Source organism: Vibrio maerlii (assembly GCF_003415655.1).
Classification (GTDB): domain Bacteria; phylum Pseudomonadota; class Gammaproteobacteria; order Enterobacterales; family Vibrionaceae; genus Vibrio; species Vibrio maerlii.
Genome location: NZ_QRHC01000003.1, coordinates 519,043 through 576,713 on the forward strand (window position 1 = coordinate 519,043; position 57,671 = coordinate 576,713).

Below are 57,671 nucleotides of genomic sequence, written 5' to 3' on the forward strand. Positions count from 1 at the left end.
AACAACGGATCAACCACCACTTCAAGGATATCTTCACGGTCGCCGGCGATATCAACCTCAAGTATTTGGCGGAAGCTTTCCAACTTATCGCGTAACTGACGTGCCACATAAACAATAGTACGCTCAGGCACTGTACCGTAGAGCACGACTGACAAAACTGGCTGTTCAGAAGCAAGCGTGACTTCATTCACTGTGGGTTCATCGCTATCAGCTGGCAGTTTAGGCTTTGCCAAATCAACCGCCTCACGCACATCCGCCATCGCTTTTTTAAGGTCCACACCGACACTGAATTCAAGCATCACCGATGCATGCCCTTCAGAAGCGGTAGAATTCATTTCCTTTACACCCTCAATTGAGCGTAGCTCTTGCTCAATAGGACGAACTAACAAGCGTTCAGCATCGTTGGGTGAGATGCCTTGGTGGCCAACAGAAACATAGATAATTGGAATGGTAATATCTGGGCTTGATTCCTTGGGGATGATTAAATAGGTACCAATACCGGCAATTAAGATCAAAACCAACAGAGTGAGCATGGTGCGCGAGCGTGAAAGCGCCGCATCAATCACTGAATACATTGTGTGCCCTTCTTATTGATTCTGTTCTGAAGATTGTGCGGCGAGTTTCTTCTCTCGCTGAGCGTCAATATCAAGTTGGCTTATCGCTTCGACACTGTCTCCATCTCGAACAAACCCTTGTCCAATGGTGACGATATCTACCGAATCTCCTAGACCCGATAACCAAACCCCATCTTGCTGGGCCTTAACTAACTGAATCGGGACGAACTTGATTGACTGCTTATTCTCAAGTACTTTCACCCCTAAATTGCCACGTTCATCTAACGCTAACATCGCTGGAGTGACCTTAACTGCTTGCGTCTCTTCAAGTGCAAGCTCAACTTCCGCACTTATTCCTGCTGGAATTGAAAGATCTTTGTTGGGTAGAAGGATCTCAATTGGGAAAGTATTGGTGGCTACAGAAGACATGCGCGAAATAAAGCGTACCTTACCCTGCTCCACTTGGCCGTTGATGAATCTCACTGACGCTGATTGGTTGAGCTGAAGCTGCTGAATATGGCGCTCGCTCACATCAGCCTCGATGACTAGCAGAGATAAGTCGATCAAATCTGCAATCGGGTCACCCACAGCAGCATAATCACCCAACTCAATGTGTAGATGTTCAATCACCCCATCGAACGGCGCTCTGACTACGGTATTTTTTAGCGCCAGTTGAGCATTTTCTACCATAGCTTTGGCTTCAGTCAGTGCTGCCTGAGCGGTTGCATAGGCCACTTCACCTTGTAACCCACGACTCTTGAGAGACTGTGCAGCTTTAAACTCTTTCTGCTTCACACGATATTGAGCCTGAAATCGCTCCAACTGCATGTTGAGGTCGCCCTCATCAATTTTGACTAAGGGTTGACCACGTTTGACCATTTGACCTTTTTTGATCTGCAAGGCAGCAATTCGGCCACCTACTTCCGCGCCCAAACGGGCTTTGCGATCTGGTGCGGTTCGGCCATAGAGCTCAATGTTTCTAATGGTAGGTTCGGCAATAAAGGATTGATACACCACTTTGGCAAGTGGGATGTCGGTTTGTTTATTCGATGAGTTCTCGCTACTTGAAGAAGAGCGACCGTTTTCCTCAGCCTGGAGAACACCCAGCCCAAGCCAAAGCGATAGAAGAATAAGAAGAAATAGAGAAATAAGCCATGGCCTCTCGGAAAAGAAGCCACTGAGCCTTTTGAAAGCCATAGCCAGTCCTTAGTTATTGTTATCGATAGAGTAAGCCGCATTGATTACAGCCCAACCTTACCGTTCTCACGTAACATCCTCATACGTAAGTCAAGACTAAAAGTTTAGTCTCTTCAACAACTTGACCAACTATGGTGGCTCAGGAAACCTGAGCGAGCGTTTGATTAAACGCTAAATGACGCACCACAACCACAAGTTGTTGTTGCATTTGGGTTGTTTACGAAGAAACGAGCGCCCTCAAGTCCCTCGGTGTAATCAACCACGCCACCTACTAAGTATTGTAGGCTCATTGGGTCAACCACTAAGGTTACACCACTGTTAACAATCGTGGTATCACCGTCGTTCACATTTTCATCAAATGTAAAACCGTACTGGAAGCCACTACAACCGCCACCTGTGATGTACACACGCAGTTTTAGTTCTGGGTTTTCTTCTTCTGCAATCAGAGTCTGTACTCGGGTTGCTGCCGCATCTGAAAATGATAGCGGGATACTTGCTTCGCTCACGACGACCTCTCTCATTCGTGTTATTCGATTGAGTCGATAATTCTCTCAATCGGCTTTATCTCATTTTGGTTCTTTGACCATTTCGTATGGACGGATTATCTAATACCCGACTGATTCGTTCAAGTATTCTCCAACTTATCTGTCGATATCTGGTTCAATTCAACTAAATTCAACCCACAGTTTTACTATTTTCCCACGTTAGATATTTGTCATCCTCCCTCTCAGGAGTACAATGCGGGTCAATTGGTCCGAATTATCAAATAGAGGAACTATCATGACCAAATCAGCTGAGCTATACCAGCAAGCTCAAGAGAAAATCCCAGGTGGCGTTAACTCACCAGTACGTGCTTTTAATGGCGTAGGCGGTTCGCCACTTTTCATTGAGCGTGCAGACGGCGCACTTATTTTTGATGCCGACGGTAAAGCTTACATTGATTACGTGGGTTCATGGGGTCCAATGATTCTTGGTCACAACCATGCAGTTATCCGTGATGCAGTGGTCGAAGCGGCGCAACGCGGCCTCAGCTTTGGTGCTCCAACAGAAACTGAAATCAAGATGGCTGAGCTTGTATCTGAGCTAGTACCATCAATGGAACAGGTTCGCATGGTAAGCTCTGGTACAGAAGCAACTATGAGCGCTATCCGCCTTGCTCGTGGTTTTACTAACCGTGATAAAATCATCAAGTTTGAAGGTTGTTACCACGGCCACGCTGACAGCCTATTAGTAAAAGCTGGCTCTGGCGCACTAACGCTGGGCCAACCTAGCTCTCCAGGTGTACCAGCAGATTTTGCTAAACACACTCTTACGGCAACTTTCAACGACCTAGACTCGGTACGCGAGCTGTTTGCAGCAAACAAAGGTGAAGTCGCATGTATCATCGTTGAGCCAGTAGCTGGCAACATGAACTGCATCCCACCGGTTGAAGGCTTCCACGAAGGTCTACGCGAAATCTGTGACCAAGAGGGCGCACTACTGATCTTTGATGAAGTAATGACAGGCTTCCGTGTTGCTCTTGGTTGTGCACAAGCACACTACAACATCAAACCAGACCTAACATGTCTAGGTAAAGTCATCGGTGGCGGTATGCCTGTAGGTGCTTTCGGTGGTCGTAAAGACGTGATGCAATACATCGCACCAACGGGCCCTGTTTACCAAGCGGGTACGCTTTCTGGTAACCCAGTCGCAATGGCTGCGGGTATGGCTTGTCTTACTCTTCTAAAAGAAGAAGGCAATGAGAAGCGCCTAGCAGCAAAAACTAAACAACTTGCTGATGGCTTTAAGTCTCTTGCAGACAAGCACGGTGTACCAATGCTAGTAAGCCAAGTTGGCGGCATGTTCGGTTTCTTCTTCACAGAGCAAGAACAAGTGACTAACTACCAAGAAGTAGCACAGTGCGACGTTGAGCGATTCAAACGTTTCTTCCACCTAATGCTAGACCACGGTGTGTACCTTGCCCCTTCAGCATTTGAAGCAAGCTTTACTTCCCTAGCTCACGGCTCAAAAGAGATCGAAGCGACACTTGAAGCAGCCGATCGCTGTCTAGAGATTATTGCGAAAGAAGCACAAGCTTAATTCTCACTGGGATTCAGTATGAAAAGGAGGGCGAGAAATTAATTTCTCGCCCTCCTTATTTTCATTTGAACCTTTACAAGCAAGCCCTGCGATTAGCCTTGCCAATTGATGGCGACTAATACACCGAGTACTAACAAGCAGATCGAAAACCAAGGAATCTTTCGTTTTTGAGCTTGAGAACTAGAGCAACCTTTCTCTCCATTACAGCATCCCATTCGCACATTTCCTCATTGATAAGTCGCTGATATACAGCCATTATAAAAACAATTCCATTTTCTAGAGTCTACTCCTGTGCCAGATAAAATTAAAATGTCCTCCAGCCACTGGGTCATTGTTGTGGCGTTACTCGTCGCAGCGTACGCCTGTTACCTATTGGTAGAGCCCTACGTTAACTCCATTGTCATGGCATTCATTATTTCACTCTTAATGTTCCCGATACACGAGTGGATTGAGTCTAAACTGCCAAAACATAAGAACATTACTTCTTTACTCTCTTGTATTGTTCTCACCTTTATTATCGTGATCCCACTACTTACAGTATTTGCCGCCATTGTTCAGCAAGGATCTAAGTTCTCGCAAAATGCCTACGATTGGGTGACAAGTGGCGGCTTACAGTCTCTGTTTGAGCATCCATTTGTAGTGAAAGGCTTGGCATTAGCCAATGAATACCTGCCTTTTGATGAGGTCAGTCCTGAAGACATTGCACAGAAAGCAGCTCAATTTGTGACTGGCTTTGGCTCAAACCTTGTTGCAATCAGTGCTCGCATCCTTGGTGATGCAACCAACTTCCTGATGGATTTCCTATTGATGTTGTTTGTGCTGTTCTTCTTATTGCGAGACCACGACAAGATCATCTCAGCGATCCGCCATATTCTACCGCTGTCTCGTAGCCAAGAAGACCGATTGCTTGAAGAGATTGAGCAAGTTTCAAAATCAGCAGTCATGGGGTCATTTCTCACTGCAATCGCCCAAGGTTTTGCTGGCGGTATCGGTATGTGGCTAGCAGGCTTCCCCGGCTTGTTCTGGGGCACAATGATGGGATTTGCATCATTTATCCCTGTAGTTGGCACTGCTTTAATTTGGATTCCAGCAACTATTTACCTACTGCTCACAGGAGATACCACCTGGGCGATTTTCTTGGCTATTTGGAGCATAGCGGTAGTGGGGTCAATCGATAACATCTTGCGTCCACTGTTAATGCAAGGCAGTGCTGGTATGAACACCCTAATGATCTTCTTCTCACTGCTGGGTGGTATCCACTTGTTCGGCTTAATTGGCCTTATCTACGGCCCTTTAATTTTCGCTATCACCATCGTGTTGTTTAACATCTACGAAGAAGAATTTAATGACTTTTTGAGTCGTCAAGACAACACCTAAACCCCGTAGGTTTAACTACTACTTCAAGCATGGGGCAGATTATGAGAAAATCTGCCCCTTATTTTTACTGATGAGAAAACCATGTCTGCATATATTGCCCCTAGCCAAATTGCTCAACGCCAACTTGCTTACTTTGAAGGAAAGCACGTCTTAGTTGCTGGTGAATCAGAAGACCTGTTCCCGGTAGAACTGGTAAAGCATTGTGAATCTGTATCTGTGTTCACAACGAACTATGGCTACTACCGCACGATGCAGCAACATTCATCAGTAAAAAGCTACTTTAGTGAAGAGTTCACAGCAGAAACCAAGGCTGATTTGGTTCTCCTTTACTGGCCAAAAGCGAAACCAGAAGCTGAATACCTTCTGGCTATGCTGTTTGCCAAACTCGGTCAAGGCACAGAGATTATTGTGGTCGGAGAGAATCGCTCTGGAGTGAAGAGTATTGAAAAGATGTTTGCACCCTATGGTCGTGTCAATAAATACGACTCTGCACGCCGCTGTTCTTTCTACTGGGGCGAATGTACAGAACAACCAGCAAACTTCGACATCCTAGAGTGGTATAAAACTTATGAACTCACAACAGGTGAGCAATCTATTAAGGTAAAAAGCCTACCAGGAGTGTTCAGTCACGGACAATTTGATGTAGGTAGCCAGCTACTGGTTAACACCCTACCAAAGCTTTCTGGCAAGGTTCTCGATTTTGGTTGTGGTGCAGGTGTTTTGGGCGCCTTTATGAAGCAACAAAACCCAGAGATTGAAATTAACCAATGTGATATCAGTGCACTTGCGATTGCATCGACCAAAGCTACACTTGAGGCCAACGGTTTTGCCGGAAATGTCTTCGCAAGTGATGTTTACTCCGATATAGAGCCTGGTTATCAGTTCATTATTTCAAACCCACCATTCCATGCGGGTTTAGATACTAGCTATAGTGCGACAGAAACATTGCTAGCTAATGCGCCTAAGTATCTAAACAACCAGGGAGAATTACTAATTGTCGCGAATAGCTTCCTTAAGTACATCCCTATTATCGAGAACGCATTTGGAAAATGCGCGACGCTAAATAAGACCACAAAGTTCGCTATTTACCACGCAACTAAAGCCTAAATCCTCACCGATATGATTCAAAGGCGCAAAATTTTGCGCCTCTGAACACGCTTTACCAGCAACTTACTTGTCAAAGTAAAAAAACCATATAACTTCGCATTGGGAGCCTTACATATAGGCTTTATTGGAAAATAACAATGGGAAGTTATCACTCCGAATGTTTAGGTTTTATCGCAAGCATAAGTTTCAACGTCTTCAAAATACTCTGATGATTGCCTTCTTGGCGCTAAGTATTACACCACTCACCATCGTTGCCCTTTTCTTTCTTCACGCCCACAGTACCGATCTTGAAGAACAAAGTACTTCACACCTGATTTCGGTCCGTGATGGTAAGAAGCAGCAAATTGTCGACTACCTTGAAGCCCAACAGTCCGAAGTCATGGGGTTTGTACGCTCAGAGCTAGCCTATGCTAGTGGTGGACGTTTCTACGGCTTAGTTAATGCGTTCAAACGTCTCGGTGTTGATATCGAAGAAGCTCGAGAAAATGCACAACATCGCTATGTACTGGGCACTGACGATCAGCGTAAAACCATCATCCTCCCAGAATCCGAAAGTTTTGTCGGTAGTGAACGCTATCGGTTACTGCACAAACGCTACCATCGAGCCTATTTAGAACACCTAAAACGTTCTGATTTCAGCGATATCTTACTCGTCGATATTGATGGTAATGTGACTTACTCCATCTATAAAAATGCTTATTACGGTACTAACCTAGAAACGGGGAGTTACAAAGATTCCAACCTTGGAAAAACGTACAGCAAGTTAACCGAAGAGCTTACTGACAAACGCAAATCTAACGAAGATTACACGCCCGTTGTGATGTCAGACTTTGAAATGGAAGATGGTGAACAGGTTGCATGGCTTGCTGCCCCGATCATTCAGCAAGGGTACTTACACAGTTACGCTTTGATGCGCTTACCAAATAATGGCATTACCAAACTCATCGAAGAAAACGGTCGTGAATCGATGAAGGCATTGCTCGTTGGCCCAGATCATCTGCCACGTTCGGCTTCGTTAAGCCAAGATGAGATAGATGCTAATCTAGAGATCATAGAAAAAGCTCTTGATGGAGAGACCTCTGTGGGTATCTTCGAGCACACTTCGGGTGACAGACTTATTGCTGCCTACTCCCCGGTGACACTGAAGGACACTTCCTGGGCTCTAATCGTTGAGATCCCAGAAAGCATTGCCTTTGCGCGCGTTCATCAGTTAGAAAAAGTATTCGTCATCGCGATGATCTTAGGCACCTTATTAGTCGTGATAGCTTCCCACTACCTGTCCAACTTCATCACTTCACCATTGCTGAAGCTCACCTGGGCGGCAGAGAAAGTCTCTGCTGGTGATTTAGATGAAACCATGATCAACACCGATCGCAAGGACGAAATTGGCCGCCTTGCGGTAAGCTTCGAGCGAATGCAGCGCTCTATTCGTGAGAAGATCTTGCTGATCAAGAGCCAAAATCATGAGCTAGAGGCCAACCTAAAGACCATTCGTTCGCAAAACGAAGAGTTACATCTCGCCGATAAACTCAAAGACGAGTTTTTAGCAACAACCTCACATGAACTTCGCACACCACTGCACGGTATGGTCGGCATTGCAGAAGCAATGATCAACGGTGCAAACGGTCCAGTTCCTACTCACCAAAAATATCAGCTAGAGATCATCATCAACAGTGGTCAACGTCTAACAACCTTGGTGGATGACCTCCTTGATTATCACAAGATGAGGTACGGCAATCTGGATATTCAAACCTCTGCCGTTGATGTTGCCTCTGCGACACGCCTAGTGCTTGAGCTTTCAAATCATCTACTAGGCAATAAACCTATCCGTATTATTAATCAAGTAGCCATCGACTCACCAATGGTTGCAGCAGATGTACAGCGTTTAGAACAGGTCATGTATAACCTTATTGGGAATGCGATTAAGTACACCTCTGAGGGTAAAATCGTAATATCTGCGGCTCAGGTTGATGACAACATGAGAGTTCAAGTCGTAGATACTGGCCAAGGCATTCCAGCGGAACATCTCGACCAGATATTTGAACCACTCACACAAGCAGGTTACGACTCCCAGCGCTATCGCCAAGGCTCTGGTCTGGGACTATCGATCAGCCGCCAATTGATTGAGCTTATGGGTGGCTCTCTTTATGTCAGCAGCCAGCCGATGGTCGGGACTACATTTAGCTTTACTCTCCCTCTAGCAACAGAAGAAACCAGACTTGCTGAGATTTCGCAACAACCAGCCGAACAGCATTACCAAGCACCAGAAAGTAAGATCACTCATTTTTCACATGACAACATTGAGCTGCCAGAGAATCCTGACGGCCCACTGATTGCTATCGCTGATGATGAGCCGGTTAACCTGCAGGTATTAGAGAGCTTCTTGCGAATTGAGGGATATCGGGTGCAGCTTGCTCATGATGGTAGCGAGATTTTGACAACGATTGAGCAAGAAAAACCAGACTTGCTACTACTCGATATCATGATGCCAGGTAAGAATGGTTATGAGGTTTGTAGTGCACTTAGAGAGCAGTATGACCACTCTGAGCTACCAATCATTATGCTTACTGCGCTGAGCCAGAATGAGGACCGCATTAAGGGCTTCCAAGCAGGGGCGAATGACTATCTAACGAAACCATTCAACAAACAAGAGTTGGCTGCTCGCATTCAGGCTCACCTGACCGCGAGCAAAGCCGAGCAACGTCGCCTTGAAAACCAACAGCTACAGCTGGAGATTAAGCAACGCGAGATCACTCAAGCAAATCTCCTAGAGACTCAAGGCCGCCTGCTTGAGCAACTGGAATCCGCACCAGAGGCTATTATCTGCCTGCGTGAAGACAAACGTATACGCTTTGCTAACCAAGCCGCAACTCGCCTATTTAAACGCAGCAACGAGCAGCTCAGACGCTCGAATGCAGAAGAGATCATCTCACCGAAATTTCTCCACGTTCCACAAGAACACTACTGTGGGCAGGTCGATATTTACGTTGATGATATAAGGCAACACGTCTCTGCCGATATACTTCGTCTACCAGAAGGTAGCGACATTGAGTCTCTATACATCTTTGATATGGGTGGTGGTGCCGACGTATCACGCGTCCGTAACCTTGAGACAGCAGTAGAAGCGCTATCTACTTATGCCTTTGAGGGTGACAAGAACAAGCTACAACAACTTAAAGAGCTAGGGGGTGAGTTTACTCGGATTGCGGATAGAGTCTCGGGAGAGAATGGCGACAAGCAAGATGTCATGCGCGAACTGTTAGTTGAATCTATGATCAGCGCTCTCAATTACTGGGAGACAGCGACAAGCCAAACTAAGTTCACCTTTGCAGAGCAAAGCGGGCTGTGGCGTGTCTATTTAGACCGAAGTACTCTGCAGACGCGAACCTTGGATAAATACCTACGTGTTGAAACTTTGCCGAAGACACCTCGCTGGAGAACAGTACTTAACTCGATAGATTACATTCTTGAGCACTGCAAAAATGATACTCCTCAACGAGCACATCTTATTGTTCTGCGCGATAAATTACAGAAGCTACTTACTAGCTAACTTCAACCAAATACAACTTAGCCCGCAAACTCTGCGGGCTTTTTTAGTCCATTAACAAAGCAATCCACCAATGAAAGTCAGTATATTTCATTGCTACCAATCAGCAAATTGAGCTGTTTTAGTCTCTCAAAACCAATCACAATTACCCCTAGAAGTCCTGTTAATTATCGAAGTAAAATAACCCATCTGAATGGGGTAACCCACTTGGTTTTTGATGAGGACTTTCTATAAAATCCGCATCACTCTGACGTTATTTACATCGTTTGAGAAGCGAGTCACAACAATTCGTTAAAAATAATTTTCCCGACAAAAACAACTCCAAGTTCATTCAGTGAACCGGATCACCAAATCTAAACTAGCAAGAATAAGCATTTAAAAATAAGGTTACATAACAATAGTAAGTACTAACATACCAAATCAATAACATGAGTTTATGCGATACACTTCACAGCGAAAACTCTGTACAAAAAACAAACACAAAGAGCATTTTTGACGTAAATAACGGAGTTTGGTTGGCTATTAACGTTTTTGACGGACTACACATTTGTAAAATCACTCAAAGAGATGAATTCTTACTCCTGCCTAAGGCCTACAGGCCACTCTCTATGGTTAGTCCCCGCAGTAAAAAATCGTAGAGAGGTAGGTCTTAACATTTGAATACCGGCCCTCTTTCGATACCTAGAATGAGGCACTGGTAATTTTCAATAAGTGAAACAAAGCAAATAGTAAGGAACAGCTATGCTTGCCAATCTAAAAAAAACAGCACTAGCAACAGCAATTATTGCAACCGCAGCAACAGGGTTATCTTCTGTAGCCGCAGCAGCTGAGCGCAGTGAACTGACTATCCACCCAAAAGAATTTACGACGTTTGTACGTAACTTTAACCCGTTCTTGGGTGCTACAAACCTACACACAACGACGGACTTCATTTACGAGCCATTAGTTGTATTCAATGAAATGCACAGTAACAAACCAGTATTTCGTCTAGCTGAAAACTTCCAAATGTCAGACGATCTGCTTAGCGTGACTTTCGATATTCGCGAAGGTGTAAAATGGTCTGATGGTGAGACCTTTAATGCGGATGATGTTGTTTTCTCGTTCAACCTTGTTAAGAGCAAGCCAGAACTTGACCAGAGTGGTATCAACTCTTGGGTAACCAATGTTGAGAAGCTCAACGATTACCAAGTGAAGTTTAGCCTAACTGAAGCAAACTCCAACGTACCATACGAAATTGCTAAAGTACCAGTGGTACCAGAACACGTATGGAAGGATGTAAATGACCCAGCAGTATTCACTAACGAAAACCCTGTTGGCTCGGGTCCATTTACTGAAATCGCTACCTTCACTCCTCAGCTTTACGTTCAGTGTGAAAATCCGAACTACTGGGATGCCGGTAATCTAGATGTTGATTGTCTGCGTGTACCTCAAATCGCAAACAACGACCAGTTCCTGGGTAAAGTGGTGAATGGTGAAATGGACTGGACATCATCATTCATTCCAGACATCGACCGTACTTACGCAGCAGCAAGTGAAAAACACCATTACTGGTACCCGCCAGCAGGTACACAGGCGTTCGTAGTGAACTTCAAACACCCTGATGCAGCGAAGAACGAAGCGTTAACGAACGTTGATTTCCGTCGCGCATTCTCAATGGCTCTGGATCGTCAAACGATCATCGATATCGCTTTCTACGGCGGTGGTACAGTTAATGACTTCGCATCTGGTCTAGGCTACGCATTTGAAGCTTGGTCTGACGAAAAGACTCATGACAAGTACAAGGGCTTCAACACTTATGATGTTGAAGGTGCGAAGAAACTACTGGCTCAAGCAGGCTTTAAAGATGTGAACAAAGATGGCTTTGTTGATACTCCATCAGGCAAGTCATTCGAGCTATTGATTCAGTCACCAAACGGTTGGACAGACTTCAACAATACCGTTCAATTGGCTGTTGAGCAGCTTCAAGAAGTAGGAATCAAAGCAAAAGCGCGTACTCCTGACTTCTCTGTTTACAACCAAGCAATGCTACAAGCAACCTACGATGTCGCTTACACAAACTACTTCCACGGTGCAGATCCTTACACATACTGGAACAGTGCATACAACTCAGCACTACAATCTGGTGATGGTATGCCTCGTTTCGCGATGCACTACTACAAAAACAATGATCTAGATAAGCTACTGAACAGCTTCTACAAAACAGCGGATAAAGCTGAGCAGCTAGAAATTGCTCACGGCATTCAACAGATCATCGCATCTGACCAAGTAACGATTCCTGTGATGTCTGGTGCTTACATGTACCAATACAACACGACTCGTTTTACGGGTTGGTGGAACGAAGAAAATCCTAAAGGCCGTCCAAACATTTGGGCTGGTATCCCTGAACGCCTACTTCACGTCCTGGACCTAAAACCAGTTCAGTAAGTTAGCGTTTATCTCTTGCGGCACAGCTTCTGTGCCGCTTAAAAATCCCCGAAATACTCATTACATAGTGTGGCGCTCGTCGTCAGGGGATTTTTCGTTCCAAATTTGGCTTGGAACAACCTGAATCCAGAATCAGGGAAATAATCTGGGTGAGTAAGGTATAAGTTATGGGTTATTTTTTAAGACGTTTGTCCTTTTATTTTATTGCGCTCCTTGTCGCTGCAACACTGAACTTTATTATTCCGCGAGCAATGCCTGGTGACCCAGTGACCATGATGTTTGCTAACGCTTCTGTCCAAGTGACACCAGAACGCATTGCCGCTATGAAAGAGCTGCTCGGTTTTGTTGACGGTGGTCTTTTCGTTCAATACCTCGCATACATGAAGAATATCCTAAGCTGGGAGCTTGGTACTTCAATTCAGTTCTACCCGCTTCCAGTAAATTCTCTTCTAGGTGGAGCCTTTGGTTGGTCTCTGTTTCTAGCGGGAACAGCGGTCATTCTTTCATTCTCTCTAGGTTCGATTCTTGGCATTTTTGCTGCTTGGAAACGTGGTAGTAAATACGACACTTTTGTCACACCAGGCATGCTGATCATCCAGGCTGTTCCTCAAGTTGTTATCGCTATGATTGCCATGTTTACCTTTGCAATCGGCTTGAAATGGTTCCCAACGGGTTATGCCTACACCGCAGGTACTATCCCAGATTGGACGAGCTGGGCGTTCATTAAAGACGTGGCTTACCACGCTGTTCTTCCTTTGTTCTGTGCGTCTATCGTTCAGGTAGGCGGCTTCCTAGTCAACATGCGTAACAACATGATCAACCTACTTGCAGAAGACTACATCACGATGGCCAAAGGTAAGGGCCTGAGTGAAAACCGCGTCGTATTCAATTACGCAGCTCGTAACGCAATGTTGCCAAGCGTGACCGCACTATCGATGTCACTTGGTATGGCAATCGGTGGTCAGTTGATTATCGAGATCATCTTTAACTACCCAGGTCTTGGTAGCGTTCTATTCAACGCAATCACTGCACGCGACTACCAAGTTCTCCAAGGCCAACTTCTTATCATGACGCTATTCATGCTGTTCTTTAACCTATTGGCTGACATGCTTTACGTCGTTCTTGACCCTCGCCTACGTAAGGGAGGCAAATAATCATGAAAGGTATTTTCAAACTTATCACGGGTAATCCTGTGGCACTAATTGGCGTTTCAATCCTTAGCATATTCTTATTTATCGCTCTTGCAGCACCGTTAATTACTAAACATGCTCCAGACAAACGTACTGGTAATCCTCATGAGTACCCTGGCTTTATTGTAAAAGCTGCGCAAAGCAACCCTGATGGTTGGGTAGCAAAGAATCTAGCCGATGATCGCCGCACGCTGATCATGTCGAAGAAAGCGGATCACTCATTGGGCACATCACGTATGGGTCGTGATATCTGGTCCCAAGTGGTTTACGGCGCACGTGTTTCACTAGCGGTTGGTTTCGGTGCTGGTCTAACAGTGTGTTTCCTAGCGACCGTTATCGGTGTCTCAGCGGGTTACTTTGGGGGGCGAATTGATGACTTCCTGACAGCAGCAATGAACATCATGCTGGTTATCCCACAATACCCATTGTTGTTTGTAGTGGCCGCCTTCATCGGTGAAGCTGGACCTCTCACCATCGCCTTGATTATCGGTTGTACCTCCTGGGCTTGGGGGGCTCGTGTCGTACGCTCACAAACCCTAGCCTTACGTGAAAAAGAGTTCGTTAAGGCAGCTGAAGTGTTGGGCGAATCATCATTCCGCATCATCTTTGTTGAGATTCTACCTAACCTCATTTCTATCGTCGGTGCGAGCTTCATCGGCTCGGTGATGTACGCAATCATGATGGAAGCAACGATTTCATTCTTGGGTCTTGGTGACCCGAACACTATCAGCTGGGGCATCATGCTTTACAACGTTCAAACATCATCTTCGATGCTAATCGGAGCCTGGTGGGAGCTATTAGCACCATGTATGGCACTTACACTACTAGTAACTGGACTAGCTCTACTGAACTTTGCTGTCGATGAGATTGCTAACCCTCAGCTACGTTCACACAAAGGCATGAAGCGCTGGAAAAAACTGGCAAAGCAAGACAAGAAAGAGCGTGAGCCTGAGCTGCCACCTCAAAATGCACTATGGAGCGGAGACAAATAACTATGACTCAACCACTTATTTCTATCCGCAACCTGTGTGTTGACTACATCACTGATGCAGGCGATGTGCGCGCATGTAACAACGTGAGCTTTGACATTGCTCCTGGTGAAGTGTTCGGTCTGGCTGGTGAATCTGGCTGCGGTAAATCAACGGTAGCTTTCTCACTGATGCGTCTGCACAAGCCACCAGCGTTTATCACCGGCGGTCAGGTCATCTTCAACGGTGAAGATATCCTTCAATACAGTGACGAAAAGATGCAGGCATTCCGCTGGAGCGAGATGTCGATGGTATTCCAGAGTGCAATGAACGCACTCAACCCGGTTCTTACCATGGAAGAGCAGTTCTGCGATGTGATCATGCGTCACACCAACATGACACGTGAGCAAGCGGTGAAACGTGCGGAAGGTCTGTTAGAGATCGTCGATATTCACCCTAGCCGTTTGACCGACTACCCACACCAATTCTCTGGGGGTATGCGTCAGCGCTTGGTTATCGCTATCGCACTAGCGCTTAACCCGAAGATGATCATCATGGATGAGCCAACCACCGCTCTGGACGTGGTGGTTCAGCGAGAGATCCTACAAAAAATCTATGCGCTAAAAGAAGAATTTGGCTTTTCAATCTTGTTCATTACCCATGACTTGTCACTGATGGTCGAGTTCTCTGACCGTATTGGCATCATGTACTCTGGTGAACTGATTGAGGTTGCACCTTCAAAGCAAATACTGGAAAGCCCATACCACCCTTATACCAAAGGACTGGGTAGCTCTTTCCCTCCATTAACTGGCCCTAAGACGAAGCTAACAGGTATTCCAGGAAATCCATTAAACCTGCTGGATATTCCTCAAGGTTGTCGATTCCAAGCTCGTTGTGACCGTGTCCACGAAGCGTGTACTCGAGTTCCAACCAACCTTCGTCAGATAGAAGCAGGGCGTTTATCAAACTGCCACCTTTATGGTGAGCCTATAGCCGCTACAACGCTATAAAGCAGGAAGCACAACAGTAAGGCTGCACCACAAATCAAGATTAAGCAGCCTTACTCAAATAAGTTTTTGGAGACAGTTATGAGCACTAAATTTGGCGAACTCTTAGTAGAAGGGAAAAATCTAGTTAAAGATTTTCCTATCAGTAGTACCGCACTACAACAACCAATGATGCGAGCAATCAATGACGTATCATTCAAGATGTATAAGAGTCGCGGCCTCTCTGTCGTTGGTGAGTCAGGTTCAGGCAAATCAACCACAGCAAAAATGATTGCAAAAATGTATGCACCTTCAGACGGCAGCATTGAATACAAAGGGCGTGACATCCAAACGATCACATCTAAATCAGATCTAATGACTTACCGTGAAGGTGTTCAAATGGTATGGCAGGACCCGTTCGGTTCTCTCAATCCTACACATAACATCTTCCATCACATTGCTCGCCCACTGTTGATCCACAAGAAAGTATCTCCAGGCAACAAAAAAGAGCTTGAAGAGCGCGTTTATGATCTTCTTGAGCAAGTAGGCCTTATCCCACCAAAAGAGACTGCAGCCAAGTATCCACACCAACTATCGGGTGGTCAGCGTCAACGTGTCAATCTAGCGCGCAACATCGCTGTAGGTGCTGAGGTCGTACTTGCTGATGAACCAACCTCAATGCTTGATGTTTCTATCCGCGCTGGTGTTTTGAACCTAATGGAAGAGATGAAGTTTGAAAAGCAGATGTCCCTGCTCTACATCACTCACGATATCGCAACAGCGCGATACATCGCAGAAGACTTAGCAGTTATGTACGTCGGTCACATGGTTGAATGGGGCGATACCGAACAAATTATCCACGATCCTCAGCACCCATACACTCAGCTGTTGGTTTCAGCTGTGCCGGACCCAAGCAAATCTATCCATGAAAAGCTGAAAGGCAACAAAGGCGACATTCCACTGTGGACGCCAGAATCGGCAGGCTGTCCGTTTGCAGGGCGCTGTGAGCACGCGACTGAGCGTTGTCGAGAGCAATTACCAGAAGTCACTCAGTTAGCCGAAAACCACTTTGTGCGCTGTTACTTACACGAGCAGTAAACAGTGCTCGGCTCAGCGACCAAAACATAATAATTCCAATAAGAAAAACGTGGGAGGAAACACTCCCACATTCAATCCTCGCGATTGTCGGAGAACATCAGATGCAGCTACTCATTAACCAAATTGGTTACGAATCACAAGGCCCAAAGCAAGCCATTCTAAGCACTCGAAAAGAGCGCCTTTCTTCCTACACAGCACGACTGGTTTGTGCCGATAATCACATGACTGTCGCTACCTTAGACATAGTAAAACAGGGCACGGTAGCGAAGTGGCACCAAGGCAATTTCTATAGCATCGACTTCTCTGAGATCACTCAAACAGGGCGTTATTATGTTCAATACGACACCCTACGTTCAGACACCTTTGAACTTGGTCATGACGTATTGCAAACTCGCACCCTATCCGATTTGTTGCATTACTTTAAGTCACAACGCTGTGGTGGCATCTACGATAAACAAGATTCTCACGCACCAATCTTAAACTCAGACCGTACCGTCGATGTGCATGGTGGTTGGTACGACGCTTCAGGCGATGTGAGTAAGTATCTCAGCCATCTCTCTTATGCCAACTTTCTTAACCCTCAGCAGATACCAATGGTCGCTTGGAACATGCTCAAGGGGCTCCGTATACACCAAAATGGTGAACAGCTTGCTCCTTACTCCAAAGTACGCTTAGCCGAAGAAGCGCTGTACGGTGCTGATTTCTTAGTCCGTATGCAAGATGCCGAAGGTTACTTTTACATGACGGTCTTTGATAAGTGGAGCAAGGATACCAAGCAACGCGATATCTGCGCTTATGCCACTCAAGATGGCCATAAGTCTGATGACTACCAAGCCGGCTTTCGTCAAGGCGGTGGGGTAAGTATCGCAGCACTGGCAGCAGCATCTCAATTGGAAGCTTCTGGAGACCACAGCTCTGAGCAATACCTAGCGCGTGCAGAACAAGGCTATTGGCACCTTAAAAAACACAATGTGGCTTATCTTAACGACGGCCAAGAAAATATTATCGATGAGTACTGTGCCCTACTTGCCTCTGTTGAGCTGTATCGTGCTAGCCAAGATAAACGTTACCTGGACGAATCTGCACTTTGGGCTGATAAGCTGGCACTTCGTCAGCAATCTGACCAGCAGTTCGAATCATTTTGGTCTGCAACCGATCATGGAGAGCGTCCATACTACCATGCTGCCGAAGCTGGACTGCCCGTGATTGCCTTATGTGAATATCTCTCCATTGAGACTGACTCAGACAAAAAACAAGCGGCTCTTAATACCATCACCAACGCGGTCAGTTTTGAGCTCGCCATTACTAACAAGGTTACCAACCCATTTGGCTACCCTCGCCAATATGTGAAATCGCTATCGGGAGATAAGCGTGATGCTTTCTTCGTTGCTCATGACAATGAGTCTGGTTACTGGTGGCAGGGCGAAAATGCACGCCTTGGGTCACTCGCCGCTATGGCTTATAGCGCCTACCCTCACCTTGAAGATGAACAGCTAAGAGCATCTCTTCTCAATTACGCGCATCATGCATTGAACTGGATTGTGGGTCTGAACCCATACGATATGTGTATGTTGGATGGCCATGGTAAGAACAACCCTGACTACTTACCTCAGCTTGGATTCTTTAACGCTAAAGGTGGTATCTGTAATGGTATTACCGGCGGGTTTGATGATGAAGAAGATATAGCGTTTAACCCTGCTGGTCATAAGGATGACATGCTGCAGAACTGGCGCTGGGGTGAACAATGGATCCCACATGGAGCATGGTTCTTACTTGCCGTACTAATGCAATCCCAACACCTAGCAACTGAGCACCCAACTTCTAGCCCATCAACCAATGAGCAGGGAGTCTGATCATGAGCAAGTATTATGTCGGTATTGATGGCGGTGGTACTTCGTGCCGAGCTCGTATTCGAACTCAAGATGGCACGCTAGTTGGTGAGGCAAAAAGCGGCAGCGCTAATATTCTATTAGGCGTTGATAAGGCGATGGCGTCGATCGTCGAAGCCATTACCCAAGCAGCGAAACAAGGCGGATTGACTAACAACGATTTCGCATCCATGCACCTAGGCTTGGCACTTGCTGGCGCCGAGCAAAAGTCAGCATGGTATGAATTCATGGCCCTACCTCACCCATTTGCCAGTATCACTCTCAATACGGATGCTTATGGGGCGTGTCTTGGCGCACATAATGGTGATGATGGCGCGATCATGATCGGTGGTACGGGATCATGTGGTATTTACCTGTCTCAAGGCGATCAACACGTTGTGGGTGGACGAGAGTTTCCTATCTCAGACCAAGGTGGCGGCGCTGTGATGGGGCTACGTCTTATCCAACAAGTACTGCTTACCGAAGACGGCATCCGGGAAAAAACACCACTGGCTCATCATGTCATGCAGCATTTCAACAACGATGTTGATGCCATTGTCGATTGGTCTAAAACGGCCATTCCAAAAGACTACGGCATGTTTTCTCCGGCGATCTTCCAGCATGCTCACCAAGGTGATGAGTTGGCAATGGAAATGCTTAAGCAGACTGCAGCAGATATCGAAATGTTCCTTATCGCATTAAACCGCAAAGGGGCAGATAGAATCTGCTTAATGGGAAGCATCGCAGAACGCATCAAGGCTTGGCTCTCTCCACCCGTACAGCAATGGATTGTTGAACCCCAATTCGATGCCATTGAGGGTGGAATCATGATGGCTAACCAACCCCAACACAACCTATTCTCACTGGATTGAGGTCACTATGAGCTTACGTTTAAACCTAGAGGTTTTGTCTGAATCATTTGAGAATGAGTACGGTGGTCCATGTCGCTTTGGTCTTACTCTAAATAACCTCTCAGATGATCACTTAAATGACTGGAGCCTTCATTTTGCTCTCGATAGATTCATCACTCCCGGCAGTATTACCGAGGGTAAACTTGATCAAGTCGGAAGCTACTGCGTCGTTACTCCAAACAATAACCATTTGAAAGCCAATGAGCATTTCTACTGCGAGTTCACAATGAATACCGCACCGCTGCGCTTTCATAGTGATGGCTTTGACGATGCGTTCGTCGAGGTAAATGCCAACGGTAATCCGTTGCGATTGCCGGTCATGATCGCTCCACCGGTTTTAGCTTCACCGCATAAGCAGAGATCTTCTATTCCGAGTACAGAGCCTGCTGCCATGGCAATCATTCCCAAGCCTAACAATATCGTTCACCTCTCCGAGCAGGCGATCGAGCTATCAATCCTTGAGATTAGATTAAGCACCAACAAAGCAAAACTGGCAACAAACTGGTTTAAAGATCAGGCCTCAAGCACTTTTCAGCACCTTAGTTTTGGTAATTCGGATACTCGACTTACATTCATTGAGAAAAAGTCGCTCACACCGAGTAGCTACCAACTTCGCACCTCAATGATAGATATCGAAATCTCAGCTGCCGATGAACAAGGATTCTTACACGCGTGTGCCACGCTTCTACAGCTGATTGGGCAAGGTGAACAATCAGTTTCAATTCCTCATCTGAATATTGACGATGCCCCACGCTATTCATACCGAGGCATGATGCTCGATTGCGCTCGACACTTTCACCCTGTCGAAACAATTAAACGCCTAATCAATCAACTTGCTTACTACAAATTCAATACGTTTCATTGGCACCTTACCGATGATGAAGGTTGGCGAGTTGAGATAAAAGCCTTCCCACAACTCACAAAAATTGGAGCATGGCGGGGTGGCGAACAAGTATTAGAGCCTCAATTTACTCATCTAGCGGAGTCATACGGTGGCTTCTATAACCAACAAGAGATCAAAGAGATCATCGAGTACGCGCAGTGTCGTGGTATTACCGTGATCCCAGAGTTCGATATTCCCGGTCACTGTAGAGCGGCCATCAAGGCGCTTCCTGAACTGCTTGTCGATCAAGATGATCTCTCCCAGTACCGCAGCATCCAGCATTACAACGACAACGTATTGTCACCGGGAATTGCTGGCACTTACCAGTTCATTGATACGGTCTTAGAAGAAATAGCTGCGCTCTTCCCATCTCCTTATGTACATATTGGTGCCGACGAAGTCCCCAAGGGAGTATGGGTTGATAGCCCATCCTGTCAGCAATTAATGCAACAGCATGGCTACCAAGATCCAAAAGAGCTTCAGGGGCACCTTTTACGACATGTAGAAAACAAGCTTCGCTCACTAGGTAAACGCATGCTTGGTTGGGAAGAAGCTCAGCATGGCAACAAAGTTAGCAAGGATACGGTGATCTACTCATGGTTATCTGAACAAGCGGCAATCGACTGTGCCAAGCAAGGGTTCGATGTCGTATTGCAACCTGCTCAGTTCACCTATCTGGATATGACTCAAGACTTCGCACCTGAAGAACCCGGTGTCGATTGGGCGAATGTCATTCCGTTAGAACATGCATACCGCTATGAGCCACTGGCGCAACTAGCCGACAATGACCCTATCCACAAACGTGTGTGGGGCGTTCAATGTGCTCTATGGTGTGAAATCGTCAATAACCAAGATCGTATCGATTACATGCTCTACCCGCGAATCACCGCCATTGCAGAAGCTTGTTGGACCCAGAGCAAACACAAAGATTACTCGAACTACTTAGCACGACTCAAAACACACACTGAGTGGTTCGACAAACAAGGTATTCAATACCGCCAACCATGGAATTGTGATGCGTAGTACTGGTTTTTTACCCCAAAGACGGCGCATCAATTAAGAATAAGAGTGCTGTTGATACAGCAATAGAAAAGGAAACATTACAATGAAATACGGCTATTTCGATAACGAAAATCGCGAATACGTCATCACTCGCCCAGATGTACCTGCACCATGGACGAACTACTTAGGCACCGAGAAATTCTGTACCGTTATTTCACACAACGCGGGGGGTTACTCATTCTACAACTCCCCTGAGTACAATCGCGTAACCAAGTTCCGTCCAAATGCGACTTTTGACCGCCCTGGACACTATGTTTATCTACGTGATGATGAGACGGGTGATTACTGGTCTATATCTTGGCAGCCGGTAGCGAAAAACTTAGACGAAGCAAGCTATGAGGTTCGTCACGGTCTTTCGTACTCAAAGTTCACGTGTGAATACAGCGGAATCAGTGCTACCAAGACGCTATTTGTACCAAAAGGGGAAGACGCAGAAGTTTGGGCTGTCGTGATTAAGAACACCTCAGATAAACCTCGCACAATCTCAGCCTTCTCGTTTGTCGAGTTCTCTTTTAGCCATATTCAATCCGACAATCAGAACCATCAGATGTCGCTTTACTCCGCAGGCACCGAATACAAAAACGGTGTTATTGAATACGACCTCTACTACAACACTAACGACTTTGAGGGTTTCTACTACCTAGCTTCAACCTTTGAACCAGATTCTTATGACGGCCAACGTGATAGCTTCCTAGGTTTATACCGCGATGAAGCAAACCCTATCGCTGTAGAAAAAGGTCAATGTTCAAACACAGCACAAACTTGTTACAACCACTGCGGTTCCTTGCACAAGCAGTTCACCATTCAACCTGGTGAAGAAGTTCGTTTTGCCTACGTTCTTGGTATTGGCAAAGGTAACGGCGAGCGCCTGAGAGAAAAATATCAAGATAGTGCGAATGTCGATGCTGCATTCCAAGATATCAAAGCTCACTGGGATGAGCGCTGCGATAAGTTCCAAGTCAAATCACCGAATGAAGGCCTAGATACTATGATCAATGCTTGGACCTTATACCAAGCAGAGACCTGTGTAGTTTGGTCTCGATTTGCCTCTTTCATTGAAGTCGGTGGTCGTACGGGTCTGGGTTATCGTGATACTGCGCAAGATGCGATCTCTGTACCTCATGCCAATCCGCAAATGACTCGAAAGCGTATTGTCGACCTGCTACGCGGCCAAGTTCAGGCGGGTTACGGTCTACACTTATTCGATCCTGACTGGTTCGACCCAGAAAAGGCTGATGTAAAACCATCTAAGTCACCAACCGTTGTTCCAACGCCATCCGATGAAGATAAGATCCACGGTATTGAGGATACCTGCTCTGATGATCACCTATGGATTGTTCCAACAATCTGTAAATACGTGATGGAAACGGGTGAAACCAGCTTCTTTGATGAGGTCATTCCATACGCAGATGGCGGTGAAGCAACAGTTTACGAACACATGAAAGCAGCCCTTAATTTCTCGGCTGAATACGTGGGTCAAACTGGTATCTGTAAGGGCTTACGAGCTGATTGGAACGACTGTCTAAACCTCGGTGGCGGTGAGTCATCTATGGTTTCATTTCTGCATTTCTGGGCGCTACAAGAGTTTATTGATTTAGCTAAATTCCGCAATAATGCTGCAGATGTAGAGAAATACACAGAAATGGCAGCGAATGTTCGTGAAGCATGCGAAACACACCTTTGGGATGACGAAGGTGGTTGGTACATCCGTGGTCTGACTAAAGACGGTGACAAGATTGGTACCGCACAACAAACAGAAGGCCGCATCCACCTAGAATCGAACACATTGGCTGTACTCTCTGGTGCAGTTTCTCAAGAACGTGGTGAAAAGGCGATGGACTCAGTCGATGAGCATCTATTCTCTGAATATGGCCTCCACCTCAATGCCCCTTCTTTTGCCACGCCAAACGACGATATCGGCTTCGTCACACGTGTCTATCAAGGTGTAAAAGAGAACGGAGCGATATTCTCCCATCCAAACCCATGGGCATGGGTGGCAGAAGCGAAACTTGGTCGCGGCGATCGAGCAATGAAGTTCTATGATGCCCTTAACCCGTATAACCAAAACGACATGATTGAAAAGCGTATCGCAGAACCTTACTCGTACGTTCAATTCATCATGGGTCGTGACCACCAAGATCACGGTCGTGCAAACCACCCTTGGCTAACGGGTACATCGGGATGGGCCTACTTTGCCGTCACCAACTTCATTCTCGGTGTGCGTACTGGCTTTGAAGGATTAACGGTTGATCCTTGTATCCCAACCTCATGGCCTGGTTTTGAGGTCACCCGTCAATGGAGAGGGGCTACATACAACATCAGGGTAGAGAATCCGAATGGTGTCAGCAAAGGTGTCGCTTCTATCACGCTTAACGGTGAAGTCATCGAGGGTGCAATTCCAGTAAAAGCAGAGGGAAGCGAAAACAGCGTCGTTGTGGTTCTTGGTTAGTAGCGGCTCTTAAATAATGACGACGGTACTCTGTGAGGATAGCTCTTTGAAAATAGCTCGATGAAAACAGCTCATTGAGTACCGCTTTTGATGGTCGCAAACGGCCTATTTAGGTAAGGAAGAATTATGATTCAGTTTGGAACTGGCGGCTGGCGCGCTTTTATCGGTGAAGAGTTTACCAAGGATAACGTCCGACTCGTGGCTCAGGCCGTCGCCAACATCATCAATGATGAGAAAGCAGCGGAGAAAGGCTTTGTTGTTGGCTATGACCGCCGTTTTCTTTCCGACAAAGCGGGCAAATGGTTTGCTGAGGTGCTCGCCGCGAACGGAGTTATCGTCAGCTTTATTGATAAGTTTGTGCCAACCCCTATTGTTATGTTCAAGGCAAAAGAGATGGGCTGTGCCTACTCGGCCTGTATTACCGCTTCGCATAACCCTGCTGACTATAATGGCATCAAGGTGTTTATTGAGGGCGGCCGTGATGCAGACGAGGTGATCACGCAAAAGATTGAATCTCAAATCGCCAAGCTCACTAACCAAGACGTAAAGAGTATCGACTTTGATATTGCAGCCCAAAGAAAGACGATCTTAATCATCAACCCGATGAACGAGTTTGTCGATTCTATTATCGACTTCATCGATATTGACGCTATCAAGCAGGCTAATCTTCGTGTGTTGATTGACCCTATGTTTGGTGTGGCAAAGAATGCGCTGCAAACCGTGTTGATCAATGGTCGCTGTGATGTCGATGTAATTAACGATGGCAAAAACCCTGATTTCGGAGGCCTAATGCCATCACCAAGCGCAGCGACTCTTTATCGATTAAAGCACCTTGTTGCTGCAGAAGGTTATGACATCGGTATTGGTACTGACGGTGATGCCGATAGGCTTGGCATTATCGACGAGAAAGGTAACTTCATTCATCCAAACGAAGTACTCCTGCTGCTCTATTATTATCTCTTGGAGTACAAGGGGTGGAAAGGTTCAGTCGTCCGTAACATCGCAACAACGCATCTACTCGACAAGGTTGCTGCCGATTACGGTGAGAAGAGCTTTGAAGTCCCAGTAGGCTTTAAGCACATCAGTAGCCAGATGGAGGCTGACGATTCTTTAATTGGCGGTGAAAGCTCAGGTGGTTTGACGATTCGCGGCCACATCAAAGGCAAAGACGGAGTATTCGCATCAAGCCTATTGGTAGAGATGATTTCAGTCACAGGCAAAAAGTTGTCTGAGTTGCTGGATGAGATCTACAACAAATATGGTTACGCCTATACAGCAGAGGGTGACTGTACATTCAAAGCAAACCAGAAAGATACTCTCTATAACCGTATTTACGTTGATAAACAGCTGCCTGAGTTCGACTTTGAGATTGAACGAGTGAGCTATGAAGATGGTGCCAAGGTTTATTTCAAAAATGGTGGATGGGTTATCGCTCGTTTCTCAGGCACAGAGCCACTATTACGTATTTTTGCGGAGATGGCAGATAAAGACACTGCAGAATGTGTTCTTCAACAAGTAAAAGAGTTTTTGGCACTGTAATCTCAGCGGTTGAATAAACTCTAAATACTCAAAATAATTGGAGTTGCAGCTAAGCGACAAGACAATTCAACGCTATGAGCATAGTTCGCTATGTGATTAGGGGGAATTGGCGTAGTCAACAACGCTGCAGCTTCAAGAATGAAGAGTATTAGTGAACCCTATAGGTGAAGAACATATTGACCCGACCATACGCCGGGTCCTTTTTAGAAAGCGAGCAACTCATTTGCCTGAATATTGATCGTCACACGCTGGCCCACTTCCAAGGCCTCATCTGAACTAGCGGTTAGCTTCTGACCATTTAGCTCAACCGTATATCGACAGTGATCTCCCATAAAGTGCAACTCAAGGACACGAATCGAGCTATCAATACTGGACGTCAATTTAAGCTGTTGAGGACGAATAAGCAGTTCACATTCAGCGCCCCGCTCGATGGTATTTTTGTCCGTTGCTGCAACGTCACCTAACTCTGTCTGATAGTGTGTTTCCGAGGTTCTTGTGGCCTTGATGTAGCTGCCACCTCCTAGGAAGTCTGCAACAAACTTGCTTGAGGGTTGGTGGTAAAGCTCCGATGCTGAACCAAACTGTTCAATCACACCGTGATTCATTACCGCCATTTTGTCAGCGAAAGCAAAGGCTTCTTCTCGGGAGTGCGTAACGAAAACGGCTGTCACACCTTGCTTCTTAAAAATGGTTCTAATCTGGCTAATCAACTCATGGCGAACCTGAGTATCGATATTCGAAAACGGTTCGTCGAGCAACAGTAAGTCAGGTTTATAAGCCAATGAACGAGCAATGGCGACACGCTGCTGCTGACCACCAGAAAGTTGGTGAGGGTAACGCTCACCATAACCGTCTAGATGAACAAGGGACAGCATTTTATCAACAATAGCTTGCTTCTCAGCTTTACTCATTCCTTTAAGACCAAATGCCACGTTATCCGAGACCGTAAGATGCGGGAACAGTGCGTAATCTTGAAAGATCAAACCAATGTTTCGCTGCTCTGGTGGCAACCAGTTTTCACCATCATCAATCATGCGACAGTTCAAACTCATTTGACCGCTACTAAGAGGTAACAGACCTGCAATCGCCTTAAGTAGCGTGGTTTTGCCACAGCCACTCGCCCCAAGAAGACAGATAATCTCACCCTTCTTGACCTCTAGATTCAGTGACTTAAGCACAGTCTGGTCATCATATTTGCAGGTAAGGTTACTAATTGATAATGCACAGCTCATTAGTGATTCTGCTCCAGGGAACGGTTAACAACAATAAGTGGAATAAGCCCAACCAGTACCAAAAGTACTGCAGGCATCGCCGCAAGCTCTAGATGTTCATCAGACGCGAAGTTATAAACATACGTAGCTAGGGTTTCAAAGTTAAATGGTCTTAGTAGCAGTGCTGCATTAAGCTCTTTCATCGATTCAATAAAGACCAGTAAACCAGCAATCAACACACCACGTTTTATCAGTGGGAAGTGCACTCGCCAAAGCATCGCATTTTGACTACAACCCATGGTTTTCGCAGCCATATCTAGAGAAGGCGATACCTTACTTAGACTGCTCTCAATACTACCAATAGCGACCGCAGAGAAGCGAACCACCAACGCAAAGATAAGAGCAAACATAGTTCCAGAGAAAATCAACCCAGGACGCTGCCATTCCATATACTTAGCAAAGTCATTCACACTATGATCGAGACTCAATACCGTAACCATCACGCCGATCGCTAGTACGGTACCAGGAACCGCATATCCCATCGAAGACAAGCGCATAGAAGATTGGCTCATTTTACTCGGTTGCAAGCGGTGGTAGAAGTTCACAACTAGGGCGACAAGTACACCTATAATTGCAGCAGAGAAAGAAACTTGCAGGCTATTAATTGAATACTGCTGGAACTCTTGAGTCCAGCTTTGTGCAAAGTACTTATAGGCGTAAATACAAAGCTGTAGCAGCGGCAAAATAAATGCCACTGACACCAAGCCCCAACACCAGATTAAAGCCAACCATTTCTTCCAACCGGAGAGCTCATAACGAAAGCTTTCATGGCTATTAAATTGATTCTGGAATAGCTTTTGTCTGCGACGACTGTATCTTTCTGCGCTAATCAATAACACCACAAACAGCAACATGATTGCTGAAATCTTAGCCGCGGCATTGAGGTTCGAATAACCCAACCAAGTATCATAAACCGCAGTGGTCAGAGTGTTGACCGCAAAGTAGCTAACCGTGCCAAAATCTCCAATGGTTTCCATCGCCACCAGTGACAATCCTACCGCAATGGAAGGACGAACCAACGGAAGGGAGATACGCACAAAGCTCTGCCAAGGCGAGCACTTCAACAGGCGAGCCGATTGCAGCAAAGAGACGTTCTGCTCCATAAAAGCGGCGCGGCATAGCAGATAAACATAGGGATAGAGAACTAAGGCCAATACCCAGATAGCCCCACCGAGTGTTCGAATATCAGGGAACCAGTACTCACCTGGCCCCCACCCAGTCAAATCACGCAATAGAATCTGTACAGGGCCGGCAAAATCAAACCAATCAGTAAAGATGTAGCCAACGATATAACCAGGCATAGCGAGAGGGAGAACAAGCGCCCATTGAAGAATTCTCTCACTGGGGAGGCGACACATCGCCATCAACCAAGCAGAGGGAACACCCAAGAAGAGAGAGAGCACCATAACACCAACCACCAATACTATGGTGTTATAGGTGTAGGTAGGCATCACTGTCGCAAAGAGATGTGAGAACACATCATTGCTTTCACCAACAGCGGTATAGAAGATGGCTAAAATAGGCAAAACCAACAGCAGGGTAAAGACCCCACTGCTGGTTTTCCAAACAGAATTCTTTTCTTTCATTAACGAAATCGTAGTGACCTGAACTTGCTTCGGTTTTAGAGTCTTCTAAAACCTAAAAAAACTGAGGGTATTATACCCTCAGTTATCGCTATCTTCGCAAATTAAAGGTCAAACTTCACTTCGTCTAACAGCTTGATTGCTGTTGTGTGATGTTCTGCAATCTCATCTAGAGATAGCGTATCTGCTTTGAAGTCACCCCAAGATGCCACCAGTTCAGAACGCTTAACACCCTCTTTCACTGGGTACTCGTAGTTTACTTCTGCGTACATCTGCTGTGCTTTATCGCCCGTTAGGAATTCCATTAGCTTCTGAGCGTTCTCTTTGTTTGGAGAGTATTTCGCCATCGCCATACCAGAGATGTTTACGTGAGTACCGGTTGCCTCTTGGTTAGGGAAGTTAATGTAAACCGCATCAGCCCATGCTTTCTGCTCTTTGTCGTTAACCATCTTACCTAGGTAGTAGCTGTTACCTAGAGATACGTCACAAAGGCCTTCTTTAATCGCTTTAACTTGTCCACGGTCATTACCTTGTGGCTTGCGTGCTAGGTTTGACTTAACGCCTTCTAGCCACTCTTTCGTTTCTGCTTCACCTTTATGAGCAATCATCGAAGAAACCAGAGAAACGTTGTACGGGTGCTTACCACTACGAGTACAGATCTTACCTTTGAACTCAGGTTTCGCTAGATCAGCGTAGTTGAACTCAGCGCCTAGTTTACCAACACGGTCACGTGAAGAGTAAACGTTACGGCTGCGTAGAGTTAGAGCAAACCACTCGTTTTCATTATCTTGGAACTGAGCAGGTACGTTCGCTTCAATTACATCGCTGTTTACTGCTTGAACTAGACCTTTGTTAGTCAGTTCAGCCAAACGGCTAATGTCAGTTGTTAGGATCACGTCTGCTGGGCTGTATTCACCCTCTTGAGCCAACTTTTCAGCTAGACCTTTCTTAGCGAACTTAACGTTTACTTTAATACCAGTTTCGTTAGTGAACTCTTTAAACATAGGTTCAACTAGGAAAGGTTGGCGGTAAGAGTAAACATTGACTTCTTCAGCTGCCATTACTGATGGCGCGATTGTGCTACATGCAAGAGCAGAAAGAGCTAGCAGTTTTTTCATTGATTCATCCCTTAGATATAAATGATAACGTTTATCAGTTGCGTTATTATATTCATACACAAACAGAAAACAATGACCTTAAACAAAAAAAACCTGCTCTTTCGAGCAGGTTTCAAGTCGGTAATTTGTAAATCTTGGTAAATTATTACTTAGAAGTCACGAACTCTGGGTAAGCACCAACACCACAATCGTGCATGTCCATACCTTCTAGTTCTTCTTCTTCCGATACGCGGATACCCATCGTTGCTTTTAGTACACCCCATACCACTAGGCTTGCTGCGAATACCCAACCGAAGATTACTGCTGCACCTAGAAGCTGAGCACCGAATGTTGCATCACCGTTGCTTAGTGGCACAACCATCACACCGAAGAAACCACACACACCGTGAACTGAGATAGCACCTACTGGATCATCAATCTTAATTTTGTCTAGACCGATGATGCTGAATACTACGATAGCACCTGCAACTGCACCGATTGCTAGAGAGAATACCGGTGATGGAGATAGAGGGTCTGCAGTGATTGCAACCAGACCAGCTAACGCACCGTTCAGGATCATAGTCAGGTCGGCTTTACCCCAAGTTGTCTTACACACTAGCATTGCTGCAATCGCGCCCGCTGCTGCTGCTGCGTTAGTATTTAGGAAGATTTGACCAACTGCTGTTGCGTTCTCGAAATCAGAAACCATTAACTGTGAGCCACCGTTGAAGCCGAACCAACCCAACCATAGGATGAATGTACCTAGAGTTGCTAGTGGCATGTTTGAGCCAGGGATCGGGTGAACCTCACCGTTCTTACCGTATTTACCCTTACGAGCACCAAGTAGAAGTACGCCAGCTAGAGCTGCTGCTGCACCTGCCATGTGAACGATACCTGAGCCTGCGAAGTCACTGAAGCCTGCTTCAGATAAGAAACCACCACCCCAAGTCCAGTAGCCTTCCATTGGGTAGATAAACGCAGTTAATACTACTGAGAAGATTAGGAAAGACCAAAGCTTCATACGCTCAGCAACCGCACCAGATACTACTGACATCGCTGTCGCTACGAATACTACTTGGAAGAAGAAGTCAGACTCTAGTGAGTGGTCTGCGCCTTCAGCTTGAGTACCAATTAACGCACCAAATGATGGCAGCCAACCGCCCTCACCATTGTCAACGTACATAATGTTGTAGCCTACTAACAGATAAGTCGTACAAGCAATCGCGTATAAGCAGAAGTTCTTAGTTAAGATTTCTGTTGTATTCTTCGAGCGAACTAGGCCTGCTTCTAGCATTGCAAAACCTGCTGCCATCCACATAACCAACGCACCTGAAAGAAGGAAGTAAAAAGTGTCTAGGGCGTATCGTAGTTCTGATACCGTTGTTGCTAATTCCATAATGGTTATCTCCAATCCTTTGAATTCTTAAAGTGCTTCTGCATCCATCTCACCAGTTCGGATACGCACTGCTTGAGATAGGTCATACACGAAAATCTTACCGTCGCCGATTTTGCCCGTTTGAGCCGCTTGGCTGATCGCATCAACAACTCGGTCGACATTATCAGCCTGAGTAGCGATCTCTAGTTTTACCTTAGGAAGAAAGTCCACTTGATATTCTGCGCCACGATACAGTTCTGTGTGACCTTTCTGACGACCAAAACCTTTTACCTCAGAAACCGTCATCCCTTCGATTCCTGCATCCGCTAGTGCTTCACGAACATCATCCAATTTGAATGGTTTGATTATTGCGTTGATAAGTTTCATTGCATCTCCTTCGAGCATTTATTCCTTTAACACTTATTCAACAAACAACTTGTGTGCCAACTTTTTTAATAGTTTATTTTCAATAACTTAAATAAAAACCGAGTAAATACGCAAAAGGGCTGCACCATATATGTGCAGCCCTTTCACTTAATTAATGCATCTTTTGGTAATGCACTCAGTTTGTGCACTTACCTATTTTTATCGACCTTGGGTGATAAATTGATGCCATTGTTCCATCATTGTTAGGAAGTCTTCTAAACCACAACTCGCGGTGCTTTCACTGTCATAAAAATCAAACTCTGAATCACCAAGCTCTTGCTCATGACCGAGAACATTCTCTTCCACAATGACATCAAATTGGTGGATAGATAGAGAGATCTCTTTACCCTCGAGTCTCACCTCTTCCATTGGGTTTTGCTTCGCTTGATCGATAATAGCTAGGACTTGGTCGATCTTCGTCAGCTCTTTCCCCACTTCTTCTTGTAGCCAACGTGCAACAATCTCATGGCCCATACTGCACTTCACGTAAAACTCTCCCATTAGGGTGTTACGAGTAAATTGAAACTCCATAGGATTGCCTTTTGGTTAATTTTTAATGCTTCGCGGGAGTATACAGGGAGATATGGGGATGGGAAACGGGTTACGTGGATATGTATAGGAGCAATTCTTACCAAAAACTTTTCCGTTACCTGTAACGAAGCGTCCTGTTACCTTTTCCAAAAAAACGCCCACCTTTCGGTGGGCGATTGAATATCATCTTACGTTAGACTTGGCCTTACGCTGGCTCTTGGAAAATCACCGTATCGGCTTTTTCTGTGTATTGAGTCATCTTATGGAAATTCAAGTAACGGTATGTATCAGCTGCTGTTGCATCAATCTTCGCTGAGTACTCTAGGTACTCTTCTTTAGTTGGAATACGACCTAGAATCGCACCTACCGCAGACAATTCAGCTGATGCTAGGTATACGTTCGCTCCTGTACCTAGGCGGTTCGGGAAGTTACGCGTTGATGTAGACATTACTGTCGCCTTATCCGCAACTCGAGCTTGGTTCCCCATACACAGTGAACAACCTGGAGTTTCAATACGAACACCCGCGCGACCAAAGATACCGTAGTAACCTTCTTCTGTTAGCTGGTCTCTGTCCATCTTCGTTGGTGGAGCCACCCATAAACGAGTGCTAAGGGAGCCATTGAACTCTTCTAGCATCTTACCCGCAGCACGGAAGTGACCGATGTTAGTCATACAAGAACCGATGAAGACCTCATCAATTTGAGTACCTTGAACATCAGAAAGCAGACGAGCATCATCCGGATCGTTTGGCGCACAAAGCACAGGCTCTGTAATGTCAGCGAGATCGATTTCGATAACGTGTGCGTACTCTGCATCTGCATCCGCTTCCATCAACTCAGGGTTCGCAACCCACTCTTCCATCGCTGCGATACGACGCTCAATCGTACGCACATCACCATAGCCCTCAGCGATCATCCACTTAAGCATAGTGATGTTCGAGTTTAGGTACTCTTCGATAGACTCTTGAGATAGCTTAACGGTACAACCCGCAGCAGAACGCTCTGCCGATGCATCCGACAGTTCGAACGCTTGCTCAACAGATAGGTGTTCAACACCTTCGATTTCTAGTACGCGACCAGAGAACTCGTTGATCTTACCTGCTTTCTCTACCGTTAGTAGACCCTGCTTGATGCCGTATAGAGGGATAGCGTGTACAAGATCACGTAGTGTGATACCTGGTTGCATTTCACCCTTAAAGCGAACAAGGATAGATTCTGGCATATCAAGAGGCATAACACCTGTCGCTGCAGCAAAAGCAACAAGACCAGAACCTGCTGGGAAAGAAATACCCAGAGGGAAACGAGTATGCGAGTCACCACCTGTACCCACAGTATCAGGTAGGAGCATGCGGTTTAACCATGAGTGAATAACACCATCACCTGGACGCAGTGAAACACCGCCGCGGTTCATAATGAAGTCAGGTAGTGTGTGGTGCGTATTTACATCGACTGGCTTTGGATATGCCGATGTGTGACAGAATGACTGCATTACAAGGTCAGCAGAGAAACCAAGACATGCAAGGTCTTTCAGCTCATCACGCGTCATTGGCCCCGTAGTATCCTGAGAACCAACCGTCGTCATCTTAGGCTCGCAGTATTGACCTGCGCGTACACCTTCAACGCCACATGCCTTACCCACCATCTTCTGAGCTAGCGTGTAGCCTTTATCAGAAGCTGAAGGGTCCACTGGTTTAGCGAATAGTTCAGTTTCTTCTAGACCAAGAGAAGTACGAGCGCGACCAGTTAGGCCACGGCCGATAATCAGAGGAATACGACCACCAGCGCGAACTTCATCAAGCAGTACCTTACTCAGTTCAAAGCTAGAGATCTCTTCACCGTTTTTACGCACAACGCCTTCGTAAGGGAAGATATCAATCACATCACCCATGTTCATGTTTTGAACGTCGAGCTCGATTGGTAGTGCGCCAGAGTCTTCCATCGTGTTGTAGAAGATAGGAGCGATCTTACCGCCCAGACAGATACCACCTGTACGCTTATTTGGTACGTATGGGATATCTTCACCCATAAACCACAGCACTGAGTTAGTCGCAGACTTACGTGAAGAACCTGTACCGACAACATCACCAACGTATGCCAGTGGGATACCTTCTTTTTGTAGCTCTTCAATTTGTTCGATAGGGCCAACAGTACCCGGTTGATCTGGGTTGATGCCATCACGTTCCATTTTAAGCATCGCTTTTGCATGCACTGGAATATCAGGACGAGACCACGCATCAGGTGCAGGAGAAAGATCATCGGTGTTCGTCTCACCCGTTACCTTGAATACTTTTACTGTGATCTTCTCTGCTACTTTCTCTTTTGAGGTAAACCACTCAGCGTCAGCCCAAGATTGCAGCACTTGCTGAGCAGCAGCATTACCTGCTTTCGCTTTCTCCTCTACATCGTAGAAAGCGTCAAACATAAGTAGTGTGTGAGATAGTGCTTTAACAGCGATTGGGGCAAGATCAGCATCGTCTAGTAGAGATACTAGAGATTCAATGTTGTAGCCACCTTGCATTGTGCCAAGTAGCTCTGCTGCTTTTTCACGGCTCACTAATGGAGACGTAACCTCACCTTTGGTGATAGCAGTTAGGAAGCCTGCTTTTACGTAAGCAGCTTCATCTACACCTGGTGGAATGCGATTCTCTAATAGGTCGAGAATGTATTCTTCCTCACCTTGAGGGGGGTTCTTAAGAAGTTCAACTAGGCCAGCAACTTGCTCAGCGTCTAGTGGTTTTGGAACAACTCCTTCAGCAGCACGTTCTTCGACGTGTTTTCGATAGGCTTCAAGCACGACTTTTTTCCTCTCATTGCGGTCCACCCTGCGTTTTACAAACAGGTATGAACATCCTTGGAAACTTGGCTCTCCATTGCCAGTGTAGCTATTCAAATTTTATGATGAGCAGCGCCAGAGAGGCCAAACTGTGGGAAGCAGAGTAGCAAATTTAACCTTAAATTAAAATCTGATCATTTTGACCAACATTGCAAATTGGAACAAAAATTCACGAATAATCATGCAGTCACAGCGATTGACTCGACCAAAGTCGTATGCCAATCGCTGTTTTGCTGAGGAATTGATTAGAAAGAGCTACCGATGATCAGGTAAAAAGATTCATAGCTTTGCTCTGTTCGTCCGTAGCTCAACATGATTGGCCCAATCGGTGAGTCAACACCAGCAAAAACCGAGCCCGCTGCATACATAGGAACATCTGAGAAACCAAAATCAGGATCACTCCAAACACCGCCATATTCTATTGAGGAACCGACATAGAAAGGAGATGAAAACAGTCCAAAGTCATTATCAAACCAGCGATAACGATAGACTAAACTGGTAAAGAACTTGTTTGAACCGAGCAAGCTGTTACGAGGTGTACCAGACAAGTTTAGGAAACCACCCAGGTTCTGAGGATCGACCGAAACGGTTTCGTTTTTACTATCAAAGAAGTTGAAATCCACGTTACCGACTATGGTATGCCTATCAAACGTGAATGCCTTCATCCCTTTAGCATACAGTTCATAGCTGGTGTCATCAGGGATCTCATCAGGGAAGATAGGGTCCGGCGTATGATCATTCGAATCATGAGACACCTTATACTCGATATGAACGTAGTTACCTCGAGTAGGTAGGCTGTAATTATCTAGGCTATCCGCTCGGTAACTGACAAATCCGGTGGTTCTTTTGTAATTGAAATCGGAGATATTATTGATGTAATCGAGCTCATTTTTACCATCGGTGTAGCGCAGACCTATCTTAAACTCTTGCCACAATTCATTTTGGTAACCGAAGGCGAGCTCACCTGTCGTTCTGTGATAGCTCATTTGCGAAGCCGAATCGATACTATCAAGCGTCGGTGCACCCTCAGTCAGGCCTTCAATTGGAAACAGTCGCTTTTCGTTGCTGTAAGACAGTCCGATTTCATGAAAGAACTTACGGTTACCTCGAGTCGGTGAGTACCAAGAGGCCTCCACGAGTTTATCTGTACCTAACTCAAGGTTGGTACGTAGCTCAGCACCAAACTCAGATAAACCGGTAAAGTTGGTTGTAACACCAATCGAATACTGACTCTGGTTGGTAAAGTCATCCTCTAAGAAGAAACGGAAATCAACATAATTCGGTCCCCACTGTTTCTCTTCTACCTCAAACTCCACCACGGTTTCATCACCAAGATAGCTATCTTGATACTCATAGGTCACAAGCTCAAAACGGTCGAGTACGTAAAGGCTGCTGACCTTATCTTCAAGCTCAGAGGTGGTATATTTCTTTCCAGGCTCTAGCGCTAAGTTTTCACTCAAAACATCGTAGTGGTAGTGGGTATTGTTGATGATGCGAAACGAGTCGATAACCTGCTCGTCACCGTACCTTAGCTTAGCGCGAGCCGCTTGCTTGCCATCGATATAAGCTTGATATTCCGCCCCATGCAAGGCTAGGTGTTGAAGCTCCTCTTCAAACGACTTAGCAATGGCGTAACCTTCTCGGTAAGCCTCTGGCATTTTATCAAACTCTGTGGTTTCCATCGTGCCCACATCAGGACGCATGTAGAAGTCTTTATCAGTAAGGAGTGCTGATTGCTCTTGAGTGCTGCGTCGAACCATGTAGTTCGATAGCTGATCGGCAACTGAGAATAGGTCGGTAAGTTCTTCGCGGGTTTTATAGTTGGTACTGATGTCTACTGCGATGATGATATCGGCACCCATTGCTCGAGCGAGATCAACGGGCATATTATTGGTCACACCGCCATCCACTAGCATACGACCATGTAACTCATAAGGAGGCAGCGCACCGGGTACGGACATGCTCGCCATCATGGCATCCACTAAGTAGCCCTTATCAAGTACCACTTCTTCGAGCTTGAGAATATCGGTTGCCACTGCGCGATATGGAATCGCAAGGTTATCGAACGAGCTGAAATAACCAAGGTTACCTGTCGTTTCACGCAAAATAGCAAGCATGTTCTGACCTTGAACAACACCCGTTTGCGTTTCAACGCCCCTCCAGGTTAAACCAAGATCGGTTCGGATCTGATATCGGTCTTCGACTTCCTTATCACGAACACGCCTTTGGCTTCGATCAACGCGATCTTGATACCCCTTATTCCAGTCAACACTGTAAATGAAACCTTCAACCTCATCGGCGCTCATACCGGTCGCATAGAGACCGCCAAAATAAGATCCCATACTGGTACCAGTGATCATATCGACCGGTATCTGCATCTCTTCTAGTGCTTTTAATACACCGACGTGAGCGGCACCTTTCGCACCACCACCAGCAAGTACCACTGCTACTTTTGGGCGTTCGCCTTCAAACTCTGCATGATGTGCAGAGGCATAAAGAGGGGTTACGCAAGCGACAGCGAGAGAAAATACCTTCTTCCACGTGCGAATAAACATCTGTAATCCTTTACCACTCTCAATTGTTATTTTTTTGATAAATTTTGTTATTTGATCATTTATTGACCCAAGATATCGGATTTCAACCCATTTACCAACTAAATACGCGCTTTAGCCAATTTGCGGGTCCTGAAGTGCAGCTTTGCTTCAATTGTCCCGTTGAATCCCACATTGGTAACTTGAAAGCGTTGTCACAATCTAGCTGTAAGGCGCCTGAGGTTTGCTGACTAAAACCAAGTGTTGTCACATCATCGGGCCAAGGCAGAGAAAGGCGCTCGGGGCCACGCTTCTTAAGGTATTCCGCGTAAACACGCAATGCACCACTAGAGCCGGTTAACTTAGTCGGTTTGTTGTCATCTCGACCCACCCAGATCGTCGTCACCTCTCGGCCGTCAACACCAACAAACCAGCTGTCACGACTATCATTACTGGTCCCCGTTTTACCCGCAAGTGCAGCCCAACCAAACTGACCATTAAGATAACGCCCCGTGCCTTCCGTGACACCTTTCTTCATCGCGTATGTCGTCAACCATGCTGCTTGTTGAGACACAGCTTGTTTGCGTCTTGGTAACGACTGATAAATGACCTCCCCTTCCATATCAACAACCGAGCGCAATGCCGAAAGTGGCGCGATTGCACCGGAGTTCGTCACTGTCTGATACATTTGAGCGACTTGATATGGGGTTAAAGAAAACGAGCCAAGGAACATAGATGGCACTGGCCGAATCTCTTGTTTTGGAACGCCAAGTTCCACTAAGGTCTCGGTAACACTTGGGATGCCTAATTCCATACCCAAGCGCACAGTCGGCACGTTTAACGATGTGGCTAATGCTCGATAGAGTGGCACCTCTCCACGGAACTTACGGTCAAAGTTGCGCGGAGCCCAAGTGCTGCCTTTACTGCCCTTTAGCTGAATCGCCTCATCCATCAGGGTCGTAGCCAACGAGTATTCTTCTGGGCGACTCAATGCGGTCAAATAGACTGCCGGTTTAACTAGCGAACCTATTGGGCGACTCGCATTTAGTACCCGGTTAAAGCCATCGTACCCAGCTCGCTTACCACCCACCATGGCACGGATCTCCCCACTGCGGCGGTCTACGGCAATCGCTGCAGCTTCAAGCTTCGTGCTATCTGACTTCACTAATGTCGGCACTCTTTCCATCACGGCCTTCTCAAGCTCAGCCTGCGAAACAGGATCAAGAGAGGTAAATACGCGTAGTCCAGTCATCGCCTGATAATCATCAGCAACCTGACGCTTCAATTCATTCTTCACTTGCTGGAAGTAAGCAGGCTGACGGCTCGCTATCTTCGGGTTGTCTTGAATATCAAGATCACGACTCGCAGCCTCGTTGTATTGGCTCGAAGATAAGATGCCTTGCTGCATCAGAAGCCTCAAAACCAAGTCACGACGTGTCTTCGCACGTTCTGGGAAACGAACTGGATTGTAGTAGGAGGGTCCCTTAACCATACCGACTAACAAAGCCAACTGATCAATTCTTAACTCTTGAATTGGCTGACCGAAATAAAGCCGTGACGCAAGACCAAAGCCGTGAATCGCTTCTCCACCACTTTGGCCGAGATAAACTTCATTTAGGTAGGCTTCAAGAATGCGATCCTTGTCGTAGCGATAATCAATCACCAGAGCGATATAGGCCTCACGCACCTTACGCCACAGAGTACGCTCCGTTGATAGGAACAGGTTCTTAGCGAGCTGTTGCGTTAGCGTACTACCACCCTGCACGGTCCTACCTGCTTTGACATTGACCACCAGCGCCCGAGCAATCGCCACTGGCGAAACGCCATCATGTTGATAGAAGTTTCGGTCTTCAGTTGCCAATAGAGCATCCACTAACACCTCAGGAAATTGCTCTCGGTGTAAAAACAGACGCTGCTCGGGCGTGTTTTTTTCTAACATGCCAAGCATTTTAGGCTCAATTCTCAAGTAACCGAGGTCTGCACTTTGCTCCAAGGATTGAATACGCTGCAATCCACTATTGGTAAAATGCAGCATCACATGACGGTCAGGCTCAGGGCCATCAGTAAACTCAAACGGTCGGCGAATTACCTCAATCTTAGTGGAAGAAGAGGAGTACTCTCCGGGATATTGTGGCTGCCTCACCTTGCGGTAGTTCAACACATCCAATTCTTTCTTAACTTGAGCAAGTGAAATGTTGCTACCAGGCTCTACAGTCAATACTCGCGAGTAGACCACGGTTGGTAATTGGAACAATTGTCCTTCAAAGCGATCCCGCACCACGCTATCGAGATAAATACCGATAAAAAGCAGCACAGCGAACACTGCAATCCCTAGCTTCCAACAAATACCCCACGCCTTTTTTAGCCAAGTAGGTTTCTTTGATGGCCTCTTGGTCGTACGAGGTTTACGTTTTACTGGTCCTTTCTTCGCCGGAGCCTTCTTAGTGGTTGTTCGCTTTGCTGGCGCTTTCTTTGGCGCAGAGCGTTTAGTTTCACAGTGTCTCATTACAGCGAGGTTATCCTTGATTGTTCATCTGTTTCTTGGTCTTTGAGGTCGCAACATGATTTGCAGGATCATCTGGCCATGGATGTTTGGGATAGCGTCCTTTCATCTCTTTTTGAACTTCTTTATAAGATCCACGCCAAAAACCGGCAAGATCCTGAGTTAATTGCAAAGGACGCTGAGCTGGCGAGAGTAGCTCAAGCACCAATTTCTTTTTACCCAAAGCAATACGCGGCGAATCTTGTTCACCAAACATCTCTTGTAACTTACATGAGAGCATAGGTTCGCCACCTACTTGATAAGTAATGCGCTTATTATTGCCACTTGGTAATGCCCAGTGAGTCGGAAGTAAACTGTTAATTTCTTGATTTAAAGGCCAGCCTAAATAAGCGTCAAGCATGGCAAAGGTATCTAGAGATTGCAGAGCTTTTGCGCTCTTCACGCCTGCTAGATAAGGCTCTAGCCAATGATCCAAGTTTTCTATTAACGCTTGTGAAGAGAAATCAGGCCACTCTTTTTCCGGCAACCAGCTAGCTGCACATTGAACACGCACTTGGAATTGATGAGCGGTTTGCTTCCAGCTTAGTGCATCTAACCCTTTACGCCTCACATAGTTCAATAACGCAGCCGTGGTTTGAGAAGCCTCTGGAGCAGGAAGCACTTTTCTAGCTAGGATTAACTTGCCAAGCTTTGTTTGCTCTTCTGCTACCAAACGGCCTTTAACGTCATCCCAATCACAATGAGTTTGCTTGGAAATAAGGTTGGATAGGTAACGTTCGATATCTTGGATATCAACCTCAAGCGCAAGGTATATTTGACTTGTCTGCTGCTGACTACGCATCAAATCAATCGCAATAATAAATGGACTGCTTGAGAGCTTGTCCTCATCGACAATAGAAGCGCCGTGACCATTAGCGAGAACAAATTGTCCGGTTTGGCCTGATCTAAGTTGACCGATGCGATCTGGGTAAGCAAATGCAATACAAACGGCCAGCTTAGCAGAGTCCACAGAACGACTCTCAAACTTACCATCCAAGCGTTGAACCAAGGGTTGAACACGCTGCTGAATCATTCTTTGTTTACTATGACGACCACTCTCAAATCGATATAAGCTGTCCGATAGATCGAGCACATTCTTTTCTGGTTCTTCAATCAAGGCTGCGGCCAATGCTGCGGTGCTAAGCCAGCTAGCAGTTTGTTCTTTCTTTGCCAAATAAGCCGATTTAAGCAGCATAGTGGCAAGCCTTGGCTCTACACCTAAACGCTGCGCCTTCTTACCCAGCTCAGTAAGTTGTTCATTTGAATTAATCAGACCTAAATCCATTAAAAGCTGCTGGGCTTGAGCCATGGCAGCTTTAGGTGGAACATCTAACCAAGCAAGGTTTTCTGGATTACTCTCCCCCCAAAAAATAAGCTCAAGTGCGAGAGAGGCAAGATCAGAATGAAGAATTTCAGCCGCAGGTACTTCTGCCGAGCTAATGAACTGATTTTCGCTATACATGCGAACGCAGCGACCGGCTGATAAGCGCCCTGCTCGTCCCATGCGCTGTTCTGCGGAAGATTGGGCGATGCGAACCTGCTCCAAGCGTGTGGTCCCCGACTTCAAATCAAAGCGAGCCACACGCTCGAATCCACTGTCCACCACCATAGTGATGCCTTCAATGGTCAATGAGGTTTCTGCTATATTGGTTGCCAACACGACCTTTCTTCGGCCTGAGGGGGAAGGAGCAATGGCTTTCTGTTGCTCTTTAAAAGGCAGCTGTCCATATAGGGGGCATACATCAATATCACTCGCTAAGTGTGTCAGCCGCTCTTGAAGCCCCTTAATCGCGCCAACACCAGGAAGAAATGCCAGTAGTGACCCAGGCTGACCGCTCATCAATCTTTCTATCTGCTTAGCCATTTCCGGCAGATAAAAGTTGTTCGTTTTCACCGGTGCGTATTGCACATCGACGGGAAACATTCGACCTTCAGATTCAATATATTGCGCAGCTGGCAGTAGCTGATTCAGAGCCTGGGAGTCTAAGGTTGCGGACATCACTATGATTTTGAGGTCATCGCGCAGTGCTGCTTGTATTTCCAAACCAAACGCCAATGCAGTATCAGCGTGAATGCTACGTTCATGAAATTCATCAAAGATGATGGTTTCAACTCCCTCTAACTCAGGGTCTTGCTGCAACATACGGGTCATTACCCCCTCGGTCACAATCTCTAGCTTAGTATTCGCAGAAATACGGTTATCCCCTCGAATTCGATACCCCACCGATTGACCGATCTCTTCTCCAAGCTGACTCGCTAGGTAAGCCGCGATATTTCTTGCGGCTAGTCGACGAGGCTCTAGCATGATAATTTTGCCCTGCAGCCATGGCTGTTTAAGCAATTGCAATGGGAAATACGTCGACTTACCTGCACCCGGTGCAGCTTTGAGAATAACTTGAGAGTGATGCTCAACAGCATGAAGTAGCTCAGGCATCACCGCTTCAATCGGTAATTGTGACAAAGAAAAACCCTTATGTTTAAATGGCTAGACTATTGTACATAAACCCAGTTATTGAAATAACCTATTCTCTGAATTAATCCCCTTTTTCTCATACCAGATGTCACGGAAACCATCACATGAAGTTCACCCCACAACTTGAAAGCGCCAAACTCATCAAACGCTACAAGCGCTTCCTTACCGACATTGAGCTAGCCGATGGCTCGCAACGTACAATTCACTGTGCGAACACTGGCGCTATGACGGGATGTGCGACTCCCGGTGACACGGTTTGGTTTTCGACCTCTGATAACAAGAAGCGTAAGTACCCAAACAGTTGGGAATGGTCACAAACCCAATTAGGGCATCAAATCTGCGTGAACACCGTGCGTGCCAACCAACTCGCGGTTGAAGCAATAGAAAACGGAACAATAAAGGAATTAGCCGACTATACTGAGTTGCAAACTGAACGTAAGTACGGGCAAGAGAATAGCCGAATTGACATCTATTTAGAGTCTGACGAGAGAGCACCTTGTTATATAGAAGTCAAAAGCGTCACTCTATTAGAAGCTAATGGCCAAGGGTACTTCCCTGATGCGGTTACCACTCGTGGGCAGAAGCACCTGCGTGAGTTAACAGAAATCGTAAAATCTGGGAGCCGAGCGGTACTTTTATTCACTGTTTTACATTCAGGTATTGAAAAAGTCTCTGCGGCACACCATATAGACGCAAGTTATTCAACATTGTTACAGCAAGCTGTTGCCGCGGGTGTCGAAGTTCTTTGCTACAAAGCAGAGATAAATGAGCATGAAATGGTGCTAACTCATAGTGTTGAGTTTATCAGTTAAACTCAAAAAGTGATGTTAGTTTCACATTGTGCAAAGATTTAACTTACGACGTTTGCCACCGGCTTTAAGTTTTGCTATAGATACCCGCCTTAAATCAACTGGGGATCAGTTGACTAGGCGTAAGTAGGAGATGCGGTATGCCAGAATCCAAGAAGAAAGCGCTAGGTATCCTAGCCATAGCAGGTGTAGAGCCGTACCAAGAAAAAGCAGGTGAAGAGTACATGTCACCTGAGCAAATGGCTCACTTTACAAAAATTTTAGACGCTTGGCGCAACCAGCTAATGGAAGAAGTTGAACGCACTGTGCATCACATGCAAGACGAAGCTGCTAACTTCCCTGATCCAGTGGATCGCGCCTCTCAAGAAGAAGAGTTCAGCCTAGAGTTACGTAACCGTGACCGTGAGCGCCGTTTGATCAAGAAGATTGAGAAAACACTAAACAAGATCGAAGAAGACGATTTCGGTTTCTGTGAATCTTGTGGCATCGAAATCGGTATTCGCCGACTAGAAGCCCGCCCAACTGCAGACCTTTGCATTGACTGTAAGACACTTGCAGAGATCAAAGAAAAGCAAATGCAGGGCTAAGCGCGCATTTACAGAGCTTTGGCTTTATTACTCGCAAAAGGGGGAGCATTCGCTCCCTCTTTTCGTTTGATTTTTTGATTCGACATTTCATTATGACTTATATTGGACGTTTCGCTCCTTCACCCTCTGGGCCACTGCACTTTGGCTCGTTAGTCGCTGCATTAGGTAGCTACTTTCAAGCAAAGTCTCAGCAAGGTTTATGGCTGATTCGTATTGAAGACCTTGATCCTCCACGTGAAGTGGAAGGTGCCACGGAGTTAATCCTAAAAGCACTCGATGCTTATGGACTGCATAGTGATAAGCCTATTGTCTATCAGAGTGAGCGTCACGACCTTTATCAAGCTCAGATAGAACAGTGGCTAGAACAAAACCAAGCCTATTACTGCCAATGCACACGCAAGCAAATTAAAGCGACTGGTGGCTTCTATACCGGAACCTGTCGCGGCAAACAGATTTCTGATGACAGGCAATGCTCAGTCAGGCTCAAGGTTGATCATCCGATTACTGAGTTCTCTGATGAAAAGCACGGCACGATTTCTATCCCAGAGGATCTTGCGAAAGAAGACTTCATCATCAAACGCCGTGATGGATTATTTGCGTATAACTTGGCGGTGGTGATAGATGATATTGACCAAGGCATTACAGAGGTTGTGCGCGGCGCTGATCTCATAGAGCCAACAGGTCGACAAATTAGTCTTTACCATGAACTCGGTGAACCTGAGGTTAAATACCTTCATCTGCCATTAGCTTTAGATGAAAACGGTAATAAGCTATCTAAGCAGAATCATGCGACTGCAATCGATTTAGATAACCCAAAACCAACGCTTTTAATGGCAATGACATTTCTTGGCTTTAAAATTAGCGAAGAATTAGAAGCTCTCAATATAGCTTCAATTATCCAGTGGGGCGTTGATAATTGGTCACTGGATCAATTGCCGTCTGAGACCGAGATCACACCGAGATTCTCAAATGGCTCGCTGTAAGCTATTATTAGCGCAAATTTTTGCAGCTTAATGCTGAAAACGCGCTTTCAGACTCATAATTGTGAACGCCAAGCCGGCAAAAGAGATATGACTAAAGATTACACACAACAAGATAGCATTCCTTTTGGAGAGATTGCTCTGCACGTAATTACACGCCAAGAGCACAACATTTCTCGCAAACAAATCAGCGACAACGCGCTCAAAGTTCTTTACCGCTTAAACGGTGCAGGCTTTGATGCTTATCTTGTTGGTGGTGGTGTGCGCGATTTACTTCTTGGTGAACAACCAAAAGACTTCGATATTGCAACCAATGCGACACCAGAGCAGATTAAACATCTGTTCCGAAACTGTCGCCTAATCGGCCGTCGATTCCGTCTGGCGCACATTATGTTTGGACGCGATATTATTGAAGTGGCAACCTTCCGTGGTCACCACCAAGAAACTGTTAAAAATGTCTCTGCACAGTCAGACGAAGGCATGTTGCTGCGCGATAACGTATACGGCTCTATCGATGAAGATGCCGAGCGTCGTGATTTCACTGTCAATGCGATGTACTACAACATTGCGGATTACAGCATTCACGATTACGCAGGTGGTGTTGAAGACCTAGAAGATAAACTGATTCGTCTGATTGGTGACCCTGAAGTTCGTTATCGTGAAGATCCAGTACGTATGCTGCGTGCTATTCGCTTTGCCGCAAAGCTAGACTTCGATATTGAAGAAGATACTGCAGCGCCAATCGAAGACCTTGCGCACCTGCTTCGTGATATCCCAGCAGCCCGCTTATTCGAAGAATCGATCAAACTTCTGCAATCAGGTTATGGTCTAGAAACCTATCACCTCATGCGCGAGTACAACCTATTCCAGCAAATGTTCCCACTGGTTGCTGAAGAGTTTACCGAAGATTACTCATCACCGACCGAACACATGCTTGATCTCGTTCTCGATTCAACCGATGAACGTATCAATGATGGTAAGCGTATTAACCCTGCTTTCATGTTTGCCGCTATTCTGTGGTACCCACTCAACCGTGCGGCAGAGAAGCTGATGGATGAACAAGGGCTGAGTCACTACGATGCAATCATGGAAGCGAGCAATCACATCCTTGACGAACAAGTAAAGAGCATTGCTATCCCGCGTCGCCATACTGCGACGATTCGCGAGATCTGGCAGCTACAACTACGCCTACCACGCCGTAGCGGTAAGCGCGCATTCCGTTTGATGGAGCTGAACAAGTTCCGCGCGGGCTACGACTTCCTCGAAATGCGTGGTGAGGTTGAACAAGGCGAAACCGAAGAGCTGGCGAAATGGTGGGATACATTCCAACGAGCACCACGCGAAGTTCGTCAAAGCATGGCCAACGCAGTGACCAATGATAAGGGTCGCCCACGCCGTCGCCGCAACTACCGTAAGAAAGGTTCAAAGTCTAAATCATGATCCTGGTTTACATTGCGGTAGGTAGCAACCTATCGGATCCTGAATCACAGGCTAAATCAGCGATTGAAGCGCTAAAAAAGCTACCTAAATCAGAGTTTGTTAGTGCCTCTTCGCTGTATAGTAGCACCCCAATGGGGCCTCAGAATCAGCCTGATTACATCAATGCTGTAGCCCTAATTAGAACCGAATTAACCCCTCTGGAACTGCTCGATTGCACCCAAGCTATTGAGTTGGAACAGGGGCGTGTCCGTAAAGATGAGCGCTGGGGCCCAAGGACCCTAGATCTCGACATCATCCTTTACGGCAATGAGGTGATCGATTCCAAGCGTTTGACCGTTCCTCACTATGGAATGAAAGAACGAGAGTTCGTTCTCTACCCGCTTGCTGAAATCTCACCAAATTTACAACTCCCTGATGGGACTGAGCTAAGTGATCTGCTGAAGAAAGTAGACCGCAATGGGCTCAACGTCTGGTCTTAATTCGCCAGACCCTAGTAAGGAAATAGAATGAAAAAAATCACCATCAATACTCTTTTGAAGTGGAAGCAAGAAGGCAAAAAGTTTGCTAGTTCTACCGCTTACGATGCGAGTTTCGCCCAACTATTTGAAAGCCAAGAGATGCCAGTACTACTAGTTGGCGACTCTCTAGGTATGGTTCTGCAAGGCAAAGAAGATACGCTTCCTGTTACCGTTGAAGATATCGCCTACCACACAAAATGTGTGCGTGCTGGCAGCCCAAATAGTCTACTCATGGCTGACATGCCATTCATGAGTTATGCAACCCCTGAACAAGCTTGTCAAAACGCTGCTGCACTCATGCGTGCAGGCGCTAACATGGTGAAGCTAGAGGGTGGTGATTGGTTAGTTGATACCGTTAAGATGCTGACGGAGCGCGCGGTACCTGTGTGTGCTCACCTAGGACTAACACCACAATCCGTAAACATCTTCGGCGGCTATAAAGTTCAAGGCCGTGAAGACGCTCAAGCGGATAAAATGGTTCAAGATGCACTGGCGCTACAACACGCAGGTGCTCAGATTATTCTGCTTGAATGTGTTCCTGCCTCTCTTGCTGAGCGTATTACTAAAGCGGTAAACGTACCAGTCATCGGCATCGGTGCTGGCAACGTAACAGACGGTCAGATTCTTGTAATGCATGACATGTTTGGCATTTCTGCGAATTACATGCCTAAGTTCTCTAAGAATTTCTTAACTGAAACTGGTGATATGCGTAAAGCTGTGGCTCAATATATTTCTGATGTTGAATCTGGTGCTTTCCCAGATGACGCACACACTATTGCCTAGGAGTCACAATGCAAACATTTGCTGATGTTGTTGAACTAAGAGATCAGATCAAGCAGTTAAAGCGCGAAGGTCGCAAAGTTGCTTTCGTTCCAACTATGGGTAATCTTCACGAAGGTCACCTAACTCTAGTTCGTGAAGCGCGTAAACATGCAGATATCGTTGTCGTTAGTATTTTCGTTAACCCAATGCAGTTCGAGCGTGCTGACGATTTGGCTAACTACCCTCGCACTCTTGAGGATGACCTCGCGAAACTGAATGGTGAAGGTGTTGAGTTGGTCTTTACTCCAACTCCAGAAGTAATGTACCCAGAAGGCCTAGATAAGCAGACTTCTGTCGAGGTACCGGGTCTATCAACCATGCTAGAAGGTGCCTCTCGCCCAGGTCACTTCCGTGGTGTGGCAACTATTGTTACTAAGCTGTTCAACATCGTTCAACCTGACGTTGCATGCTTTGGCGAAAAAGACTTCCAACAACTTGCAGTTATCCGCCAAATGACACTAGACCTATGCCTAGATATCGAGATCATTGGCGTATCAACGGTTCGTGAAATGGATGGCCTAGCAATGAGCTCGCGCAATGGTCTACTTACTATTGATGAACGTCAGCGTGCTCCTGTCTTAGCCCGTACAATGCGTTGGATTAGCAGTGCCATTCGTGGGGGGCGAGATGATTACGCTTCGGTTATCGAAGATGCGGAAGATCAACTACGCGCTGCAGATCTACAACCCGATGAGATCTTCATCCGTGATGCTCGCACGCTACAACCCGTTGGTACAGAGACCACACAAGTGGTGATTCTGATGTCTGCATTCCTCGGTAAAGCCCGCCTAATCGACAACCAGACCCTAGAGTTGGCAGTTGAGACGAAAGAAGAGCAGAACTCTGAAGCAACACCTGAAGCGGAAGAATAGGAAACAGCTTCTAGCTTCTAGCTTCTAAAGCGAGACATAAAAAACGAAGGGCTGATGTAAACACATCAGCCCTTCTTTTTTCTTAAGATGAGTAATCTTAGCTTCTTAAGCCAATACCACGTGTTACTAGGTAGTGTGCAATTGCATATAGAACAACAACAAAGATACCGAGCACACCGAATGAGGTTACGATACCAACGTCCGACACGCCCAAGAAGCCGTAACGGAAAGCATTCACCATGTAGACAATTGGATTAATCTTCGATACGCCCTGCCAAAACTCCGGAAGCAAGCTAATCGAGTAGAATACACCACCTAAGTATGTGAGTGGGGTGAGTACAAAAGTTGGGATGATTGAGATGTCATCGAATGTACGTGCAAACACAGCATTGATTAAGCCCCCTAGCGCAAACACGACCGAGGTTAAGAAAACGGTCGCAACAATCACGCCCCAATGCTGAACCTGTAGATCGACAAAGAATAGAGATACAAAAGTCACTATCGTGCCGACTAGCAGACCACGAACCACTCCACCCATAACAAAGCCGGCAATAATGACATAGTTTGGTACTGGTGCCACCAACAGCTCTTCGATATTCTTTTGGAACTTAGCACTAAAGAATGACGACGCCACATTGGAGTATGAGTTAGTGATAACCGACATCATAATAAGGCCAGGAACAATATACTCCATGTAACTAAAGCCGTTCATTTCACCAATTCGAGAACCAATCAGGCTACCGAAGATGATGAAATATAGAGTCATGGTGATCGCTGGCGGTACCAAAGTTTGTACCCAGATACGGGTAAAGCGGTTAATTTCTTTCGTTAGCAGGCTGCAAAAAGCCGTCCAATATAAACTGTACATTTTATTTGCTCTCCCCTTGCTCACGGACTATGCTCACAAACAGCTCTTCCAACCGGTTAGCCTTATTGCGCATCGACATTACCCTCACTCCCGATTGCGTTAGCTGTGTAAAGACGTGGTTCAACCCCTGTGTTTTCTCCAGCTCAATCTCAAGCGAACCATTAACTATGTTCTGCGAGTTCACTCCCTCAAGCTGGGGAACATTGCTATCGCTTTCTAGGTCAAGGATAAAGGTTTCAACGTGAAGCTTATTAAGGAGGTCTTTCATCGTCGTGTTCTCAATCAGCTCACCTCTGTTAATGATGCCGATATTGCGACACAACATTTCAGCTTCTTCGAGATAGTGAGTGGTCAGGATGATGGTAATGCCCTGTTCTTTATTGATCTCTTTAAGAAATTCCCACATAGAGCGGCGCAGTTCGATATCAACACCAGCGGTTGGTTCATCAAGAATCAGCAGTTTAGGTTCATGCATCAACGCACGTGCAATCATTAAACGGCGCTTCATACCACCAGACAGGTTTCGCGCACGTTCACTACGTTTTCCCCACAAATCGAGCTTAGTTAGATACTTTTCTGCACGCTGCTTTGCTAAAGATTTTGACACACCATAGTAACCCGCTTGTTGAAGCACAATCTGTTCGACCGTTTCAAACTGGTTAAAATTAAACTCTTGCGGAACAAGACCGAGATTCTGTTTCGCTAGTTCCAAGTCGGTGTCGATGTCGTAACCGAATACTTTTACCTTGCCAGATGTTTTATTAACCAGCGAAGAGATAACACCGATGGTCGTTGATTTACCCGCACCATTTGGTCCAAGCAAGGCGTAGAAGTCGCCTTTCTCTACTTTAAGGCTTACACCCTTTAATGCTTCAAACCCGCCGGCATAGGTCTTACGAAGCTGCTCTATTTCTAATGCGTACATAATCAGCACTGCTCTTGTATTGTAATTAATCGCGATTCAAGTCTAGCTAACAGATGAAGACTCAAGAGGGTTATTTCAAGCCTGACCCCATAAATATTTTCAGATATCTAGAAATGAAAAGCGCAGCTCTCTGGCTGCGCTTGAAGAAGAACCCTTTCTAGATTGAATAGTCCAGCTCAGGATCTTTTGGCTCTTTGTCTAAGTGGCGCAGCGAGGCCTTTAGTGCCTCATAGCGGAATGAGTAAGTATTCTCATCCGGCACAAGATCCAACACATGGAACTTCTCAAGCTGCTGCCTGGTTTGCTCACTTGGGCAAAGTAAGAACACCTCACAGTTTGCCTCGACAGCATCCTTAATCGCATTCTCCAGTGCCAAGCCGACCGTTACATCAATCATAGGAACATCAGTTAAATCGAGGATCATCACCTCGTATTCTTCAATACTAGAATGCTGGCGAGATATCGCTTTCGATACACTGAAGATCATTGGCCCCGACAAGTAAAAGAATAATACCTTGCCATTCGCTTGATCCAGTAGACCACGCTCACTTTCAGTCAACGGAACATTATCTTCATCGGCATCACTGATTGCTTTTACATGGTGTTCTTGCACTCGACTCAAACGCTCGATGATGATGATATTCGAAATAAAAACACCCAAGCCAACTGCTGCGATCAAATCGACGAAGACCGTCAATAGCATCACACCGTACATCACCGCCATACCAGGGAAACTCACCTTATGCGCTCGCTGTATAAAGCTCCAATCGAGAATATTGAAACCAACATACACGGCAATACCCGCCAGTACCGCCATCGGGATTGGCTCAGTTAAGCCCCCTGCAACCAATACCACTAGTGCCAAAACCAGTGCACGAACAACACCAGACAGTGGCGAACGTGCGCCAACCTGAATGTTAGTCACTGTTCCCATAGTTGCACCAGCACCAGGAAGTGCACCAAACAGACCAGAGATCATGTTTGCAAGGCCCTGACCGCGCAGTTCTTTATCTGAGTCATGCTCTTTACGAGTCAGTGAATCACCAATAACCGCTGTCAGCAAAGTATCAATACAGCCCAACGTACCTAACACGAGAGCATCGATCACCATCGCGGTGAACATCTCACTGTTGAAGGTTGGGATGACCAGAGAAGGCAGACCCGCAGGGATTTCACCGATGCGGCGAATGCTCTCGGTATCAAACAGAATGATAGAGATGAGTGTAACCACGACCAACGCTACCAGCTGAGCTGGTACGTAACGTCGAAGGTGCTTAGGAAATAGGAACAGAATCGCTAGCGTCGCTGCACCAAGTAACAGCTCTTTGAAATCGATATTAGAAAGCAGGTCTGGGATGGCATTCAAGGTACCTATAACACCACCAGGAGGCGCTGGATGCCCCAATAATGGGGAGAGCTGAAGGATTATCAGAATCACACCAATACCTGACATAAAACCAGATATTACGCTGTAAGGCATTAAGGTAACGTACTTACCAAGTTTCAATGTACCCAGTAAGATCTGAAATGCACCTGCCATCATGACCACAGTAAAGGTCATCGCCATACCGGTTTCCGGATATTTCGCCATCATGCCAGTCAGTACAGCCGTCATGATCACCGTCATCGGTCCGGTAGGCTCAGAGATCAAGGTTGATGAACCACCAAATAGAGAGGCAAACAGCCCCACCATAATTGCACCCCACAAGCCTGCTTCTGCGCCTGCACCAGATGCAACACCAAAGGCCAGAGCTAGGGGTAGTGAGATAATTGCGGTTGTGACACCACCGAAAATATCTCCTTTAAGGCTCATGCCTTCAAACCGTTGTCCAAACACGGTAAATCTCCCTGAAAATGATACGAAATCAATGTAACAAAGCACTAAATGTGATGAAATGCTTAACGTTCTATCAATTCATTATATCTAATTCATTTCTAAAATTAATCGTAGCGAAGTAACTAATCTTTCAGGCATAAAGAAGTCAGATGAGTGCTTTTCGCTACAGGTTTTAGCAGAATGCATCTGTAACTAAGTGTATAGTATGACAAGTATCATTTAGGGATTGAGTAGTAAAAATGCCAGAGATTAAACAGTTATTCGAGAATAACTCGAAATGGTCTGAAGAAATTAAGTCTGAACGACCAGAATACTTTGCCAAGTTAGAAGAAGGGCAAAGCCCAGGTTTCTTGTGGATTGGTTGTTCAGACAGTCGAGTCCCGGCAGAACGCTTAACTGGCTTATATTCTGGCGAACTATTTGTTCACCGTAATGTAGCTAACCAAGTCATCCATACTGACTTAAACTGTTTATCGGTCGTTCAGTATGCGGTGGATGTACTTAAGGTCAAACACATCATTGTTTGTGGCCACTATGGCTGTGGTGGTGTAAATGCGGCTATCGATAACCCTAAGCTTGGCCTTATCAATAACTGGCTGCTGCATATTCGCGACCACTTCTTGAAGTTTCGCAGAGAGATCGAATCACTGCCCCGCGAGCAATGGGGTGATAAGCTCTGTGAAATCAATGTCGCTGAGCAGGTATATAACCTAGGTAATTCAACTATCATGCAAAATGCGTGGGAACGAGGCCAAGAGGTAGAAATTCATGGCGTGGTCTATGGTATTGGCGATGGCAAGTTAATGGATCTTGGTGTGCGTTGCTCAAACAACGAGACCTTGGAAAGCAGCCATCAAGAAGCGATCAACAAAATCATATCAAGCCCCGTCCTTGGCTTGCTAGAAGACTAAGTTACTCGTACCAGATTATAGAAAGCCCAGCTTATCGAGCTGGGCTTTTGCTATTGTTTGCTTCAGAAGGCTGGTCGTTTCAATGAGTTGAATTACTCTTGAGGAACAACCTTGCCGATGTACGGCAGGTGACGGTAGTTTTGAGCGTAATCAATACCTACACCCACAACGAACTCATCAGGGATCTCAAAACCAATCCATTCAACATCCACTTTAACTTCACGGCGAGAAGGTTTATCCAGTAGCGTTGCAATCTTGATTGAGTTTGGTTCACGTAGAGACAAGATCTCAACCACCTTATTCAGGGTGTTACCTGTATCGATAATATCTTCAACTAGCAGTACATCTTTACCCTTGATGTCGTCATCTAGGTCTTTGAGAATGCGTACGTCACGAGAGCTTTCCATCGTGTTGCCGTAGCTCGATGCCGTCATAAAGTCGACTTGGTGAGTCAGTTCAATAGCACGTGCTAAGTCTGCCATGAATACAAATGAACCGCGCAGTAGACCAACCATTACTAGGTTTTCACTACCCTGGTAAGTTTCCGTAATTTGCTTACCAAGCTCTTTAATACGCTCTTGAACTTCCTGCTCAGAGATCATCACTTCAACGGTATGTTTCATACTAGTCTCGTTATTTGCTTCACTATCGAACACTCAATAGTGAGGTGAAATTGTGGGGAAGAGTTTAGCACTGCTCATACAACTTAACTAGGTGAACCTATACCCTTAATCTTGAAATCGGTTTCTACCAACAGTTAAAAAGCGTTACATCTCTCAAAATAACTTATTTAGTACGCTAAACATGGTGCCTTTTCACCAGAGCGTATTGACTGGTCCTTATACGCAACAGTACACTCATCCCGACCCAAATAGATAATAAAACGGTCAGTAAGATCTTTATTTTTTAAATAGATAGCTTGGACATGCTGCCCCGTAAAGCTACAGAAAAATAAAGATCACTCACAATTCAATTGGCAAGGATAAATTTATGGACCAATTTGTTAAGCGTCCGAGGACCAGGCTTTCTCCTCAAAAACGTAAGCTTCAGCTTATGGAAATATCTTTAGACGTATTCGCACGTCGCGGGATTGGTCGAGGTGGACATGCAGATATCGCTGAGATTGCTCAGGTATCTGTTGCAACCGTATTCAACTACTTTCCAACTCGAGAAGACTTGGTTGATGAAGTTCTCAACTACGTGGTAACTCAATACTCAAACTTCCTCTCAGATACCATCGATATCGATACGCCAGTGAAAGAGAACATCCAAAATGTTTCCGATGGCATTATCGAGCTTATCATTAGCGACACACCATGGCTTAAGGTGTGGTTCGAATGGAGTGCATCAACGCGTGATGAAGTATGGCCACTGTTCGTATCTAGCAACAAAAACAGTGAAATCCTGATTCAGAAGATGTTCGAGAAAGGCATCGACCGCAAAGAGGTGTGTGATGAGCACCAGCCTACTCATTTGGCTCACCTATTCAATGGTATTTGCTACTCGCTATTCGTTCAATCTAAGCGCCTAGAGAGCGTAGAAGAGATGCGCATGTTATCAACAAGCTACCAAGATATGCTGTGTATCTATAAGTAGCCTTGAGAAGCTAGAGAGCTAGAGAGCTAGAGAGCTAGACAAGTGTAGAGGTCGATGTGAGAGCATCGGCCTTTTTTGGTTTTAGGGTTTGAGATAACTAGATAACTAGATAACTAGATAACTAGATAACTAGATAACTAGATAACTAGATAACTAGATATTTTCAGCACTAATGTCACCCAATCAAACTGTATTCTATGCTGTAGCAACACACTTCCGAAGGGCTAAATCCTATCTAATTTTCTAAAATCTATAGGACGAAGTCCGTTCTATTTTCTAGAGCTCAGCGTCCTGCTCTAACAAAAAAACCGCTGAAGATTCAGCGGTTTTTATCATTCACACACTAATAAGAATTACTTTTTCTTCTTAACAGCTTTTTTGTTTGGAAGGTCAGTGATTGAACCTTCGAATACTTCAGCAGCTAGACCTACAGACTCGTGTAGCGTTGGGTGAGCGTGGATAGTTAGTGCGATATCTTCTGCATCACAGCCCATCTCGATCGCTAGACCGATTTCACCTAGTAGTTCACCACCATTAGTACCAACAATAGCACCACCAATAACACGGTGTGTGTCTTTGTCGAAGATCATCTTCGTCATACCGTCTGCACAGTCAGAAGCGATTGCACGACCAGAAGCTGCCCAAGGGAAAGTAGCAACTTCGTAGTTGATACCTTCAGCTTTCGCTTCTTTCTCAGTCTTACCAACCCAAGCCACTTCTGGTTCAGTGTAAGCAATTGAAGGGATTACTTTAGGGTCAAAGTAGTGCTTCTTACCAGAGATAACTTCAGCCGCTACGTGACCTTCATGAACACCTTTGTGAGCAAGCATTGGTTGACCAACGATATCACCGATAGCAAAGATGTGAGGTACGTTAGTACGCATTTGCTTGTCTACATTGATGAAGCCACGCTCATCAATTTCTAGACCTGCTTTCTCACCGTCGATCAGTAGGCCGTTTGGTACACGACCGATAGCAACTAGAACAGCATCGTAGCGCTCAGCTTCTGCTGGTGCTTTCTTGCCTTCCATTGAAACGTAGATACCGTCTTCTTTCGCTTCAACTGCAGTTACTTTTGTTTCAAGCATCAGCTTGAACTTATCTTTGATGCGCTTAGTGAAGACTTTAACGATGTCTTTATCCGCTGCAGGGATAACTTGGTCGAACATCTCAACGACGTCTACTTTAGAGCCTAGAGAGTGGTAAACCGTACCCATTTCAAGACCGATGATACCACCGCCCATGATAAGCAGTTTCTCAGGAACTTCATTCAGCTCAAGTGCGTCAGTTGAATCCCAGATACGTGGGTCTTCATGTGGGATAAACGGCAGTTTGATTGGGCGAGAGCCCGCAGCAATGATCGCGTTGTCGAAGTTAACCGTTGTTGACTCGCCTTCACCTTCTACAAGGATAGAGTTAGGACCAGTGAACTTACCGTAGCCGTTAACAACTGTTACGTTACGCATCTTAGCCATACCGCCAAGACCACCAGTCAGTTGGTCTACAACTTTCTCTTTCCAGATACGGATCTTGCTGATGTCTGTCTGTGGCTCACCGAATACAACGCCGTGTTCAGCCATTGCTTTCGCTTCTTCGATTACTTTAGATACGTGAAGAAGCGCCTTTGATGGGATACAACCCACGTTTAGACATACGCCGCCAAGAGTGCTGTAACGTTCAATAAGAACCGTCTCAAGACCTAGGTCCGCACAACGGAATGCTGCAGAGTAACCAGCAGGACCTGAACCAAGTACAACAACTTGGGCTTTGATTTCTTTGCTCATTTTGACCTCTTGTAGTCATTATCCCTAACAGGCTAAGTAGGTATTAGCGTTCATGTAACACCACATTTTACAGAGATGTTAACAGTGTGAAAGTCGCTTTAAGTTAGCCTGTGAGCTAGACAACAATTCCCCTTAAGATTCAGTCGAATCCTAGAACTATTGTCTTAAAAATTGTTTATTGTGAAGAAAAGGAAGGTGGCGACTGCCACCTTCAATTCAATACCTTACAGTACTAGACGACGAATGTCAGATAGAGCGCTGTTTAGGAAAGTGATGAAGCGTGCACCTTCAGCACCATCGATCACACGGTGGTCGTATGATAGAGACAGTGGAAGCTGTAGTCGTGGTTCGAACTCTTTACCGTTCCACACTGGCTTCATTTCAGACTTAGATACACCAAGGATACCTACTTCTGGAGCGTTCACGATTGGTGTGAATGCAGTACCACCGATGCCGCCTAGGCTAGAGATTGTGAAACAACCGCCTTGCATGTCAGCTGCAGTTAGCTTACCAGCACGTGCTTTCTTAGACACAGCCATTAGCTCTTCAGATAGCTCGTAGATGCCTTTCTTGTTCACGTCTTTGAATACAGGAACAACCAGACCGTTTGGCGTATCTACTGCGATACCCACGTTTACGTACTTCTTAAGAATGATGCTTTCGCCATCTTCAGATAGAGAAGAGTTAAACGCTGGGAACGCTTCTAGTGCTTTAGCAACAGCTTTCATGATGAACACAAGAGGAGTGATCTTCATACCAGTGTCTTTCTTAGCTTCGATTGCGTTCTGCTCTTTACGGAATGCTTCTAGCTCAGTGATGTCTGCGTTGTCCCACTGTGTAACGTGAGGGATCATTACCCAGTTACGGTGTAGGTTCGCACCAGAGATCTTCTTAATCTTAGAAAGCTTCTGAACTTCAGTTTCGCCGAACTTGCTGAAGTCAACTTTTGGCCATGGTAGTAGACCAAGCGCAGAGCCGTCACCGCCTTTGCCAGATGCTGCTGCACCAGACTCAAGACGCTTAAGAGCATCTTTAACGTAAGCTTGAACGTCTTCTTTCAGTACGCGGCTCTTACGACCAGTACCTTTAACCTTAGATAGGTTAACGCCAAATTCGCGAGCTAGACGACGTACAACTGGAGAAGCGTGAGCGTACTCATCGTTCTCTTGGAAATCGTTCGCCGCAGGTGCCGCTTCAGCTTTTGCTGCTGGAGCAGGTGCCGCCGCAGGAGCTGCTGCCGGCGCTGCCGCAGGAGCCGCTGCAACTGGAGCTGCAGGAGCTGCGCCCGCAACCTCAAATACCATGATTAAAGAACCAGTCGTTACTGAATCGCCTTCAGCAATCTTGATCTCTTTAACAGTACCAGCGAATGGTGCTGGTACTTCCATAGAAGCTTTGTCGCCTTCAACAGTGATTAGAGATTGCTCTTCTTCTACTGTATCGCCAACTGAAACCATGATCTCAGTAACTTCTACTTCGTCACCGCCGATGTCAGGAACGTTTACTTCTTTGTTCGCTGCAGCAGCTGGTGCTGCTACTGGTGCTGGAGCAGCTTCAGCTACTGGTGCCGCCGGTGCACCTGAGCCAGCTACTTCAAATACCATCACAAGAGAACCAGTCGTTACTGAATCGCCTTCAGCAATCTTGATCTCTTTAACCGTACCTGCAAATGGTGCAGGTACTTCCATAGAAGCTTTGTCGCCTTCAACCGTTAGAAGAGACTGCTCTTCTTCGATTGAATCGCCAACGTTAACCATGATTTCAGTAACTTCTACTTCATCACCACCGATATCTGGAACGTGTACTTCTTTAAGTTCTGCT

42 protein-coding genes (2 of these 42 only partly in view) are annotated in these 57,671 nt (G+C 46.0%); 23 read left to right on the forward strand and 19 right to left on the reverse strand.

From position 1 onward, the window contains the following. The 3 genes from DPF91_RS06755 to erpA form a co-directional block, all read right to left on the reverse strand. On the reverse strand, window positions 1-575 hold the beginning of the coding sequence (locus DPF91_RS06755) for an efflux RND transporter permease subunit (protein ID WP_117233663.1). Its footprint begins 2,515 nt before the window's first position; 575 of the gene's 3,090 nt are visible here — the first part of the coding sequence; its start codon is at window positions 573-575; its stop codon lies beyond the left edge, outside the window. Window positions 576-587: 12 nt separating this feature from the next. Continuing rightward, window positions 588-1,751: an efflux RND transporter periplasmic adaptor subunit gene (locus tag DPF91_RS06760; protein WP_117233664.1), complete on the reverse strand. Its 1,164-nt coding sequence runs from the start codon at window positions 1,749-1,751 to the stop codon at window positions 588-590. A gap of 164 nt (window positions 1,752-1,915) precedes the next feature. Continuing rightward, complete coding sequence (gene erpA / locus DPF91_RS06765) at window positions 1,916-2,257, reverse strand: iron-sulfur cluster insertion protein ErpA (protein WP_117233798.1); 342 nt, start codon at window positions 2,255-2,257, stop codon at window positions 1,916-1,918. 274 nt (window positions 2,258-2,531) lie between these two features. Between erpA and hemL the strand changes: the two genes are divergently transcribed. The 14 genes from hemL to DPF91_RS06835 all read left to right on the forward strand — a co-directional run bounded on the left by hemL (window position 2,532) and on the right by DPF91_RS06835 (window position 25,239). Further along, the gene (gene hemL, locus DPF91_RS06770; RefSeq protein WP_117233665.1) at window positions 2,532-3,830 is read left to right on the forward strand and encodes a glutamate-1-semialdehyde 2,1-aminomutase; all 1,299 of its coding nucleotides are present in this window, start codon (window positions 2,532-2,534) and stop codon (window positions 3,828-3,830) included. A gap of 309 nt (window positions 3,831-4,139) precedes the next feature. After that, window positions 4,140-5,207, forward strand: a complete 1,068-nt coding sequence (locus DPF91_RS06775) for an AI-2E family transporter (protein WP_420855578.1) — start codon at window positions 4,140-4,142, stop codon at window positions 5,205-5,207. A gap of 81 nt (window positions 5,208-5,288) precedes the next feature. Further along, entirely contained in the window at window positions 5,289-6,314 is a 1,026-nt protein-coding gene (gene rsmC, locus DPF91_RS06780) for a 16S rRNA (guanine(1207)-N(2))-methyltransferase RsmC (protein WP_117233667.1), read from the forward strand. A gap of 157 nt (window positions 6,315-6,471) precedes the next feature. Then, a complete protein-coding gene (locus DPF91_RS06785; protein ID WP_117233668.1) occupies window positions 6,472-9,864 on the forward strand; it encodes a response regulator in 3,393 nt (1,130 codons plus the stop codon). A gap of 738 nt (window positions 9,865-10,602) precedes the next feature. Continuing rightward, window positions 10,603-12,285: an ABC transporter substrate-binding protein gene (locus DPF91_RS06790; protein ID WP_117233669.1), complete on the forward strand. Its 1,683-nt coding sequence runs from the start codon at window positions 10,603-10,605 to the stop codon at window positions 12,283-12,285. A 167-nt stretch (window positions 12,286-12,452) separates the two neighbouring features. After that, window positions 12,453-13,439, forward strand: coding sequence for an ABC transporter permease (locus DPF91_RS06795; RefSeq protein WP_117233670.1), 987 nt, complete (start codon window positions 12,453-12,455; stop codon window positions 13,437-13,439). Window positions 13,440-13,441: 2 nt separating this feature from the next. Then, window positions 13,442-14,467: an ABC transporter permease gene (locus DPF91_RS06800; RefSeq protein WP_117233671.1), complete on the forward strand. Its 1,026-nt coding sequence runs from the start codon at window positions 13,442-13,444 to the stop codon at window positions 14,465-14,467. A 2-nt stretch (window positions 14,468-14,469) separates the two neighbouring features. Beyond that, complete coding sequence (locus DPF91_RS06805) at window positions 14,470-15,453, forward strand: ABC transporter ATP-binding protein (RefSeq protein ID WP_117233672.1); 984 nt, start codon at window positions 14,470-14,472, stop codon at window positions 15,451-15,453. Between the two features lie 78 nt (window positions 15,454-15,531). Beyond that, window positions 15,532-16,527, forward strand: coding sequence for an ABC transporter ATP-binding protein (locus tag DPF91_RS06810; protein ID WP_117233673.1), 996 nt, complete (start codon window positions 15,532-15,534; stop codon window positions 16,525-16,527). A 101-nt stretch (window positions 16,528-16,628) separates the two neighbouring features. Next, a complete protein-coding gene (locus tag DPF91_RS06815) occupies window positions 16,629-18,380 on the forward strand; it encodes a glycoside hydrolase family 9 protein (protein WP_117233674.1) in 1,752 nt (583 codons plus the stop codon). A 2-nt stretch (window positions 18,381-18,382) separates the two neighbouring features. Next, window positions 18,383-19,267 carry a glucosamine kinase nucleotide-binding domain-containing protein gene (locus DPF91_RS06820; protein WP_117233675.1) on the forward strand — a complete coding sequence of 295 codons (885 nt, stop codon included), beginning with the start codon at window positions 18,383-18,385 and terminating at the stop codon, window positions 19,265-19,267. Between the two features lie 7 nt (window positions 19,268-19,274). Next, complete coding sequence (locus tag DPF91_RS06825) at window positions 19,275-21,212, forward strand: beta-N-acetylhexosaminidase (protein ID WP_117233676.1); 1,938 nt, start codon at window positions 19,275-19,277, stop codon at window positions 21,210-21,212. 82 nt (window positions 21,213-21,294) lie between these two features. After that, window positions 21,295-23,700: a glycoside hydrolase family 94 protein gene (locus tag DPF91_RS06830; RefSeq protein WP_117233677.1), complete on the forward strand. Its 2,406-nt coding sequence runs from the start codon at window positions 21,295-21,297 to the stop codon at window positions 23,698-23,700. A gap of 126 nt (window positions 23,701-23,826) precedes the next feature. Next, entirely contained in the window at window positions 23,827-25,239 is a 1,413-nt protein-coding gene (locus tag DPF91_RS06835) for a phosphoglucomutase/phosphomannomutase family protein (protein ID WP_117233678.1), read from the forward strand. A 203-nt stretch (window positions 25,240-25,442) separates the two neighbouring features. Here the strand turns inward: DPF91_RS06835 and DPF91_RS06840 are convergent, their stop codons facing one another. The 10 genes from DPF91_RS06840 to hrpB form a co-directional block, all read right to left on the reverse strand. Next, window positions 25,443-26,471, reverse strand: coding sequence for an ABC transporter ATP-binding protein (locus tag DPF91_RS06840; protein WP_117233679.1), 1,029 nt, complete (start codon window positions 26,469-26,471; stop codon window positions 25,443-25,445). Beyond that, on the reverse strand, window positions 26,471-28,096 hold the full coding sequence (locus DPF91_RS06845) for an ABC transporter permease (RefSeq protein ID WP_117233680.1): 1,626 nt from the start codon (window positions 28,094-28,096) through the stop codon (window positions 26,471-26,473). The genes DPF91_RS06840 and DPF91_RS06845 overlap by 1 nt, the downstream gene beginning before the upstream one ends. 101 nt (window positions 28,097-28,197) lie before the next feature. Continuing rightward, window positions 28,198-29,211 carry a Fe(3+) ABC transporter substrate-binding protein gene (locus DPF91_RS06850; protein WP_117233681.1) on the reverse strand — a complete coding sequence of 338 codons (1,014 nt, stop codon included), beginning with the start codon at window positions 29,209-29,211 and terminating at the stop codon, window positions 28,198-28,200. A 145-nt stretch (window positions 29,212-29,356) separates the two neighbouring features. Continuing rightward, window positions 29,357-30,586: an ammonium transporter gene (locus DPF91_RS06855; protein WP_117233682.1), complete on the reverse strand. Its 1,230-nt coding sequence runs from the start codon at window positions 30,584-30,586 to the stop codon at window positions 29,357-29,359. A 27-nt stretch (window positions 30,587-30,613) separates the two neighbouring features. Further along, on the reverse strand, window positions 30,614-30,952 hold the full coding sequence (locus tag DPF91_RS06860; RefSeq protein ID WP_117233799.1) for a P-II family nitrogen regulator: 339 nt from the start codon (window positions 30,950-30,952) through the stop codon (window positions 30,614-30,616). A 198-nt stretch (window positions 30,953-31,150) separates the two neighbouring features. Further along, window positions 31,151-31,522, reverse strand: a complete 372-nt coding sequence (locus DPF91_RS06865; RefSeq protein WP_117233683.1) for a YacL family protein — start codon at window positions 31,520-31,522, stop codon at window positions 31,151-31,153. 205 nt (window positions 31,523-31,727) lie between these two features. Further along, window positions 31,728-34,316, reverse strand: coding sequence for a bifunctional aconitate hydratase 2/2-methylisocitrate dehydratase (gene acnB, locus DPF91_RS06870; RefSeq protein ID WP_117233684.1), 2,589 nt, complete (start codon window positions 34,314-34,316; stop codon window positions 31,728-31,730). A gap of 284 nt (window positions 34,317-34,600) precedes the next feature. Beyond that, window positions 34,601-36,910, reverse strand: coding sequence for a patatin-like phospholipase family protein (locus tag DPF91_RS06875; protein ID WP_117233685.1), 2,310 nt, complete (start codon window positions 36,908-36,910; stop codon window positions 34,601-34,603). Window positions 36,911-37,001: 91 nt separating this feature from the next. Continuing rightward, on the reverse strand, window positions 37,002-39,392 hold the full coding sequence (mrcB, locus tag DPF91_RS06880) for a penicillin-binding protein 1B (RefSeq protein ID WP_117233686.1): 2,391 nt from the start codon (window positions 39,390-39,392) through the stop codon (window positions 37,002-37,004). A gap of 10 nt (window positions 39,393-39,402) precedes the next feature. Then, window positions 39,403-41,889, reverse strand: a complete 2,487-nt coding sequence (hrpB, locus tag DPF91_RS06885; RefSeq protein ID WP_117233687.1) for an ATP-dependent helicase HrpB — start codon at window positions 41,887-41,889, stop codon at window positions 39,403-39,405. A gap of 116 nt (window positions 41,890-42,005) precedes the next feature. Between hrpB and sfsA the strand changes: the two genes are divergently transcribed. From sfsA to panC, 7 genes are all read left to right on the forward strand, one after another. Further along, the gene (gene sfsA, locus DPF91_RS06890) at window positions 42,006-42,713 is read left to right on the forward strand and encodes a DNA/RNA nuclease SfsA (RefSeq protein WP_117233688.1); all 708 of its coding nucleotides are present in this window, start codon (window positions 42,006-42,008) and stop codon (window positions 42,711-42,713) included. A gap of 137 nt (window positions 42,714-42,850) precedes the next feature. Next, window positions 42,851-43,297, forward strand: a complete 447-nt coding sequence (gene dksA, locus DPF91_RS06895; protein ID WP_117233689.1) for an RNA polymerase-binding protein DksA — start codon at window positions 42,851-42,853, stop codon at window positions 43,295-43,297. 92 nt (window positions 43,298-43,389) lie between these two features. Beyond that, window positions 43,390-44,280 (forward strand): tRNA glutamyl-Q(34) synthetase GluQRS, encoded by an 891-nt coding sequence (gene gluQRS, locus DPF91_RS06900; RefSeq protein ID WP_117233690.1) that lies wholly within the window; start codon window positions 43,390-43,392, stop codon window positions 44,278-44,280. 87 nt (window positions 44,281-44,367) lie between these two features. Next, a complete protein-coding gene (gene pcnB, locus DPF91_RS06905) occupies window positions 44,368-45,717 on the forward strand; it encodes a polynucleotide adenylyltransferase PcnB (protein WP_117233691.1) in 1,350 nt (449 codons plus the stop codon). Continuing rightward, entirely contained in the window at window positions 45,714-46,196 is a 483-nt protein-coding gene (gene folK, locus DPF91_RS06910) for a 2-amino-4-hydroxy-6-hydroxymethyldihydropteridine diphosphokinase (protein ID WP_117233692.1), read from the forward strand. Before pcnB ends, folK begins: the two co-directional genes overlap by 4 nt. 27 nt (window positions 46,197-46,223) lie before the next feature. Next, window positions 46,224-47,018, forward strand: a complete 795-nt coding sequence (gene panB, locus DPF91_RS06915; RefSeq protein WP_117233693.1) for a 3-methyl-2-oxobutanoate hydroxymethyltransferase — start codon at window positions 46,224-46,226, stop codon at window positions 47,016-47,018. Between the two features lie 8 nt (window positions 47,019-47,026). After that, window positions 47,027-47,929, forward strand: a complete 903-nt coding sequence (gene panC / locus DPF91_RS06920; protein ID WP_117233694.1) for a pantoate--beta-alanine ligase — start codon at window positions 47,027-47,029, stop codon at window positions 47,927-47,929. 97 nt (window positions 47,930-48,026) lie between these two features. On the opposite strand, the gene DPF91_RS06925 is transcribed toward panC, so the two are convergent. From DPF91_RS06925 to DPF91_RS06935, 3 genes are all read right to left on the reverse strand, one after another. Then, window positions 48,027-48,797: an ABC transporter permease gene (locus DPF91_RS06925; protein WP_117233695.1), complete on the reverse strand. Its 771-nt coding sequence runs from the start codon at window positions 48,795-48,797 to the stop codon at window positions 48,027-48,029. Between the two features lies 1 nt (window position 48,798). Continuing rightward, window positions 48,799-49,722: an ABC transporter ATP-binding protein gene (locus DPF91_RS06930; protein ID WP_117233696.1), complete on the reverse strand. Its 924-nt coding sequence runs from the start codon at window positions 49,720-49,722 to the stop codon at window positions 48,799-48,801. Window positions 49,723-49,879: 157 nt separating this feature from the next. Further along, window positions 49,880-51,535: a SulP family inorganic anion transporter gene (locus tag DPF91_RS06935; RefSeq protein ID WP_420855579.1), complete on the reverse strand. Its 1,656-nt coding sequence runs from the start codon at window positions 51,533-51,535 to the stop codon at window positions 49,880-49,882. A gap of 263 nt (window positions 51,536-51,798) precedes the next feature. Between DPF91_RS06935 and can the strand changes: the two genes are divergently transcribed. Continuing rightward, a complete protein-coding gene (can, locus tag DPF91_RS06940) occupies window positions 51,799-52,470 on the forward strand; it encodes a carbonate dehydratase (RefSeq protein WP_117233698.1) in 672 nt (223 codons plus the stop codon). Between the two features lie 92 nt (window positions 52,471-52,562). On the opposite strand, the gene hpt is transcribed toward can, so the two are convergent. Then, a complete protein-coding gene (hpt, locus tag DPF91_RS06945) occupies window positions 52,563-53,093 on the reverse strand; it encodes a hypoxanthine phosphoribosyltransferase (protein ID WP_117233699.1) in 531 nt (176 codons plus the stop codon). A gap of 367 nt (window positions 53,094-53,460) precedes the next feature. On the opposite strand from hpt, the gene DPF91_RS06950 reads away from it, so the two are divergent. Next, window positions 53,461-54,066 carry a LuxR/HapR/OpaR family quorum-sensing transcriptional regulator gene (locus tag DPF91_RS06950; RefSeq protein ID WP_117233700.1) on the forward strand — a complete coding sequence of 202 codons (606 nt, stop codon included), beginning with the start codon at window positions 53,461-53,463 and terminating at the stop codon, window positions 54,064-54,066. Between the two features lie 353 nt (window positions 54,067-54,419). Here DPF91_RS06950 and lpdA read toward each other — a convergent pair whose 3' ends face one another. Further along, on the reverse strand, window positions 54,420-55,850 hold the full coding sequence (lpdA, locus tag DPF91_RS06955) for a dihydrolipoyl dehydrogenase (RefSeq protein WP_117233701.1): 1,431 nt from the start codon (window positions 55,848-55,850) through the stop codon (window positions 54,420-54,422). Between the two features lie 224 nt (window positions 55,851-56,074). Beyond that, a protein-coding gene (gene aceF, locus DPF91_RS06960) for a pyruvate dehydrogenase complex dihydrolipoyllysine-residue acetyltransferase (RefSeq protein WP_117233702.1) crosses the window boundary here: on the reverse strand, window positions 56,075-57,671 show its 3' portion. It continues 299 nt past the right edge of the window; the window shows 1,597 of its 1,896 coding nt (coding positions 300-1,896); the start codon falls outside the window, past its right edge; it ends in the stop codon at window positions 56,075-56,077.

Bases quoted from the DNA above. Each gene is read 5' to 3' on its own strand.
- DPF91_RS06760 (WP_117233664.1), bottom strand. From the start codon at position 1,751: ATGGCTTTCAAAAGGCTCAGTGGCTTCTTTTCCGAGAGGCCATGGCTT.
- hemL (WP_117233665.1), top strand. From the start codon at position 2,532: ATGACCAAATCAGCTGAGCTATACCAGCAAGCTCAAGAGAAAATCCCA.
- DPF91_RS06775 (WP_420855578.1), top strand. From the start codon at position 4,140: ATGTCCTCCAGCCACTGGGTCATTGTTGTGGCGTTACTCGTCGCAGCG.
- rsmC (WP_117233667.1), top strand. From the start codon at position 5,289: ATGTCTGCATATATTGCCCCTAGCCAAATTGCTCAACGCCAACTTGCT.
- DPF91_RS06785 (WP_117233668.1), top strand. From the start codon at position 6,472: ATGTTTAGGTTTTATCGCAAGCATAAGTTTCAACGTCTTCAAAATACT.
- DPF91_RS06790 (WP_117233669.1), top strand. From the start codon at position 10,603: ATGCTTGCCAATCTAAAAAAAACAGCACTAGCAACAGCAATTATTGCA.
- DPF91_RS06795 (WP_117233670.1), top strand. From the start codon at position 12,453: ATGGGTTATTTTTTAAGACGTTTGTCCTTTTATTTTATTGCGCTCCTT.
- DPF91_RS06800 (WP_117233671.1), top strand. From the start codon at position 13,442: ATGAAAGGTATTTTCAAACTTATCACGGGTAATCCTGTGGCACTAATT.
- DPF91_RS06805 (WP_117233672.1), top strand. From the start codon at position 14,470: ATGACTCAACCACTTATTTCTATCCGCAACCTGTGTGTTGACTACATC.
- DPF91_RS06810 (WP_117233673.1), top strand. From the start codon at position 15,532: ATGAGCACTAAATTTGGCGAACTCTTAGTAGAAGGGAAAAATCTAGTT.
- DPF91_RS06815 (WP_117233674.1), top strand. From the start codon at position 16,629: ATGCAGCTACTCATTAACCAAATTGGTTACGAATCACAAGGCCCAAAG.
- DPF91_RS06820 (WP_117233675.1), top strand. From the start codon at position 18,383: ATGAGCAAGTATTATGTCGGTATTGATGGCGGTGGTACTTCGTGCCGA.
- DPF91_RS06825 (WP_117233676.1), top strand. From the start codon at position 19,275: ATGAGCTTACGTTTAAACCTAGAGGTTTTGTCTGAATCATTTGAGAAT.
- DPF91_RS06830 (WP_117233677.1), top strand. From the start codon at position 21,295: ATGAAATACGGCTATTTCGATAACGAAAATCGCGAATACGTCATCACT.
- DPF91_RS06835 (WP_117233678.1), top strand. From the start codon at position 23,827: ATGATTCAGTTTGGAACTGGCGGCTGGCGCGCTTTTATCGGTGAAGAG.
- DPF91_RS06840 (WP_117233679.1), bottom strand. From the start codon at position 26,471: ATGAGCTGTGCATTATCAATTAGTAACCTTACCTGCAAATATGATGAC.
- DPF91_RS06845 (WP_117233680.1), bottom strand. From the start codon at position 28,096: ATGAAAGAAAAGAATTCTGTTTGGAAAACCAGCAGTGGGGTCTTTACC.
- DPF91_RS06850 (WP_117233681.1), bottom strand. From the start codon at position 29,211: ATGAAAAAACTGCTAGCTCTTTCTGCTCTTGCATGTAGCACAATCGCG.
- DPF91_RS06855 (WP_117233682.1), bottom strand. From the start codon at position 30,586: ATGGAATTAGCAACAACGGTATCAGAACTACGATACGCCCTAGACACT.
- DPF91_RS06860 (WP_117233799.1), bottom strand. From the start codon at position 30,952: ATGAAACTTATCAACGCAATAATCAAACCATTCAAATTGGATGATGTT.
- DPF91_RS06865 (WP_117233683.1), bottom strand. From the start codon at position 31,522: ATGGAGTTTCAATTTACTCGTAACACCCTAATGGGAGAGTTTTACGTG.
- DPF91_RS06875 (WP_117233685.1), bottom strand. From the start codon at position 36,910: ATGTTTATTCGCACGTGGAAGAAGGTATTTTCTCTCGCTGTCGCTTGC.
- mrcB (WP_117233686.1), bottom strand. From the start codon at position 39,392: ATGAGACACTGTGAAACTAAACGCTCTGCGCCAAAGAAAGCGCCAGCA.
- sfsA (WP_117233688.1), top strand. From the start codon at position 42,006: ATGAAGTTCACCCCACAACTTGAAAGCGCCAAACTCATCAAACGCTAC.
- dksA (WP_117233689.1), top strand. From the start codon at position 42,851: ATGCCAGAATCCAAGAAGAAAGCGCTAGGTATCCTAGCCATAGCAGGT.
- gluQRS (WP_117233690.1), top strand. From the start codon at position 43,390: ATGACTTATATTGGACGTTTCGCTCCTTCACCCTCTGGGCCACTGCAC.
- pcnB (WP_117233691.1), top strand. From the start codon at position 44,368: ATGACTAAAGATTACACACAACAAGATAGCATTCCTTTTGGAGAGATT.
- folK (WP_117233692.1), top strand. From the start codon at position 45,714: ATGATCCTGGTTTACATTGCGGTAGGTAGCAACCTATCGGATCCTGAA.
- panB (WP_117233693.1), top strand. From the start codon at position 46,224: ATGAAAAAAATCACCATCAATACTCTTTTGAAGTGGAAGCAAGAAGGC.
- panC (WP_117233694.1), top strand. From the start codon at position 47,027: ATGCAAACATTTGCTGATGTTGTTGAACTAAGAGATCAGATCAAGCAG.
- DPF91_RS06925 (WP_117233695.1), bottom strand. From the start codon at position 48,797: ATGTACAGTTTATATTGGACGGCTTTTTGCAGCCTGCTAACGAAAGAA.
- DPF91_RS06930 (WP_117233696.1), bottom strand. From the start codon at position 49,722: ATGTACGCATTAGAAATAGAGCAGCTTCGTAAGACCTATGCCGGCGGG.
- DPF91_RS06935 (WP_420855579.1), bottom strand. From the start codon at position 51,535: ATGAGCCTTAAAGGAGATATTTTCGGTGGTGTCACAACCGCAATTATC.
- can (WP_117233698.1), top strand. From the start codon at position 51,799: ATGCCAGAGATTAAACAGTTATTCGAGAATAACTCGAAATGGTCTGAA.
- hpt (WP_117233699.1), bottom strand. From the start codon at position 53,093: ATGAAACATACCGTTGAAGTGATGATCTCTGAGCAGGAAGTTCAAGAG.
- DPF91_RS06950 (WP_117233700.1), top strand. From the start codon at position 53,461: ATGGACCAATTTGTTAAGCGTCCGAGGACCAGGCTTTCTCCTCAAAAA.
- lpdA (WP_117233701.1), bottom strand. From the start codon at position 55,850: ATGAGCAAAGAAATCAAAGCCCAAGTTGTTGTACTTGGTTCAGGTCCT.